The organism is Pseudomonas sp. KBS0707 (genome assembly GCF_005937945.2).
GTDB classification, from domain to species: Bacteria; Pseudomonadota; Gammaproteobacteria; order Pseudomonadales; family Pseudomonadaceae; genus Aquipseudomonas; species Aquipseudomonas amygdali.
Genome location: NZ_CP041754.1, coordinates 2,562,428 through 2,620,098, shown reverse-complemented (window position 1 = coordinate 2,620,098; position 57,671 = coordinate 2,562,428). Strand labels below are relative to the sequence as shown.

Sequence of the window (57,671 nt, the reverse complement as noted above, 5' to 3'; positions counted from 1 at the left end):
ATACTGCAACCCATGGCCGCGGGCTATTTCGATGACCTGCTCAGTTGGGTCGCGATCGGCGCACGTACCACCGAGTCGCAAATCCATCGGGAAATGGCCAGCGGGCTGCCCATGGCAGTCGGCTTCAAGAATGGCACTGACGGTGGCGTCGCGGTGGCCAGCGATGCAATGCGTTCAGCGGCGCATCCGCATCGCCACTTCGGCATGGACGGTCACGGTCATCCGGCAATCATCCAGACGCAGGGCAATCCGGACACTCACATTGTGCTGCGCGGCGGCCACAGCGGCCCCAACTACGATGGCCAGAGTGTCGCTCGGGTGCAGGCCAGCCTGACCAAAAACAATATCGCATCGCGAATCATGGTCGATTGCAGCCACGCCAACAGTGGCAAGGACCCGTCACGCCAGCCCCACGTCTTTAACGATGTTCTTGAACAGCGCCTGGCCGGCAATACCTCACTGATCGGCATGATGATCGAGAGCCATTTGTTCGATGGCTGTCAGCCGCTGGGGGACAGGCTGCAGTACGGCGTGTCGGTCACCGATGGCTGCCTTGGCTGGGAAGGCACAGAACAGCTATTGCGTCGCGCGGTTGACCGTCTGCGTTACAGATAAACAGAGCGAAGGAACTTTGTCGGGAAATACCGCACTGAATCCGGTAGGCTGTTTCTTTTTTTTCACAGGAGATTATTCCCCATGGCTAAAGCCACTGCCCGCCACATCCTTGTTTCGAGCGCAGAAAAATGCAACGAACTCAAGGCTCAGATCGAAGGCGGCGCTGATTTCGCTGAAATCGCCAAGGCCAACTCCAGCTGCCCATCCAGCCGTCAGGGCGGTGATCTGGGTTCGTTCGGTCCAGGCCAGATGGTCAAGGAATTCGACACCGTCGTGTTCAGTGCACCAGTGAACACCGTTCAGGGTCCGGTAAAGACTCAGTTCGGTTACCACCTGCTGGAAGTGACCAGCCGCCAAGACTGATCCTGCTGCGCTGAGTACCAGACGGCTCATCTTCGGATGGGCCGTTTTTGCAGGTGGCCGTTAATACTGTTGCCTGCTCGTAGCAGCTTGGCGAAGCGACCATTTGTCTGTAGAAGATACCGCGACGCAGATGCCTGAGCGCTGCCGGGATTTTCGTCATACCTTGACAGCCAGTCGCCTTTAACCCTGACATTCGCTTGCGAACGTCAGTCAGGATTCGAGTCATGCGTTTTGTTTTTTCATCGTTGCTCGCCTTGACGCTGACCTTCGTTGGCGTTGTTCAATCGCTGTCTGCAGCACCACAACACGCACTGACCGTTTACGGCGAGGCCCCGCGCTACCCTGCCGACTTCAAACATTTCGATTATGTAAACCCGGACGCCCCGAAAGGCGGCAGCATGCGCCGCTCGGCCATTGAAATAGGTCAGTTCGATCACTTGATGCCGTTTACCGACAAAGGCATGGGGGTTTCGCAGATCAATGGCCTGCTCTATGCCCCGCTGGCCATACGCTCTATGGATGAGCCTTATACGGTCTACGGACTTGTCGCCGAGAAAATGGAGCGTGGTGCAGACGGCCTTTCCTTGCGCTTTTACCTCAACCCGAAGGCGCGTTTCGCGGATGGCACCCCGATTACCGCCAACGACGTCAAGTACACCTACGAACTGCTGATGACCCAAGGCAACATGCAATACCGGACCCAGTTTGAGGCGGTCAAAGGCCTGGAAGTCGAATCCCCCTTGCAGATCCGTTTCGACTTCAAGCACAGCGACAGCCGCACCCTGCCCCTCGACCTCGCTTCACTGCCGGTATTCCCGGAGCACTGGTGGAAATCCCGTGACTTCGCCAGTGGCGCGGGGTTTGAAGTTCCTCCGGGCAGCGGGCCTTACACCATCAGCCACGTCGACCCGGGGCGCACCGTCACGTTTCAACGTGACCCAGGCTGGTGGGGAAAAGACCTGCCGGTCAGCAAAGGCCTGTACAACTTCGACACCTTCAGCATCGAGTATTTCGGCGACATTGACGTGGCACGCACGGTTCTCAAGGGCGGGGCCTACGACTACAACCGCGAGTTTTCAGCGACCGGCTATTCAATTCGCTATGACGGCCCGGCACTCAGTGACGGTCGCTTGCAGAAGGCCCAACTGGCCAAGGGCGCGGTGCAAAGCTCACAGGGCTTCGTATTCAACCTGAGCCGACCGATGTTTCAGGATCGCCGCGTGCGCCAGGCGCTGTCGTTGCTCTGGGACTTCGAATGGACCAACCGGCAGTTGATGCGCAACATGTACATTCGCCAGGACAGCTTCTTCTCCAACTCGGAGCTGGCTGCCAGCGAATTGCCTGCTCCCGCCGAACTGAAAATCCTTGAGCCACTGCGTGGCATGGTCCCCGAACAGGTGTTCGACAGCGTGTTCAAGACGCCAAAAACCGATGGCACAGGCTTCATTCGCGACAAGCAACTGCAAGCACTGGCGCTGATGAAAGAGGCTGGCTGGACGCCACAGGGCGACCAACTGGTTAATGCTCAGGGCGAACCCTTCCGCTTTACGTTTCTCAACGCACAGAATGGTTTCGAGCGGATGCTGCTGCCCTACAAACGCACGCTGGCGCAGATCGGCATTCATTTTGATATTCGTCGCATCGATTCCGCGCAATACCTCAACCGGGTAATGACCCGCGATTACGACATGATTGTCACCGGTTACCCGGTATCTACCTCGCCCGGGGCCGAGTTATACAACAGCTTTGGTTCGAAAGTAGCGATGGACCCAGGTTCCAGCAATTACATGGCACTTCAGGACCCCGCCGTAGACACCCTGATTGCAGGCCTGCTCAAGGCTGACAACAAGCAGACCATGACCGACTATGCACATTGCCTGGACCGGGTACTGCAATGGAATTACTACTGGATTCCCAACTATTACCCGCCAGGCTCCTCCACCGTCTGGTGGAACCGTTTCGGCATTCCGAAAATCCAGGCCAGCAACAATGAAGCCATCGAAACATGGTGGGAAATCAGCCCGACGCCATTGACCAATGAGCAGTTCGCTGAAAAACGCGGTGCTTCAGCCATCGTTTCGGAGATGCACTGAATGCTCGGCTATATTTTGCGTCGCCTGCTGCTGATCATCCCTACTCTGCTGTGCATTTTGCTGGTCAACTTTTTCATCGTGCAGGCCGCGCCGGGCGGCCCTGTCGAACAGGCTATTGCGCGCTTGCAGGGAATTGGCGGTGCGACCATGGGCGCGGGGGCGAGCGAATCGGCCGATGCCGGACACTCCCGAGCGTCCCGAGGACTGGACCCGGTACTGATCAAACAGATCGAACATCAATACGGTTTCGACAAGCCCTTGCATGAGCGGCTCTGGCTGATGCTGAAGAGTTACGCCCGACTGGATTTCGGCAACAGCTTCTTTCGCGGTGCCACGGTGACCGACCTTATTCTGCAAAAAATGCCGGTCTCCATATCATTGGGCCTCTGGGCGACGTTGCTGACATACCTGGTATCCATCCCGCTGGGTATTCGCAAAGCGGTCAAACATGGCAGTCAGTTCGATATCTGGAGCAGCACCGCGATCATCATCGGTTACGCCACGCCAGCCTTCCTGTTCGCCATGCTGCTGGTGGTGGTGTTCTGCGGTGGCACGTCACTGAACTGGTTTCCGGTGCGCGGGCTGGTCTCGGACAACTTCGAGCAACTGACCACCGTCGGCAAGATCGCTGACTATTTCTGGCATTTGGTGCTGCCTGTTTCAGCGCTGGTGATCGGCGGTTTTGCCACACTGACCCTGCTGACCAAACATTCCTTTCTCAACGAAATAACCCGTCAGTATGTGACTACCGCCCGCGCCAAGGGTATGAGCGAGCGGCGCGTGCTCTATGGCCATGTGTTTCGCAATGCCATGTTGCTGGTTGTGTCGGGTATTCCGCAGGCGTTCATCAGCGTGTTCTTTGCCGGTTCGCTGCTGATCGAAGTGATCTTCTCGCTGGATGGCCTGGGCCGCATGAGCTATGAAGCGGCCGTTTCGCGGGATTATCCGGTGGTGTTCGGCTCGCTGTTCATCTTTACCGTCTTCGGCCTGCTGATAAAACTGATTGGCGATGTCTGCTACACGCTGGTTGACCCCCGAATCGACTTCAGCGCGAGGAATGCATGATGCGTAGCCTCTCGCCGCTGGCCCGTCGCCGTCTGGAGCGCTTTCGCAGCAATGGCCGAGGCTGGTGGTCACTTTGGCTGTTCTGCGCGCTGTTTGCCCTGACTCTGGGCGGTGAGCTGATCGCCAACGACAAACCGCTGATGGTCAGTTACCAGCACTCGCTCTACTTTCCGGTATTCAAACGCTACACCGAGCAGCAATTTGGCGGCGAGCTGCCCTTCCAGCCGGATTACCGCAGTGACTATGTGCGCCAGCTGATTACCAAGGGCGACGGCTGGATGCTGTTTCCGCCAGTCCCGTTCAGTGACGACACACCTAACTATGAGCTGACGACACCAGCGCCTAGCCCACCCTCTGCAAGCAACTGGCTGGGTACAGACGATCAGGCGCGCGATGTACTGGCTCGGGTGATTTTCGGTGCACGTATTTCAATTCTATTTGCCCTGATGCTGACCTTCATCAGTGCCTTGATCGGCATCTCTGCCGGCGCGCTGCAAGGCTATTACGGCGGCTGGGTAGACTTGCTCGGTCAACGTCTGCTGGAGGTCTGGTCCGGCTTGCCTGTGCTGTACCTGCTGATCATCCTGTCAGGCTTCGTCGAACCTGATTTCTGGTGGCTGCTGGGCATCATGGCGCTGTTTTCCTGGCTGACGCTGGTTGATGTCGTGCGCGCCGAGTTCCTCCGTGGGCGCAACCTGGAGTACGTCAAGGCAGCGCGTGCACTGGGCCTGGGGGACCGGAAGATAATCATGCGTCACATCCTGCCCAACGCGATGACTGCGACGCTGAGCTATCTGCCGTTCATCCTCACCGGTGCCATTTCGACCCTGACTGCGCTGGACTTCCTGGGCTTCGGCATGCCGGCGGGCAGCGCGTCACTGGGCGAATTGATCGCCCAGGGCAAGCAGAACCTGCAAGCGCCCTGGCTGGGCCTGACAGCGTTCTTTGCCCTCGCGTTGATCCTGACGCTGCTGGTATTCATAAGCGAGGCGCTGCGTGATGCCTTTGACCCGAGGTCCTGATATGCCGGAAAACCTGATCGAAATTCGCGACCTGAGCGTTGCGTTCAGCGGGCAAAAGGTCGTCAGCAACCTGAGCCTGGACGTACGCCGCGGTGAATGCCTGGCGCTGGTGGGTGAATCCGGCTCTGGCAAGTCCGTCACTGCGCACTCGATCCTGCAACTGCTGCCGCACAACGGTACGCTGACCACTGGCAGCATCACCTACCGGGGTCAACAACTGGTGGGTGCCGACCAGCGCACCCTGCGCGAGCTGCGTGGCAACCGCATTGCCATGATTTTCCAGGAACCGATGACCTCGCTGAACCCGCTGCACAGCGTGGCCCGACAGATAGGCGAGACGCTGCTGCTGCATCGCGGCATCAGTGGCCGTGAAGCGCAGAAACGCATTGTCGAACTGTTGGAAATGGTCGGCATTCAGCAGCCGGAAAAACGCCTGAAAGCCTACCCGCACGAACTGTCCGGAGGCCAACGCCAGCGGGTGATGATTGCCATGGCGCTGGCGTGCGAGCCGGAACTGCTGATTGCCGACGAACCGACCACTGCGCTGGACGTCACCGTGCAACGCAAGATCCTCTTGCTGCTCAAGGAGCTGCAGCAGCGCCTGGACATGTCGCTGCTGTTGATCAGTCATGATCTCAATCTGGTTCATAGCGTGGCGCAGCGCGTCTGCGTCATGCGTGCCGGCGAGATTGTCGAGCAGTCCGATTGCAAGTCGCTGTTCAAATCGCCGCAGCATCCTTACAGCCGCCTGCTGCTGGATGCCGAACCTGCGGGCGAGCCGCTGCCACGCGACACGCGGGAAACGGTTCTGCAGGTCGATAACCTGAAAGTCTGGTTCTCCCTGACCGGCGGCATTCTGCGGCGGCACAAGGAGTACCTCAAGGCTGTGGATGACATCAGCCTGAGTATCGAGCGCGGCAAGACCCTCGGTATCGTTGGCGAATCAGGTTCCGGCAAGTCGACACTGGGCCAGGCGATCCTGCGCCTGCTGGAATCACGCGGCGGTATCCGCTTCCGCGGGCAGGCGCTGGACGGCCTTAGTCAGAAACAGATGCGCCCGTGGCGTAAAGAGATGCAAGTGGTCTTTCAGGACCCTTACGGCAGCCTCAGCCCGCGCATGTCAGTGGCGCAGATCATCAGTGAAGGACTTGAGGTGCACAGCCAGTTCGCCCCTGCCAAATGCGATGCCGAAGTCATTCGGGCGCTTGAAGAAGTCGGCATCGACCCGCAGAGCCGCCATCGCTACCCCCATGAGTTTTCCGGTGGCCAGCGTCAGCGTATCGCCATTGCACGGGCGCTGGTGCTGAAACCCGCGCTGATTCTGCTCGACGAGCCTACCTCGGCGCTGGACCGCACTGTGCAGAAACAAATCGTCGCACTGCTGCGCGAGCTTCAGGAAAAGCACGGCCTGACGTACCTGTTCATCAGTCATGACCTGGCGGTGGTCAAGGCGCTCGCCCATGATGTCATCGTGGTAAAGGACGGCAAGGTTGTCGAGCGCGGTGCCAGCCACGATGTGTTCGAATCACCGCAGCACCCCTATACACAGGAATTGCTGGCTGCTGCGCGCCCTGAATAATCTGGTCCACAATGAAGCTTCTGCCCGGAGCGCAGGAGCTTCACCGATTTACGCCTGCGGCCCCGGCGCGTCGTCATCGACCAGCCCCCACTCGGCGGTACTTGCCGTGCTGCTGCCGGTCGGGGCCGGGGGCGGCGTCGTCAGGCTGGCGACTCCGCCTTCACTGTGCAGTTTAAGGCGCAGACGAACGTTGTTCTGCGAGTCGGCATTCTTCAGCGCCTCCTCCTCGCTGATCGCCCCCTCGACGGCCAGATTGAACAACGCCGTGTCGAAGGTCTGCATACCGAGGCTGCCGGATTTATCCATGATGCCCTTGAGTTCGGTCAGTTCATTGCGCTGAATCAGATCGCGAATGGTCGGCGTGCCCATCATCACCTCCACCGCTGCGCGACGTTTGCCGTCCGGGGTTCTAACCAGCCGCTGGGACACGAACGCCTTGAGGTTATTGCCCAGGTCATGCAGCAACTGCGCACGACGCTCTTCCGGGAAGAAGTTGATGATCCGGTCCAGCGCCTGATTGGCGTTGTTGGCATGCAGGGTCGAGATGGCCAGGTGGCCGGTGTCGGCAAACGCCAGCGCATGCTCCATGGTCTCGCGATCACGAATTTCGCCGATCAGAATCACATCCGGAGCCTGACGCAACGTGTTCTTCAGCGCCGCGCGGAAACTGCGGGTATCAACCCCCACTTCGCGCTGGTTGACGATGGACTTCTTGTGCCGATGGATAAATTCGACCGGGTCTTCAATGGTGATGATATGGCCGCTGGCGTTGCGATTGCGGTAATCGATCAGCGCCGCCAGCGAGGTCGATTTGCCCGAACCGGTGGCACCGACGAACAACACCAGCCCGTGCTTTTCCATGATCACATCGAGCAGTACGGGCGGCAGGAACAGGTCCTCGAAACGCGGAATATCCAGCTTGATATTCCGCGCGACGATGGACACCTCGTTACGCTGCATGAAGATATTGATCCGGAACCGGCCGATGCCCGCCAGCGAAACAGCAAGGTTCATCTCCAGTTCGCGCAGGAATTCGAGCTTCTGCTCCTCGTCCATCAGCCCCTGGGCAATCACCGCCACCTCGCCCGGCTTGAGGGTTTCACTGCCCAGCGGCTTGAGCACGCCGTTGAACTTGGCGCACGGAGGCGCTCCGGTGGAAAGATACAGGTCCGATCCGTCCTGACTGGCCAGAATCTTCAACAGCGCCGGAAAATCCATAATCAATACCGTACAAAATGAAGTAAATAGACGACGACCGTCATGACGGCACGCGTGACGCGCGGGCGTCGCTCAGCAAGAGCAGGCATAATGGCAGCCTTTTGCAGCAGGTGATATTGCGACATGAAAGCCCAAGCCCGCCATATTCTGGTGAAAACCGCCGAAGAGGCCGAACAGCTCAAGCTGCGCATTGCCAAGGGTGAGGCGTTTGACGTGCTGGCTAAAAAGCATTCTAGCTGCCCGTCCGGCAAACGTGGCGGTGATCTGGGCGAAGTCAGGCCTGGGCAAATGGTCGGTGCCATCGATCAGGTGATCTTCAAGAAGCCGCTACGCGTGGTGCACGGCCCGATCAAAAGCAAATTCGGTTATCACCTGGTGCAGGTCTTTTATCGCGACTGAGCCACAGGTCAAAAGGTGAAAAACCCCGAACCGGTTGAGGTTCGAGGTTTTTCGAGCCTTGACGAAAGCAGTGATTATTTCGGCGAAATCGCCCCGTCCACCAGCACTTGAGCTTCTGCTACCAGGCGCTTGAGGTGATCTTCGCTGACAAAACTCTCGGCGTAGATCTTGTAGATGTCCTCGGTGCCTGAAGGGCGTGCCGCAAACCAGCCGTTTTCAGTCATGACTTTCACGCCACCGAACGCCTGATCATTACCCGGCGCGTTGCTAAGCACTTTCTGAATCGGCTCCCCCGCCAGCTCGGTGGAAGTCACCTTCTCCGGCGACAGCTTGCTCAGCAGCGTCTTCTGTTGCGGGTTGGCCTTGGCGTCGACGCGAGTCGAGAATGGTTCGCCCAGTTCGTCGGTCATGGTCTTGTACGTTTCGCTTGGGTCACGACCGGTACGGGCAGTCATTTCCGCAGCCAGCAAGGCCGGAATCAGACCGTCCTTGTCGGTGGTCCAGACAGTACCGTCGCGGCGCAGAAACGAGGCGCCGGCGCTTTCTTCACCGCCAAAGCCCAACGAACCCTCGAACAGGCCCTGCGCGAAATACTTGAAGCCGACCGGCACTTCGTACAGGCGTCGACCCAGGCGCGCAGCCACACGATCAATCATGCCGCTGCTGACCACAGTCTTGCCGACTGCCGCATCGGCGCGCCACTCAGGACGGTTCTGGAACAGGTAGTCGATGGATACCGCCAAGTAGCTGTTGGGCGTCATCAGGCCACCGCTCGGGGTCACGATGCCGTGGCGGTCGTGATCCGGGTCACAGGCAAATGCCACTTGATAACGGTCCTTGAGACCGATCAGGCTCTGCATGGCATGGCTGGAAGACGGGTCCATACGAATCTGGCCGTCCCAGTCAACGGTCATGAAACGGAACGTAGGATCGACAAACCTATTGACCACATCCAGGTTCAGGCCGTAATGCTCGCCAATCGCCGACCAGTAGTTCACCCCGGCCCCACCCAGCGGGTCGACACCGAGACGCAGACCCGAATCGCGAATAGCGTCCAGATCAATGACGTTCTTCAGGTCGGCTACGTAAGTGTTGACGTAGTCATGGCGGTGAGTGGTGTCGGCACGCAGTGCTTTTTCATGGCTGATGCGTGAAACGCCAATGACTTTCTCGGCCAGCAGTTCGTTGGCCTTGTTCTCGATCCACTTGGTGATATCACTGTCAGCCGGGCCGCCATTGGGCGGGTTGTACTTGAAGCCACCGCTTTGCGGCGGGTTGTGCGACGGCGTAATGACGATGCCATCAGCCAGCCCCGAAGTACGGCCACGGTTGTAACAGATGATGGCGTAAGACACCGCAGGGGTTGGCGTGTATTCATCGCCTTGCGAGATCATCACCTCTACGCCGTTGGCAGCCAGCACTTCAAGAGCAGTGGCAGCGGCTGGCGTGGACAACGCATGGGTATCAGCGCCAAGGAACAAAGGGCCGTCGATACCATTTGCCTTTCGGTACAGGCAGATCGCCTGGCTGATAGCCAACACGTGCCATTCGTTGAAGCCCAGATCGAACGACGTGCCACGGTGTCCGGAAGTGCCGAACGCAACGCGTTGAGCAGATACCGATGCATCAGGTTGACCGGTGTAGTAAGCCGTGACCAGTCTCGGAATATCGACCAGTAACTGCGCAGGTGCCAGCTTGCCGGCGAAAGGACTGAGACTCATACAACCTCCACTAAGAAATGAAATACGGAGAAAAAATAAAGACTTGCTGCAGGTAAAAACATAATCGATGCGGCAGTTTACTGGCAGTTCGACAGCGCTGCTTGAGTATCGATCCCTAAGCCGTTGACGTTTCAGGCCGCCACCACGCCGGAAACAGCTGCCTGACCTTGTGCTCGGCAAAACGATCGTCGATCAGCATCACCACGCCACGATCACTCTGGCTGCGGATCACCCGCCCCGCTGCCTGCACCACCTTCTGCACGCCGGGGTAAAGATAGGTGTAGTCGTAGCCAGCACCGAACAGTGCAGCCATGCGCTGCTTGAACTGCTCGTTGACCGGGTTGAGCTGCGGCAGCCCCAGGGTGGCGATGAACGCGCCGATCAACCGTGCGCCCGGCAAGTCGATACCCTCACCAAAGGCACCGCCCAGTACGGCAAAACCGATGCCCTGACTGCTCAGGGTAAAGCGGTCGAGAAACGCGTGACGCTCACTCTCGCCCATGCCCCGCGCCTGCTGCCAGAGGGTGATGTGCGGATGAGTCTGCGCCATCAGTTCAGCCACTTGTTGCAGGTAATCAAAACTGCTGAAAAACGCCAGGTAGTTACCTGGCCGCGCTTCGAACTGCTCCGCCATCAGCTCGACAATCGGTGCCAGTGAGGCCTGACGATGAGTGAAACGGGTGGAAATGCGGCTGACAATCCGCACGTCGAGTTGGTCGTGATTAAACGGTGATTCCACATCGATCCACGCTGTGTTGACCGGCAGCCCGAGCAGGTCCGCATAGTAATGCCGCGGGTTGAGCGTTGCGGAAAACAGCACGGTGCTGCGCGCAGCGGTCAGGCGCGGACGGATGAAGCGTGCTGGAACCACGTTACGCAGGCTGAGGCGCGACAGAATGCGCTTGCCGCCCGCCTCGCGCCGGGTGATGTCGAATATGAAATGCTCGTCGAACAGCTCGGCAATGCGCGCAAAGCCGATGGCTTCCAGATAGAAACCCTGCAACGTGCCATCCACTGCCTGCGGGTGCTCGTTGAAATGATCACCAATGGTCGAGATGCACTGGTTCAGGCTGCCGATGAGTTTTTCCGGTGCCGCCGAGTACGCCTGATAGGCAGCGGGCTGCACTTTGTGCTGCGCATTCCATTGCCGGTCGAGACGCTGCAAGGCTTTTTTAACGGGTTCGGGCGACGTCTGGATCAGGGCTTTCAACTGGCTCTGATCAAGACTGGCGCTGTACATCTGCCGGGCCCGCTCGACCATGTTGTGCGCTTCGTCGACCAGCACCGCCACGCGCCACTGATTGAGCTGGCCGAGGCCGAACAGCAGCGCACTGAGGTCGAAGTAATAATTGTAATCAGCGATTACTACATCAGCCCAGCGTGCCAGTTCCTGGCTGAGGTAATACGGACAGACCTGATGCCGCAATGCGGCCTCGCGCACGCTGGCCTGATTCAGCCAGGGCGACTCAAGTGCAGCGGCGCGGGCCGCTGGCAGACGATCGTAAAAGCCATTGGCCAGTGGACAGGAATCTCCGTTACAAGCCTTGTCCAGATGCTCGCAGGCCTTGTCCCGCGCCACCAGTTCCAACACCCGCAGCTTTAGCTCCGGCGCACTGTGATTGATGACCTCAAGCGCATCCAGCGCCAGCCGACGCCCGGGAGTCTTGGCGGTGAGGAAGAAAATCTTGTCAAGCTGCTGACCGGGCGCCGCCTTGAGCAATGGAAACAGCGTGCCCACCGTCTTGCCGATGCCCGTGGGTGCCTGAGCCATCAGACAACAGCCGGTGCTCACCGCCTTGTACACCGACTCGGCCAGCACCCGTTGCCCGGTTCGAAAGGACGCGTGAGGGAACTTCAGGCTGCCCAGCGTTTTGTGCAGCGCCTGCGTATGCGCCATCTGTTGCTGCGCCCAGCCGAGGAATATCGTGCACTGTTGCTCGAAGAACTGTTGCAGCGTCGTTGCACTGAATGACTCGCGAATCAGGGTTTCCTGCTCGCTGACAATGTTGAAATACACCAGGGCCAGCGTCACGCTCTCAAGCTGCAGGCGCTGGCAAAGCAGCCAGCCGTAGACCTTCACCTGCGCCCAGTGCAACTGACGGTGGTTGGCCGGCATCGCGTCGAGTTCACCGCGATAGGTCTTCACTTCTTCCAGCTGATTGCGACCGGCGTCGTACCCGTCCGCCCTGCCCCTTACCGTCAGCTTGCGATAGTCACCACTCAATGAGAGCTCAGCCTGGTAGTCAGCACCACGACGCGACGCGACCGTACGGTGTCCGGCAATCCCTTCCTGAGCCGTTGGCGATGGTGTGAAGCGCAGGTCAAGATCGCCGACCTTGGCGGTGAACTCGCACAGTGCGCGCACGGCCACGACATAACGTGCAGGCGATTCGCTGATGAGGGCTGGCTCGGAGTCGGGTTTTACAGGGGCGGTCGGGGTCACTGCGCTGGGAAGCCGTAGGTTGTAAATACTGGACAGGCGTCCAGTTAACAGCCTTGAATCACGTCTGGCAAACATAAATGGATCGACGGCCTGCGATGTCAGTGTCTAGGGCAGACGCGCCTGTGCTAACGCTTCTCCCAACGCGCCCAGGCGCGCGGCCGGATCCTGGCTCCAGTCGATGGCGTAGCTGATCCACAAATGCTGCCCGTAGCGGTTTTGCAGGCTGAACAGTTCGCCGGGAGTAATGACGATACGCTGGGCAAGTAGCCTGTCGAAAACCTGGCGCATGTCCACGGGGTGTACGCTCTCGGCCCAGACGCCACAGCCGCCCTCGGGTACCTGATAACGCAACGTTCCGCCCGTCTGTTCATCCAGTTGTCTTGTCATCGACTGCATGCGTCTGGCCAGGGTTTCTCGCAACGCCATCAGTTGCCTGTCCAGACGACCACTGCTGCACAGCCTGGCAATGGCTCGCTGACGAATCGGCGGCAGTTCGAATGCTCGCAGCCAAAAATACTGCTGCCAGCGCACCTCAAGGGTTTTGCACAGCAGATAGCCGTAAGGGGCTTCAGGCCCAAGACTCTTGTCAAATGCGCCGATAATCACCAGACGCTGCGGGTCAACCCAGTGGCGCAGAGGGATCTGCTCGTAAGCAAATTGCAAACCCGCATGGCTGTCATTTTCCAGCACCCAGACTTGATGGCGATTTAACGCTTGCGCAACGGCCTCGCTGTTACCCGGAGGGCGCATGCTGCCTTGCACCGGGTTCAGTAAAGAAGGCAACACGGCAAGCCCGATATCATTGTCGCGCAACAGGTTATCGAGTCGCGCAGGATCAAGGCTGCCGGTCTCGTCCAGTGGCAGCTCGATAACGCGAATGTCGAATGATTGCAGCAAGCGCAGCAACGCCCAGGCGCAGGGCGACTCCACCAACACCACAGTGCCACGCAGCCCCAACGTTTCGATAACGGCCTTGAACGCCCCATGCAGGTCTGGGGCGATATAGACATTGTCAGCGTGCCAGCAGTGTTCTGCATCACGGGTGTAGCGGGCTGCCAACGCGGTGCGCAGCTCTGGCTCGCCAAACGGCTGAAAACCTGGCTCCCGCAGGCGCGGATAATGCCGAGTCAGTTCTCGCTCCATTGCCGGTAGCGGACTTTCCTGTGCATACAGAAGGGTCGGTTCATCACAACCCAGCAGCGACATGCCCGGACGACTGGCGTTATCGCACAGTACGTGTAACAGATCGCCATCGCTGTCAGAACATGCCCGCCCCGCCCTGTTCCCGCTGCACGGTGCCGAGTAATAGCCCGACTTGGGAAGCGAATAGACGCGCCCTTCCTTTTCCAGTAGCGAATAGGCGCTTTGCACCGTGGATATAGATACGCTCAGTCGCTGCGCCAGCTGTCGCAGTGATGGCATCTTCAGCGCCAGCTCGCCTTGTTGCTGGTCAACCAGCCGCACCAGATAGCGGTAAACCGCCTGGTAAGCGAAATCCATGTTGTTTTTCATCCAGGTATCCGCCGCTCAGCCAGACCAGGCTTTAGAAAGTCGCGACATGACTGATGCCGGTTGCCGACAGCAGCCATGATCCGAAACCGGTTCAGCGCCCGGAAAGCATCTCGACCACTGCCTGACCGGTCGCCGGGTCAACGGTCATGATTCGGCGTTTGTCAGGATCGGCAGCGCGAATTCTGGCGATGATCGAATGCGGGTCATCGAAGTTCACCCGTTGTTTGCCGTAAAGGTTTTGCAGCGATTGGAGGCTCAGACCGCTGATATCCACCAGCCACTGCATCACTTGATCCGGGGCCGTCGAGCCCGAGAGCACCTTGTGCAGATCCGGCAGTGCCACCAGCATGCCGGGATGGCAGCGGCGCAGAAATGATTCCAGGCCATCGCCCTGATTGACGAATGGCGAGAACAGCATGCAGACCAGTTGAGTCTCGTTCAGGCCAAACCCCTCCTGAGCGAAGCCTGAGGCCAGCTCGCGACGCGTCTCGATTCGCGCCCGCCCGGCATAAGCGCTGAGCGCCTGATCAATCAATCGTGGCGGCATCTGCTTTCTGCGCATCAGCGATGTTGCCAGCTCAAGGTATTCGGCTATCCCGTCGGCATAATTGCGCTCTTGCAGGTACTGCGCAGTCAGGCCCCGCATATGAGCCATCAGCAAAGGATTGGCGCAATCGGACTCACTGAAGCTGAACGACAGATCATCGAAGCGGAAATCAAGGAATTCAGTCAGCAGGTTCCAGTGCTCGTCTGCCTTGCAACTGACCAGATCGGCGATGGTGATAAAGGCTGGCGCGTTGGCTTTTTCAGGGACCGCTATGGATCGGTTTGCCCGCGGGCTGTCTTCGCCGTCCCCGTACAGTTCGTGGTAATACGCCTGGCCGATCGTGTCGATGACCTTGAGTACGCCAGTCAGCGTCTGGTTACCCCAACTGCCCGTGTACTGCCTGGTGCGCTGGGCCAAACGCATGATCCACGTCGCGTACTGCCGCTGCTCCCTGCGTGAATCGCCGCTGACCACAGCATCGACACCGTTACCCCAGCTCAACGCGCGCCCCAGAAATTCCGCCAGCCCCAGATAGCAGGTATTGCAAAACGTGGTGCGCGCGTCACCTGCGGACAGATGTCCACCGAGCAGCATGTCCAGGCGATTCTGCTCGCGCCCTGCGCTGGAAAAAGGCAGATCCGGCTCGAAGGCCTGGGTGTACTGGTTGTCGATCACCAGCGTTTCGACGCGCGGGTCGTCATACAAAAACAATGCTGAATAGGTGCGGTTGATGTTATCCATCACCGCGGGTGTCATTCCCGCGTGGCGTCGATTGACGACCCGCAAATTGAACGTACCGGGCGATCGACAGGCAATGCTCAACTGGGCGGCGCGCAAAAAGGCCAGCGTGTAGGCACTGTCCTTGCCACCGCCGAACGCCACCAGCACCTTGAAACCGGAAATCCGCTCGATCCCGCCAGCCGCGACAATCAATCGCTGAATCAACAACTGCAACGCCGTGCGTTCCGCACGGGTGAAATACCCCAGCAAACGTTGCAATACTTGCTGATAGACGTAATTCATTGCCTGTTCGTGGATAGAGCTCATTGTGTGTCACCTGCCTGTCGCTCAAGACGCGACACGGTGCAGGCAGAACATTGAACATCAAGCTGACAACCAAGTTTATAGTCGAGCATGACTCATTCCCTGAGTGGTAATTACCGACGCATTATCAATATCTTCAAAACAATTACAATAGACAGTTTTCTTTTGAAAACAACGCAGAATGTTTACATAAGGCGGCCGTATTAGACAACGCGTTTAAACGCCTCACTCATTCAGCAGCCAAGGACTTATTATTTTGCCAATTATACTCCACGCCAGATCCCTCTATAGGAAGCTCTCGGCGAGCAAGAGCGTATCGACATACAATGATGCTTTTACTCTGCCCTGTAGGAAACACCAGTGGCATTGTGCGCATCCTGACAGATTGATTAAACTTTAATACTCATGTCGCCCACAGCTCCATATTTACCTTCGTCCAGCGGAACTGAACCGGTACTTTCAATGAAGCCATAAAGAGCATCGTGCCCGGCGCGGCATTGTCGAGGTGAAATATCACACAGCCGGCATTCAATTGTCTCGATCATCGCCAAAGGTTCTAAGCGGCACTCACCGACATCGACCCACTCTGTCCTAAGCTTGATCAATGCGCTCTGCATTAAAGACGCACAAGGAGTTTTCAAACTCAACAAGGACGTACAACCATGGCCCTGCCATCCGCTTCCCTCGAAAAAAGTTCATCTCCGACCTACGCCAGTCTGTTTCCGGAAAACCTTGCGCACACCACCTCCTCGGGCGCGCTGGACTCCAACGACGGGCCTCTCGCTTACCTGATCCACCTGTATCAACGAGCCATCAAGCTGGAAATCATGGCCGACAGCAAGGCCATCAAGCTCGGTGTGCGGCGCCCTGCACTGGGCGATCTGCTGCTCGACGAGGACAGCACCTGTCAGACAGTGTCAGCGCTGAAACTGGTAATAGAAATACTTGCTCATCCCGCGAAAATACTGGCTGGCAGCACGCCATTGCCAGAAGCCATCGCCGCATCGGGCAGTCATGTAACGCTACCATTCCATCTGGCTTTCCAGCAGGTCCGGGCGGTACTCGAGCAGAAAAACACCACGCTGTTCGATGTGCACAAGCTTGCGTCTTATGATTATCCCAACTTCTGCTACCAGAACTTTCGCCAGAAAGACCTGCGTGCGGCGATGCTGTCGGGCAGCGGTCTTGATCCAGCACTGCATACACTGCTGCTGGACAATGAGACTGCGGCAAAAACCGATTTTTTCAAGACTGCCTACGGCGTGGCCGGTAGCGCAACCGAGGCCTTGGTGGCGATCAGCGATGTAGCCCTGTTTCGCCACCAGACCGGGCTGAGCGAACAAGACCTTTACGACCTGCTTGCCCTCAAAAGCACGGACGATGGAAGGCAGACCGGCTTCAGCACCACGGTAAAACGTTCCCAACACCTCCCGGCCGCATCGCAAACAGAGGTTGCGGCCAGTCAGGTTTACGGTGCCTCGTTTATCAACAACGCCAGCAGCCCGGCAATCACCATTACAGTGCCCTGAGGGGAGTATCAGTTTTTTTGTGTTCGGGCTGGTTAGGGCCTGCCGTCAGGCAGGCCCTTGTTTTACCAGCTCGGTCTGGTAAATCGGTCTCCGTACAGGATCGCAAATTGATTCATTGCCACTTTCCAGTCGTGTGCCGCATGACCCCAGTTGGCGGTGATGTTGCGCAACCCAAGCCATATCAGTTTCGTCGCAGCCTCATCGGTCGGGAAGTGCCCTCGAGTCTTGATGATCTTGCGTAACTGGGCATTGATGCTCTCGATGGCATTGGTCGTGTAAACCACTTTGCGAATGCCCGCCGGAAAAACAAAAAACGGTATAACCCGATCCCAGGCGCGACGCCATGCAGCAACTACAGTCGGATACTGCTTGCCCCAGGGGCCCGCTTCAAAGGCGTTAAGCTCTTGCTCAGCCACATCGGCATTGATCGCCTGGTAGATCGGCTTGAGTGCTTTGGCCAGTGCCCGACGTTTATCCCAAGCGGCATAGTCCAAGCTGTTGCGGATCAGATGCACGATGCAGGTTTGCAGCGTCGTGGCAGGAAAAACCGCCCCCAACGCCTCCGGTATTCCTTTGAGGCCATCCGTGACGGCGATCAGAACATCTTCAACGCCACGAGTCTTGAGGTCGTTGAACACCTTCATCCAAAACTTGGCACCCTCGGTGCTCTCGATCCATATACCCAGAATGTCGCGCGTGCCATCAGGTAATACCCCCAGCGCCAGATAAATAGCCTTGTTGCACACTAACCCCTCGTCCCGGATTTTGACCCGTAACGCATCGAAGAAGATCACCGGATACATCGGTTCCAAGGGTCGTTGCTGCCAAGCGCCCACCTCTTCCATGACCGCATCGGTGACTGAGCTGATGAAGTCATGGGACACGTCAGTTCCATACTGCTCAGATAGAAAAGCGCGGATCTCACGCACCGTCATGCCCCGGGCGTACATGGCAATTATCTTGTCGTCGAAGCCTGTAAAACGGCGTTCGTGCTTGGGAATCAGGATCGGGGCGAAGCTACCATCGCGGTCTCTGGGGATATCCAGGCGAAGCGGCCCGTCGTCGGTCAGAACCGTCTTGCTGCTTTTGCCATTGCGCTGATTGGTCGACTCCTCAGGGCGCTCCGCGCCCTGAGGGTAACCAAGGTGGTGACCCAGCTCGGCGCCTAGCGCACGCTCGATCAGAGCCTTCTTGAACGCCATGGACGCGTCTTGAATGGCTTCGGCGCTCATCGGGCCTTTAACAAACTGCTCGATCAGCTCTTGGGGAATCGAGGGCAACTCCCTCGCTGTTGCATTGGCGGACTTCTTTTTGGTCGGCATACATGCACCTCTAGCTACATGTTATGCCCGAACACAAAATTTCTGACAGTCTCCGTAAACGAAGACGGCAACGAAAGCAAACTTTTTCCTGCATTTTATGCTGAGTACAAAGACGCTCGAAGGATTCAGCACGTGTACGCAGGTGACGTCTTATCCAGCCAATCCTCCAAGCTTGAGTTTCAACTTCCTGAAAGCGGTTTCCCTGTAAAACCGATAACAAAACTGAATAACACTGAAGACTCTGTCTCACTGATTCTTATGAAAAACACGTCACAGGGAAACTCTATTGAAGCACTCGCCATGCAAGACTTTGAGCATGATACCGGACTTGAACTCTACCTTACCAAAATACTCAACATCATGGGCATATCATCACCCACTACAAAACAACTCAAGGCCGTCTTAAAAACAATGCTCGACTCACTAAATGGCCGTACAGGCAACGTAGCAGGCAATTTAAACACAAACTTTTTCTCTGGTTTTTTCAGAAAAAACAACACAATAAAAACACCCGAATATTTGATTGAACACATAAAAACCTTGGATCTCAAAACCACATCAACAAACGGAAATCTAACTGCCACATTAATTTTCACGTCTGAAGTGGGAACCCCAGGAGCATTCGGATACGCCACCCGCAACCATCCTGTCACCTTCGTTTCAGTCAAGGCGTCGCCAAGCACGCTATCGACTTATGTAAAAAGACCACTGAACAAAACCTTACGTATTTCATTCAACTTTTTGCAGCAAATACCGCTGCCCTACGGCGCATCGTCTGCCCTTCAGGGTGATGCCGCCTTTGCCTCCATACAGCTGAAAATCCTTACCAAAGCTGCCGCTGACGAAACGTTCGTAGAGCGTGCCAGAAAAGAGGTAGTCGCCAATGGGGATGCGTTTATCGAAGCAGATCTTGATGAGATCTCACCTGGTACTTATCAAGTGGGGTTGGTGGGGGTGAACCGCTGGGCGGTCAATCAACTCCACGAAGTCACAATAGTCTCGTCTCGAACGTCCACTCAATGGGACTGCAAAATCACCCGCACCCCGGAACAGGCCCTTTACCTGCAACTCACTGGTATGCAAGACCTCCCTTTCAGCACCATCCGGCTCAACACTCTGTTCGGCAAGCAACTGGTCAGCCGGGCCACGCAGTCGGTCGATCGCGTGCTGGCATGGGATACCCAGATGCTTTTGGAGCCTGCCATCAAAACAGAAAATACGGTACCGGTGGATTTTCATGGTGCTAACGGGCGCTACTTCCGCGAATTGTTCATGCATCTGCCGTTTCTGGTTGCCTCGCGCCTCAGCGAGGAGAAACAGTTTCAGGAGGCGTTGAGCTGGTGTACTGAGCACCTCTTTGACCCGTACCGTATCGGACAGGGCGAACAAGGCCAACCAGCACTATGGAGCACTCGTCCGCTTGCCGACATCAGCACAGGCACGTCGCAACTTGACGACTCTGTTGACCCGGCGACACGGGCCTTCACCTCGTCCCGTCATTATCGGCAGGCCGTGTTCCTTTTTTTGGTAGAGCATTGGCAGCGCGAGGGCGATCACTATTATCGACAACTGACGCGAGACAGCCTCACCCAGGCCTGGCTCAGCTATCAACAAGCACTCAAATTGATCGGACCGATTACCCAAACGTCGGGAGTGGACAACTGGACGGCACAGCCACTCAAAGACGTAACCGAAGGTGCGTTCCGTAAACCGCTCAACGCTCACCTAACCGATCTGCGCAAGACGGTCGATCAGCGCCTGTTCAACCTCCGACACGGCTTGACACTTGACGGCAAAATCATTCCCACCCTGCCTCTCTATGCAACTGAGGATTCATTCGCACAGACGTCAGGCAAAAGCAGCGGGTTGCGCACCACCTTTAACAGCGACACCGCCCTGATACCGCCTTATCGCTTTCGTGCACAGCTGTTTCAAGTACAGCAGGCTATCAACAGGCTGATTGAAATGGGTCGTCACGCCATACTGCTTATGGAAAGACAAGGAAACCTGACGCTGGCGGTACAATTGCAAGAGCAACAGATCAAGCTCGCCGATTTCACTGTCACGCTCCAGACCGAAGCACTGAACGCTGCACTGGCAGCCAGGCAGACACTGATCACCAGTACCCAATCGGCACAACGAAGACATTCCTTTTATTTGAGTCAGTTCAACGAAGAGCGGACCCCACTTGAATCTGCTGCCATGACGTACAAGACCCTCTCGTCAGCTACCCAATCCGCTGTCTCAGTACCCGAAGTCGTCGCAGGAACACTTGGCGCGTTGCCTACCATCTTCGGTCTTGCAAATGGTGGGCACTCTTACTCTGCCCCAGTACGTGCCAGTATTGCTATCGCTCATATCATGGGCCAGTCACTTGCCGATCTATCAGCCAGGTTGAGCACAGAAGCCGAATACGAGCGCAGATCGCGGGAATGGAACCTTGAAATCGATCTGGCTCAATATGAACAAGAGACCATTGAGCATCAAATTGTCGAGCAGGACATCCTTATCAAGGCAGCAAAAATCAGCGTTGAAGAAGCCAAGGCTCAGCGTGTCGCATTGCAAGAGACCTATGTTTCCATGACTAACGGTTTTACCATCCTTCCTACCTACAACTGGCTGGTCGCACGGATGGCTGCCATCTACGCTCCGGCCTACGATGCGGTACTTTCAATGTGCCTTGCCCTCGAGGGTGCCTGGCGCTACGAAATGGGTGACTACGAACGTCCGCAGTTCATTCGTACCAGGGGCTGGAATGACAACTTCCGTGGCATGCTGGCCGGAGAGTCGTTGCAACTGGATGTGCTGGAAATGGAGGCTGCCTACCTGCAGGGTTCCGAACGGCGGATGAACATTCGCAAAACCATTTCGCTCAAATCCCAAATGGAGATCATTGAAGACAGCAAGTGGCTTAAAGCTTTGCAGGAACTGAGCATCAAGCCGCTCATGTTCTCCTTGAAAGCAGCTGACTTTGATCGTAATTACCCCGGGCACTATCTGCGCCAACTCAAGCATGTGTCGGTGTCCTTCAAGCTGCAATCCGGTGATCCGGACGGCTTGCAGAACCTCTGCGCGGTGCTTACCCAGACCGGCAGCACCACGCTGGTCAGACCGGATATCGAAGCCACCAGGCTTTTGTACGGAACACGCAAGTCCAACCCGTACCTCAAGACCAATCTGCGCGCGCAACAGCAAATCGCGCTGTCTTCCAGCCTGTCGGACGACGGCCGGGGCATAGGCAGCGAAGACTGGCTGTGCGAGCTGATGTTCGACGATGGGCGCTATTTGCCTTTTGAAGGGACAGGCGCGATATCCAACTGGACGCTGGAATTTCCAGATGCAGAAGTTGTGAAGCAATTCATAGGAAAAGACAACAAAGCTGCGGTTACCGACATTCAACTGCACATCGTCTACACCGCCGCAGAGAGTGGCAGTCAGTTCGCGTCATCCATCAAGCAATTATTGAAGGAGCAGGAAACGCCAAACTCCTGAATGCAAAAGCCCTCCAGAGCGGAGGGCTTTTTTATTACAGGGCAAAAAAATATTAGACCGATTCGACTTCCAGCACCGCACGCCCGCCAATTGGGCAGACGTCCATGTAACGGTGCGCCTGCACTACCTGATCGAACGGGAAGCTGCGCGTCTGCAACGGCGCAAGTACCTTGTCGGCGGTCATTTGATTGATCTGCTGCAAGGCGCGTTGCAGTGCAGCCTCATCCTGAGTAATACCCAATTCCGGCTTGCCGGTGAAATTGCCCAGGCAGTGCACGTAGAACTGAATGTTTTTCTGGAACGCAGCGCAGGCCGGGAACGGCGTCTGATTACCGCCTTGCAGGCCATACAACACAAGGCTGCCGCGTGGCGCGAGCACATCACCCATGATCGACATCTGCGGGCCACCGAGGCCATCGAAAACGGCATCGACACCACGGTTTTCGGTGTATTTGTTGATCGCCATCAGCAAATCCTGCTCTTCGGTGACCACCACCTTGTCGGCACCCAGCGACTGTAAATACTCACGGGCATCTTCGGTTTTGGTCGCGGCGATCACCCGAACGCCCAGCGCCTTGCCCAACTGCACGAAAGCAGGACCGGAACAGTGGCTGGCGTCAGTGACCAGCACGGTTTGCCCGGACTTGATACGCGCCAGGTCAACATAGGCAAAGTACGCCACCAGATACGGTGTGTAATGCACGCTGGCCTCGACCGGCGAAAGCACATCCGGGTAGCGAGTCAATGCCCGACGCGGCAATACGATGGTTTCGCCATAGACCGGGTGCTGGTTGGCATCGGCTGCCGGAAAGCTGGCGACCTTGTCGCCGACTTGCAAATCGTCGACCCCATCGCCCAGCGCAGTCACCACGCCAGCCATCTCATAACCCAGGCCGGCAGGCAGCCTGGCCTGGGTAGACGCGAGATTTTGTCGCCAGAGAACGTCGTACCAGCTGACACCGATGGCCTGGACGCGCACCTGCACCTCGCCGGTAACAGGCGACGCGACAGGATGCTCTTCGAGCTTGAGCACCTCGGCCGGGCCAAACTGGTGAAAACGGATCGTGCGGGACATTTAGAACCTCGCCTGGTAAACCTTGATGCCACAAACTTTATCCGGGCATTGCCGGGAACACTATCGGTGGCTATTGATAGTCGACATGCCTGTCATCGATTGTGTCCTGTGAGCTGCATGTCGCAGCCAGAAAGCGTCTGGAAGCCACGATGCGCAATGGCCGCCATTGTTCGCATGTCGACGAGACATTGCAAGCCATGTGGACATTCCGTGGCCTTGCCATTAATTTTCCCTGCGCCAGACCCGCATTTGCTCGTACTATCGCACCCTGCTCACGTCCCAACCGACAAATGGCCCGAGATATTCCGCATGAATCGTAACGACCTGCGTCGCGTCGACCTCAATCTGCTCATCGTTTTCGAAACCCTGATGCATGAGCGCAGCGTTACACGTGCGGCGGAAAAGCTGTTTCTGGGCCAGCCAGCCATCAGCGCAGCACTTTCTCGTCTGCGTGGCCTGTTCGACGACCCACTGTTCGTGCGTACCGGACGCAGTATGGAGCCCACCGCCCGCGCCACAGAAATATTCGGCCTGCTTTCCCCGGCACTCGACTCCATCTCGACAGCGGTTAGCCGTGCGTCAGAGTTCGACCCGGCCACCAGCACCTCGGTATTCCGCATCGGCTTGTCGGACGACGTCGAGTTCGCCTTGCTGCCCACCCTGCTCAAACGCCTGCGCTCTGAAGCTCCAGGGATCGTGCTGGTGGTCAGACGAGTCAATTACATCCTCATGCCGCCATTGCTGGCCTCGGGTGAAATCTCGGTCGGCGTCAGCTACACCCAGGACCTGCCTGCCAACGCCAAGCGCAAGGTTCTGCGCAGGAGCAAGCCGCAATTGCTGCGCGCCGACTCGATACCCGGCCCCTTGAGCCTCGACGACTTCTGCGCCCGCCCCCACGCACTGGTCTCCTTCGCTGGCGACCTGAGCGGGTTCATTGACGAGCACCTGGAAAAAATCGACCGCAAACGCCACGTCGTCCTCGCCGTGCCACAGTTCAATGGCCTCGCGACACTGCTGACCGGCACCGACATCATCGCCACCGTGCCTGACTACGCCGCGCAGGTGCTAACAGCCGCTGGGGGCGTTCGGTCTGAAGACCTGCCGATTGAAACCCGCACGTTCGAACTGCACATGGCCTGGAGGGGCGCGCAGGATAATGATCCGGGGGAGCGTTGGTTGAGGTCGCGGATTCAGATGTTTTTTGGGGATCCGGATAGTTTATAGGGGTCGTCGAGCAGGCTTTGTATCATCATTGCTAATTCAGAATTATCCGTTACTTCAGCGCTACCTTTTAGTTCACTTGCAATATCAGCGAAAGCAGCATACACATCAGGAGCTTTCCGTATCAACTCCAATCTGGCCGGGGTGCTCAACCCAATCTGCACCAGCGCAGTTGATAGTAAAGCACGCTCATCAGGCACTTTAAAGTTCAAGCCACAATCAAAGGGATCGTTGAAAGTTTTAGGCTTCGCGCAGAACAAAGTATCGCTTTCGAAATTATCAAGGGCACCATTAGTAATACCCCGAAACTTAAACAGTTTGTTGGGAAGAAGGGGAAAAGCAATTTTTTTGGCCCTCGCAGCAGCACCAGGCTTGTCATACTCTTCGCGTATGATTTTTCTCAGTAACTCTTTGTCTTTTTTGACATCGACCATCAACGCTATCCTTAAGAGGGTGTAGACAAAATAAATTAAACTTTCACTCCCTTGTCTGAATAGCCCTCAAGCCATGCCTAAAACCGGACGTCCTCGCTCGATTGCCGCCGAGCACTATCCCGTGCTGGTGAAACTCGCTCATGCACAGCCCTATTCCAGCCAGGCCGAATTGGCGCTCGTATTCTTCGCCGAAACCGGTATCACTGCGCATCCCGACACCTTTGCAAAAGCGTTGAAAATGGCAGGGATTACGCGTGTAAAGCAGCGGGCCAAGGGAAGTTTTCAGTCACCTGAACCTAATAAAGCCTATGGCTACAATGAAACCCACCGCCGCCAACTGCCGGAGCAGCTATATCCGAGTTGCTTGACAGATACCGAGTGGGCACTGGTCGCCGACCTGTTTGAAAGCCAGGGCGGACGAGGAGTGCCACCGCTTCACTCTCGGCGCACGTTGCTGGAAGCCTGTTGCTATGTCGTACGCACGGGGTGCTCATGGCGAATGCTACCCCGCGATTTTCCTCATTGGGACAATGTCTACAAAACGTTCCGCCGGTGGAGCGCTCAAGGCAAGTTCGAGCAAATGCATGATCGCTTGCGAGCTCAATGGCGTGAGCGGGAAGAACGCGCTGACAGCCCGTCAGCAGCGATCCTGGATTCACAGTCGACCCGCAGTTCTCCTCAAGGCGGTGACAGCGGCTACGACGCAGGCAAAAAAGTGAAGGGGCGTAAACGAAGTCTGATTGTCGATACATTGGGCCTGCTGCTGGCTGTCAGTATCAGTGCTGCAAGCGTGCAGGATCGTGACGCGGCGGATGATGCGGTGGCGTACTCGAAGGAAAAATATCCGTCACTGAGCACGCTTTTTGTTGATAGTGCGTACGCAGGAAAATGGGCACAGCGCACCCATCAACTGCACGCTATCGATGTTCAAGTGATCCGTGGCCCGAATAACAGAAGAACAGGGCAATGGCACTCTGAACAAGGCGATCTATTTTCCGTGGAGCCTGTTCAGACTGGATTTGTGGTCATGCCCAAGCGATGGGTAGTGGAGCGAACTCATGCCTGGAATGAGAGAGCTCGGCGACTGATCATGCATCATGATTGCCTTTTTGCGGTAAGCGAGGCATGGGTTTGGTTGGCCGAGGCTCGAATACTCGCGCGCCGACTCACTACATGATTTTGTCTACACCCTCTTAACGCCTCGTTAGTACAAAAGCGGGAGTGAACACGATTCCCCGAGGATCGAGACCGGCAAATGCTGCCAACCCATCAGATAGCCTGATCGCGATACTGCATATGCGCAAAACCATTTCGCCTTTCGCGCATCCGGCTCCGTGTCAAAGGAGCCCAAGGACCTGACTGAGGGTAAAAAAGTGTGCAATTGCGTGTCCCAGAGTCAGCCAATCACCACAAGCCCAATAATGTCGCTGAAGGTGCCAAGTCACACCTCCTGGCTAATGACCCGTGACATCCTCGCGTTGCTCCACTAAATTACGCCCCCCGAAACGCCCTGAGCCTTTCGCGCCTCACATCTGAAATGCCTCAAACCTGAAATAGTGAAATTCAATGCCTGATTCCCAGACCAACGAAGCCCTGACCTCCTCCAAGCTGGAATACGAAAGCGCAATTGGTCTTTCCCAGCACGTGCCGCAGGCCAAGACCATCAGCGAGATGGTGCTTGATGCGTTCCAGACCGCCAAGGAAAGCGAAGAAATCCGTGAGCTGCGTGCAGCCATTCGCCTGGCGCAGGATGAGCACGATGACGACAAAGCTTACGAACTGATGGGCCAACTGAAGCGCCTCAAGGATGCCGAAGCAGCAGACAGCGCAGCACTGGCTGATCTTGGCACGCAGTTCCCGATCAGCCGTATCCTGTCCAGCTACAAGAATGATCCGGCGTTTCAGGAGCTGGTATATGGCCTGGCGCTCAAGGTGCTGAACCAGACGCATCAGGCGATCAGCAACCCCAATACCGCCAAGAGCAAAACGACGCGTGCCCGCAAGGAAGCCGAGGTCTACACCATCAGCAAGGATGGCCAGAGTGTCAGCCTGCCGTTGCGCACCCCGCGTTCCAACCTTAATGTCGACCGCGAAGCTCTCGAGTTCCTTGGTTTCACCTTTGTCGGCGAAGGCGACACCGCCGAACTGCAGGAAACAACCTTCGTCGACAATGAAGGCAGCGAACTGCCGGTGACCCGTAAAAACATCGTCACCGCCCTGCAACAGGGCAAGGCATTCAACGCTTACAGCATTGCGTAATGACGATCGGCCGGCGATGCGATAACGCCATGGCGCTCGCCTCGCCGACGACCATGTGTTGAGCGAAGAGCAAGTCCAGTGGTTGTCTCCAGCCACTGGCACCGATTTACTCCATCAGCCGATCGCCTCTCGCAAAACCATGAGCCCGCGCACGCAGCGCAATAACCAGGCTCAGCACTAACAATGCAAACAAGACCCACGTAAACGAGCTCACGCCCCACTGCCCAAGCAACACACCGCCCAGTAGCCCACCGCCTGCAATAGCGCTGTTCCAGACAACGACATTCATCGAAAGCGCCACATCAGCGCCCTCACCTGCCGAGTCGGCGAGCGCGGTTTGCAGAAGCGTGGCGGCCCCCCCAAAGGTCAGGCCCCAGATAAATACGCCTACATAGATGGCCAGGGCCGAGCCAGAAAACAGGCCCAGGAACACCGAAACCGCCGCAAAGCTCGCGAGGCTGGCCAGCACGGTCTTGCGTAAATGACGATCAACCAGCCGTCCCGTTACCCAGATGCCTGCCAGCGCGGCGACACCAAATGTCAGCAATACCAAATCAACGTCACTCGCCAACCCGGCCTCGGAAACAAACGGCGCGACGTAGGTATAAAGAATGTTGTGAGCCAGCATCCAAGTGAAGACCACTCCCAGTACCGAGCGTACGCCTGGGGTGAAAAAGACCTGACGCAATGCCATGCGCTGTGAAGCGGACTGGCCAGGGTAATCCGGCACTTTGATCAGCACCCAGATGACCAACAGCAGGGTCATTCCGGACATCAACCCGAATGCCATGCGCCAGCCCATCAACCCGCCCAGCCAGGTTCCCAGAGGCACGCCCAATGACAACGCGATGGGCGTTCCTACCATCGCGACCGCCAGCGCGCGGCCCTGCAATTGCGGGACGACCATACGTCGTGCGTAACCCGCGATAAGGCTCCAGGCCAGCCCCGCAGAGACGCCAGCGAAAAACCTCGCGATCAGGGTCAGCCAGTAGCTGGAAGACAGCGCAGTGACGGAATTGAATATCAGGAAGCCGACAATCGTCAGCAACAAGACTGTTCGGCGGCGCCAGCTCTGCGTAGCGATGGTCAGCGGAATGGCTGCCAACAGTGAGCCCAACGCATAAACAGTCACCATTTGCCCTGCAAACGATGCCGAGACTCCCAGGCCACTGCCGATCTCTGGCAGCAAACCCGCGGGCAACGTCTCAGTCACGATGCAAATGAACCCTGTCATCGCCAGCGCCAGCAATGCCCCGAGCGGAAGTTTTTCGCGCTGTCTCTCGTCTGTCGTCATTCGAATCTCTCCACTAATATACTGATCGATACAAATATAGGCAGAGCTCGCCAGGTAGTCAACGACTTATGTATCGACTAGTATTTAAATAACTCTGGAGGAGACTCGACATGGCACAGATGGGACGTCCGCGCACGTTTGACCGTGACGTGGCAATCAATCAGGCGCTGCATTTGTTCTGGGAGCATGGATACGATGCGACATCCTTGAGCCAATTGAAGGCGAACATAGGCGGAGGCATTACCGCGCCAAGCTTTTACGCCGCTTTTGGCTCGAAACAGGCGCTGTTCAATGAGGTGATGGAGCGCTACCTCAACACCCACGGCCGGGTTACCGACAGCCTGTTTGACAACACTCTGCCGCCCAGGGAGGCGATTGAACTTACCCTTCGCCGGTCCGCAAAAATGCAGTGCGAGCCCGATCATCCCAAGGGATGCCTGGTGGCGTTAGGCCTGATGAGCGCTTGCACGGAAGAGAGCAAGGCTATTTCCGCACCGCTCGCAAAAGCCCGGAACCTGAATCGTGCGGGTATCGTTGCCTGCATCCACCGCGCCGTTGCCGCAGGGGAGCTGCCCGCGACGGTGATACCGGAGACCCTCGCTGCTGCGTTCGACAGTTTTCTTCTGGGCTTGTCTACACTGGCTCGCGACGGTGTTCCATATGCCACACTGGATGCTGCAGTCACTCAAATGATGGGACTGTGGGATAGCCTGCGTAGTGTTGCCGACGACCAATGACCCGTAAGCTCAGAAACCTCTGCATTCCCTGGTAATGCCTCGACGCATTGTGCACAGGCGTCCAATGCCAGAATCTTCACTAAATCCTTTCGGAGACCACCATGCTTCGCGCGTTTGAAAAATGGCTCGACCCCTTCCCGCCCGACGAAGTGCCGCCGCCTCCTGACGGTCTGGTGCGGTTTCTCTGGGCCTGCACACGGGGGGCTCGTGGCTATATCCTGGCGCTTGCGCTATTGAGTGCCGGCGTATCGATTTACGAAGCGTGGCTGTTTTCTTTCCTCGGACAGGTTGGACCTGCTGTCGGCGTGGAAGGCCGGCGACGCGACGGCCATGCAGGAAAGTAGCGTGCTGTGGGGCATCGGTCTGGTATTGCTGACCAGCATCGGGCTGGTGGCGTTGCGTACGATGGTGCAGCACCAGGTATTGGCGATCAACCTGCCATTGCGGCTGCGCTGGGATTTCCATCGGTTGATGTTGCGCCAAAGCCTTTCTTTTTTCTCCGATGAATTCTCTGGCCGTGTCACCACCAAGGTGATGCAGACGGCCCTGTCGGTGCGTGAGGTGCTGTTCACCCTCATCGAAATCGCACCCGGAATCGGGGTGTACTTCATCGCGATTATTGCATTGGCCGGCGGCTTCGACCTGAAGCTGATGCTGCCTTTCATTGCCTGGATCGCCCTGTTCGGTCTGGCCATGCTGTATTTCGTGCCTCGCCTGGGCAAAGTCGGACAGGAGCAGGCTAACGCGCGCTCATCGATGACCGGGCGTATCTCGGATGCCTACACCAACATCACCACGGTGAAGCTGTTCTCCCACTCCAAACGCGAGGCGCACTTCGCACGTGCTGCAATGGAGGACTTCAAGCTCACCGGCTTTCGCCAGATGCGCCTGGTCAGCCAGTTCGAGATCGTCAATCAGGTATTGGTCGTTGCGTTGATCATGGGTGCAGGTGGTTATGCCCTGTGGCTGTGGCACCAGGGTCAGGTTGGCACCGGTGCCGTTGCAGCGATTACCGCCATGGCGTTGCGCGTCAATGGCATGTCGCACTGGATCATGTGGCAAATGACCTCGCTGTTCGAGAACATTGGCACCGTACAGGACGGTATGGAAACCTTGACCCGCGGCCCCAAGGTTCAGGATGCGCCGGATGCAGCCGCCCTGGTCACCACGGGTGGTGCGGTAACCTTTGATAATGTGAGTTTCAATTACAACGGTGAACGTCAGGTGCTCGATGCCCTGAACCTGACCATTCGGCCGGGTGAAAAAATCGGCCTGGTGGGTCGCTCCGGCGCCGGTAAGTCCACACTCATCAACCTGCTGTTGCGCTTCTATGACGTGGACGAAGGAGCGATCAGCATCGACGGGCAAAATATTGCGCATGTCACTCAAGACAGCCTGCGTAGCGCCATCGGCATGGTCACTCAGGACACGTCCCTGCTGCACCGTTCCATTCGCGACAACATCGCCTATGGCCGTCCCGACGCGACTGATGCGCAAATCCACAGCGCGGCGGCCAGTGCCCAGGCCGATGGGTTCATCAGCCAACTGAGCGACAAGCAAGGCAATAGCGGCTACGACACTCTGGTGGGTGAGCGTGGCATCAAGCTGTCGGGCGGCCAGCGTCAACGTGTCGCGATTGCCCGGGTGATGCTCAAGAACGCGCCGATCCTGCTGCTGGACGAGGCCACCAGCGCGCTGGACTCGGAAGTCGAAGTGGCAATCCAGGAAAGCCTCGATGAAATGATGCAGGGCAAGACCGTGATCGCCATCGCCCACCGTCTGTCCACGATTGCCGCCATGGACCGGCTGATTGTCATGGACGATGGCCGCATCATCGAACAAGGCACTCACGCCGAACTGCTGGGCAGAAACGGTACCTATGCGCGGCTGTGGCAGCACCAGAGCGGCGGATTTCTCGGGGAGGATCAGGGTGTGGCCGATATCATCGATTAGGCAGACTGACCAATAGCCCGGCCAGGTCGCTGGTGGCGTACGCAAGCACTCCAGCGGCGATAAGAGAAAGGGCATCCATGCCCTTTCTTGCCTTAAAGCGTTGCTTCGATCTTTTTGGCAGCCGCGTCACTGACCCAGGTGTGCCAGATTTCCGGGTGCTCCTTGAAGAATATCTTCGCCAGCTTGGGTGAATCGATACGCTCTTTGCTCATGCGGGCCAGGTTCTGGTTTAACAGGTCGATCGGCAGATTGACCTTTTCCAGAACGGCTACCAATTCCGGCGCCTGCTCGTGAAAGACATTGGAAAGCCCTACCTGAATGCTGATTTTCTTATCGACGCCCGGCTTTTCTTCCAGCTTCAACAGATCGACTTGTCCCATTAACGGCGTCGGCGACCAGTAGTAGAAAAGAATGGGCTCGCCCCGCTTGTAGCTCGACAAAACGGCAGCATCCAACGCCGGGCCTGTACCTGGGCGGAAGTTGGTATAACTGGCTTCCAGGCCATAGCTCTTAAGCATCTCGCTGTTTTCCAACTCGCAGGTCCAACCCGCCGGGCAATTGTAGAAACGGCCTTTGTCCGGTTCTTCCGGGTCCTTGAAGAGCGCCACGTACTGGGTCAGGTCGGCGATCTTCTTCAGATCGGGAGCCTTGGGCTTGAGGTTGCGTTTGGCATCGCCTTCGACCAGATAACGTGGCACATACCAACCTTCGGTGGCCCCGATAATCGGTGCCCCCACACCGACTACCTTCCCACTGGCCGCCGCCTTGTTCCAGACCTCGCTTCGCCCGATCCACTCCTCCGCCAGTACCTGAATGTCGTTATTGCTCAAGGCGCTTTCCATGGTGATGGAGTTGCCCGGCAATGTATCGATCGCACAGCCATAGCCGTCCTTGAGCAATATCTGCAGTATGTCGGTGAGCAACATGCCGCTTTCCCAATTGAGCCCGGCAAATTTGACCGGTTTACCCGACTCGCACCAACCGGCGGCCTGGCTTGCAGCACTGCCGGCAAACAACCCGAGAGCAATCAGTGTGGCGGTAAGGTTTTTTCTGATCTTCACAATCGCACGCTCCAACACAGTGAACAGGGTTATGGCAGTGCAAATGCTCGTCACATCAGTGGCGAACCTGTTTCATCTACATGAAACTCAAGCTCCTTGATGTATCGTCGGGAACCAATCTTCGCGCAGTCTCTGACCGGTCTGCATCGCATGCCCTGGATACGGTGGAGAGGTCCGTCCTGGACGCTCGAAGTAACGTATATCGTCGCCAAGCCAGCGCAGCGACAAGACACGACGGCGCTGAGCCGACGCATTGCCTCTAGCACCATGCACGGTACGGAAATCGAACAGCACCGCGTCGCCCGGCTGCATCTCCCACTCCAGTACCTGCAGGCCTTGCTCGGTATCAGTATCTGGATCCGGCGCGGCGCGGTACCCGCCAGCATCTTTGTAGAAATCGCTTTGATCGGCCCAGTGCACCGGTTTTATGCCCTTCTCCCAACGGTGTGAGCCGGCAAGCAGCCGCAGCGTCGACTCGCGCACCGGGTCCACGGGGATCCAGAAGCTCACGTTCTGGATACCTTCGACAAAATAGTAAGGGATGTCCTGGTGCCATGGCGTGGCCTTCTGCGCGCCGGGTTCCTTGACCAGAACATGATCATGAAAAAACTGTGCCGATCTGGAGCGCATCACGGCAGCCGCGACAGACGCTGCCGGTGAATCCTCGACCATGGCGCGAAACTCTGGAATCCGCTGCCAGTTGCAATAGTCGTCGAAAAAGCCGCCCGGTTTGTCATCCTTCTCGACGTAACGGCTGGCGTAAGCACCCGGCTCGGCGAGGTTACGCTCGATTCCGTCGGCAATGGTGCCGATCCAGTCGCGGAAAACGCCGCGCAGGCAAATTGCGCCATCGCGCTGAAAGGCCTCAATGTCTTCTGTCGTGAGGGCAAACGAATGTTGTGTCATGGCCTGAAACTCCCTCGAAGAAGAATAAATGTGGGCAAGGGGCAAATATTTCATGACACTCAGCGAAGATAAAATAATATGTATTGATTTATCACCCAAGAAATTCTTATGAAGTTCAGTCTGCGACAACTCCGTTATGCGCTCGCTGCCGCCAAACACAGCAATCTCACGTTGGCGGCCGAAGAGCTGCATGTTTCCCAACCGTCAATTTCAACGGCGATTACCGAACTCGAGCAGCTTTTTGGTCAGCCGCTGTTTGTTCGTCAACGCGGACTGGGCGTATCGCTTACGCCTTTCGGGCGCACAGTGATGGCACAGGCCAAGCGGGTTCTGGCCGAAGCCCGGACGTTTTCAGACATGGGCAGCGACAACAACGACTTTTCCGGAGAGCTGGTACTGGGTTGTTACGAGGACCTGGCACCCTATTGCCTGCCGCAGATCCTCAGGCGCCTGCAACAGGAACATCCGCGAGTGAGGGTCGACATGCGCGAAGGCGGCTTCGACTATCTGGGCAAGCGCCTCGCCGAAGGTACTCTGGAGCTGGCGCTGACCTACGACCTGGGGCTGCCGGCAAACATGGCGTGTATCGAGTTGCGTCAACTGACTGCCTATGCCCTGCTGGCGGCTGATCACCCATTGGCAAACGAGCCCGATGTCAGTCTGCACGCACTCAGTGAAGGCAATCTGGTAGTTACTGATCAGGTCCACAGCTGGCAGCACGTGCTGGACCTGTTCAACATGCATGGACTGTCGCCTCAAAGCCTCCAGCGCACCCACAGCTTCGAGTTTCAGCGCAGCCTCGTCGCCAACGGATTCGGTGTATCCCTGACCTATACCAGGCCCTTCGGCGACCGCAGCTACGACGGTCAGCCCTTGGTGTGTCGCCCTATACGCGAAACGCTGCCCACCCAGCGCATCGTACTGGCCTACGATCAGCGCTACCCGTTAACGCCGCCCGCCGAAGCATTCAAAAACCAGGCCGTTGCCTGGTTCCAGGAAAGAGTACCTTTTGTCTGAGGCAGCGCCCGGGCGCCTATGACGCTGAAGCGGCGACAACCCGCCAACAACAAAATAAACAAATGCATTTTTAGCAAAAATACAATTATTCTTTGCCCATGATCAAAGAACTGAAAACGTTTATCGCCGTGGCAAGAGAAGGCACGTTCGCTGCGGCGGGCAGCAAGATCGGGCTCACCCAGGCCGCTGTCAGTGCGCAGATGCAGCGCCTTGAAGCTGAACTGGGCGTCGAGCTGTTCGACCGAAAAGGACGTTCAGCCCAGCTCAACCGCATGGGGCAGCAGGTGTTGTTACAAGGTCAGGATCTGGTGCGCCAGTTCAGCAGCCTTGGCACTACGACAGTAGGGCTACCCGCGAGCGTGCTGGTGACCATCGGCGCAATTGCCTCTGTACAACGCTCCTTTCTGCCGGAAGCGCTGGCTCGGTTTCATCAGCAATTCTCCGCGTGCAGGACGCGCGTCATTCCCGGCCTGTCCATGGACCTGGTCAATCAGGTGGACGCTGGCGAGATCGACATGGCAGCGATCATCCGCCCGCCCTTCTCACTGCAAAGCGACTTGCGCTGGACAACGCTGGTCCGTGAACCCTATCGCCTTATCGTGCCTGCTGACATGCAGGGGGATGACTGGGCCGAACTGATTTCGGCTCATCCATTCATTCGTTACGATCGATCGTCATTTGGTGGCCGACAGGTCGATAGGTTCCTGCGCCAGACCCATGTCTCGCTGCGCGAAGTCTGCGAGCTCGATGAACTGGATGCGATTATGAAACTGGTCGCCAACGGCGTCGGCGTCGCATTGGTTCCGGAAACGGCAACCCTGCAGAGATGGCACGCCGGTGTGCGCTCTATCGACTTGACAGAGCATACGTTCCATCGCGATATCGGGCTGGTACATCGCGCTCGCCGCAGCCTGACCGAACCGGTAACCGCGCTGGTCCAACTGATCAACGAACACGCTCTGACTCGTTAGCGCTGCGCCCGCTCTAGCAGGCCTGGCGCAACATAGTGTGCGCCAGGCTTTTTACTATTTTGCGAACAGCTGACTCATGTCTTTGAACGCCTTGAACTCAAGCGCATTACCGCAGGGATCGAACAGGAACATGGTGGCCTGCTCACCCACCTGCCCCTTGAATCGAATGTAGGGTTCGATGACGAACTCGGTGCCGAAGGATTTCAAGCGCTCGGCCAGAGCTTCCCACTGAGCCCATTCCAGAATGATGCCGAAGTGCGGAACCGGAACGTCGTGACCGTCTACCGGGTTGCTGTGCACACTCTCTTGAGAGGCGGTTTTCGGGTGTTCATGAATCACCAACTGGTGTCCGTAGAAATCGAAGTCGACCCACTGATCGCTGGAGCGCCCTTCGGAAAGACCGAACACCTCACCGTAGAAGGCACGTGTCGCGGCCAGATCATAAACCGGGATTGCAAGGTGGAAAGGAGAAAGACTCATCAGGACTCCGATTGCAGCTCTTGGTGGCGTGTGAGCCTGACAGCGTGCTCGCTGTCCGGCGACTTATTCAAGTTCCACTCATGCTAAGGCCGGGCGATACCAATAAAAATCAATATATATTTTAAAGATGCACAAATTATTTTTGTGATAGCGGCCACGCTCAAGCACCGGGCCAGCTCACGAATGCAGGCTGATCCAGCCGTTGACCCCTACATACATCCCAACACAAATAATCAGGACGCTGAACAGGTAAGGTGCGCGTCGAGCAGCTGCACTGAGCCAGGGATTCGAGGCTTTTCGCGCACCGATGGCGGCGGCAGCGCCAACGGTGACCAGCGTGACGGCGAGACCCAGGCTAAAACAGATCACCATCATCGCGCCCAGTGTGACCTGCATCACCTGCAGGCACAGCAGCAACACGGTGATGGCTGCTGGGCAAGGGATAAGCCCCCCGGTCAAGCCGAACATCAGGATCTGGCCCAGATACATCCCGCCGATTGCCACCAGCCAGACGACGGCGGTGTGCGAAACGGTAGCGGCGACGCCGAGCATCACGGCCTGTTTCACAGAGCCACGAATGGCCACAATGAACGCCGCCATCATGGTTTTTGAATGCCCGGGCTCCAGCCCGTGCAACGCTACCAGCAGAATGGCACTGGGGAAATACAGCCAGGCGTGCGAACCGCCTTGCTGCAACAGCTCGACGAAGTTGGGCATGTGAGACCTAGAGGTATTTGGTGATTTGCTTGAAGGCTTCCAGTGGTGCGCGCTCGCCCCTGGCAGGTGAACCGAGCGTGTTTTCAAGGCAGTGATCGATATGATCCTGAATCAACGTACGCTTGGCCTGGCACACCGCTTTCTCGACCGCGTGCAGCTGCTGGGCGATATCCACACACTCGCGCCCTTCTTCGATCATGGTGATGATGCTGCGCAAATGACCGCCGGCCCGTTTCAGGCGCTTTATAACAGCTGTGTGGGACAGGTGCGTATGGCCGTGGGGGTGGTCGTGTTCACTCATGGCTTGAGCTCTGGCCTGGACAATTCAGACCGGCACTCTATCCCCCCAGGGAGGATAGAGTCAAAGGTAATGCAGGATTGGAACCGGAAGCGAGCCCACCTATGAAAACCTGTTCAATTCATCCCGTTGAATGCCAGCTCGCTGTCCTTGATGTTGGCAATCGGCCCGAGAATGGCTGGATCGAAGTCGCGGAGTGGCTCGCCCTGACGCAACAGCTGTGGCAGGTCCGGATTGGCCAGCGCGCCCTTGCCCACCGCGATGATGTCCGCCCCCTGATGAAGCACCTGGTCGGCTTTTTGCGGATCGTGCAGGCCGCCATTGGCGATCAGCGCAACGCCTGGCGCGTAGCGTCGGGCCAGTTCGACCAGGCTGGCTTTACCCTGGGCAAAGGCCGGCTGCCATGCTTCGTGTTCGGTTACATGGATGTAATCGACGCCGGCATCGGCCAGCGTAGCGAAAATGATCTCGGCATCGCGCTCGCCCCCCGCCCATTTATGTTGAAAGTCGTTGACCTTGCCTTGTGAAAGACGCACACCCACCGGTGCCTGCCCGGCGACCTTTTTCACCGAGGCGATGACCTCAAGCGTCAGCCGCAGACGCTGTACGACCTCACCGCCCCATTGATCGGTGCGTTGATTGCTGTAATCGGTCAGAAACTGATCGAGCAGGTAGCCGTTCGCCCCATGTATCTCGACACCGTCAAAGCCTGCAGTGCCAATCGCCAGTTGCGCCGCGTGGGCGAACCCGTCAATGACCTCGGCAATATCCTTGTCAGTCATCGCCCGAGGAATCCGGTAGCTGCCCGCGCCGTAATAGAACGCCATCTGTTCGCCCTTGGGACGAATGGCCGAAGGACCCGCCGACTCGCTGACGAAGCGATTGGCCTGGCTGAGTGCGCCTGCGTGCATGAGCTGCGCAATCATGACACTGCCATGCCGGTGCACAGCATTGGTCGTGGCACGCCATGCCTGAGCCTGCTCGTCATCGGTGAGCCCGGGCTGGAAGCGGTAGCCTTGGGAAGAACTGCGATCTGTATAGTTGCCCTCGGTGATGATCAGGCCAAAACCACCCTTGGCGAACCGCTCGTAATAGCGCGTCATGTTCTGCGTTGCACTGCCCTGCTCGTCCGCGCTCACGCGTGTCATGGGTGCCACCGCAAACCTGTTCTTAAGTTTGAAATGACTCATGTCGAACGGGGCTGTAACGTGTTTGTTTATCTCGCTCATACTTCAAACCCTCACTGTGCAGATCGCCTGCGAATTGCCCGCAGTCATGGACAGAACCTGTAGCAACGGTAAGGGCTGGCGAAGACCATTGGAACCCGGCCGTGCAGATAAGGCGCTTTAACGAAAATGGATAGAATCCGTGCAAATATCTGATATAGAGGTGTTCGCCGCCATTGCTTCCAGCAGAAGCCTGTCGGAAGCGGCGCGTCGACTCGGGTTGTCACCGATGGCAATCTCCAGACGTCTGGCTGCGCTGGAAAACGACCTGGGCGTCAGGCTGTTTCACCGTACAACCCGCTCGGTATCACTGACGCCAGAGGGCGAAGTTTTTCTGCCTCATGCCAAAACCATACTGGAAGCAAGCGAGGCCGCCCGCACCACGCTGAAGGCTGATGCAGGCTCTGCCAGTGGCGTTTTGCGGGTTACGGCACCGAGTGTGTTTGGTCAGACAGTCATCATGCCGCTGCTGCCCGCATTGATGCTGGAAAACCCGGCACTGAGTATCGACCTGACGCTGTCGGACAGCATTGTCGACATCGCCGGACTGGGAATCGATGTCGCCATCCGGATTGCCACGATACGCGACTCGGCACTGGTGGCCAGGTCGCTGGCGCCCAACCCACGGGTGGTGTGTGTAAGCCCAGACTACCTGGCGAGGCACGGCAAACCAACGCTACTGGAGGAACTCAGACACCACCCGTGCATTGCCTTGCACGCAATGCCCTGGTGGCCGTTCACAAGAAACGGCGAGCCCATCACCATTCGCGCTCAGGGCCCCTTCTCTGCCAACAGCGTCGAGGCCGTGCGCACGGCATGTAAACAAGGTATGGGACTGGCCATGCTGACCTATTGGGATGTCCGACAGGAAATCAACGAAGGCAGCCTTCAGCAGGTGGACTTCGAAGATGCAATGCCCGAACAGCTGTCTGTCACGGCAGTGCTGCCAACACGCCAGCGCGTTCCTCACAGGGTGCGCCTGTTCATTGACCGCCTTGAAGCAGCGCTCAAGAGCAAGGCAGGCGCGGCGGGAGTCACCTTGTAAACGAACGAACCGGCATCAAGCCGGTTCGCAAACCATCCACTGCAATCAGACCTACAGGGGCTGCGTGATCAGGGCACGATTCTAAACGCGTAGTTAGCGATGGTTCTGGCGTCAAGCGGTTGTCTGTTCATCGGATGCTCAGGCTTGCCTGCGAGGAATTGGGCAAGTTTTTTCATATCCATGAACGCCAGCTCCTTATTTCCCTGCTGACTGTAAAGCTCCGACGTGTCCGTCGGATTCCCCGCCAGGCCGATCACCTGCCGATCAGGATTTTCCAGCGACAATGGTTCACCAAAAAGGCAATGGGTCGCATCGTCCGGGTGATGGTGTGCCGCGTCCATGAAGGGCGGATTTTGGGATTCAGCAACGGCCTTGGAGACCGTACGCAGTTGATTGAATTGTGAGGTTATAGGGTCCCGGGCTGCGCGGATATCGTCCACAACTGCCGGCCGGGCCGCCGGATCGGTTATAAAGGCTGCAACAACCCTCCTTACCCCAACCCCCGGGTTCAGGTTAAGCAAGCGCATTCCGTAAGCCACATTATTTTCATAATCCTCCCGCTCCGGAATTACCCGCAATGCGCTGGAACGCGCGCCATCTGGTCGCCTGGAGGCAGCTGGAGGATGCATCGGAACGGCTGGGCGAGGCGGAGCACTAACGGGACGTGGCCCAAGCACGCGGTGCAGCGCAACACTCAAATCCATCAGCGGGCTTTCCACAAGGCTCTCAGCCGTGTCAACACTTGAGGGAATGCCCACGCTCTGCAACGCGTACGCTATATCCAAGGGGATCGGTTGGTGCCGCAATAGATGTCTTTCAAGCGCCGTGCGCAGGTCTTCCAGATTGACCCCTTGTTGAACCAATCCCTGCAAGGCTGCGGCGGCCTGGTTATTGCCACGATTACGCATCGCAGCCCTGTCGGGGCGTATGGGTACCTGATTGACGCGTGGCGGGCTTCTGTCTACCGGTGTCTGAGAGGTCGATGCGTTTGACGAACGTCTCTGATCAGGCGTCATCAGCCGGGCGAACCGACCAAATAATGAACGCTGGCTGCTACTCGATGATGATTGCGTAGGGGTGGGTGCCGCCGGGGACCGCGTCGGTGTCCTTGCTGGAGTTGACGCTGCCTGTTGGCGATCCGCTCTACGGAGCGCATCACGGAGCTCGATAGCGAGCTCTGAATGGGGGTTGATTCCAGTCGCAATCATGTTAGGGAAATGCTCGCGCAAAATGCTCTGTTCGGCTCTAGAAAGAGCCATCTCTTCGCCTCTTATGATATTGCGCAGCGTGGTACGAGTATGGGCAAGATCAGCGCCCGCGCTGACCAATTGCTGAACGATGCTATGTAGCGTGTGCCATCACCCCTGCGTGCTGCGGCCTGGGTCTTGTCTCAGCAGGTGCATGCGGCGCTGCGGCATCGGCAGACCCATGCGGTCTGCTACGCACTTCAGCCTCCGCCGTTGGCGGCATGCCCTGCTCCAGCCACTCCCTGGTTTCGCGCGACAGCGGTCTGGATCGCAAAAGCCTCTCACGCCGATCTCGCGCCTGCGAAGCGGAAGCCTCTGACGGGGGCGGCGGCACCTGCGGACTGTTCGAAGAGTTGGCGCCGCTGCTGGATTCGCGTGCGCGCCCTGATGCAGGCTCGTGGTCTGAGTGCCCGGCAATATAAGCGCCCGATGGTCCCCGCTCTATTGATCCCCACCATATGCTGATCCTCCGAGGTTTTCTGGCTGCGGGCTGACTCACCCGCAAAATCAGCAATGTGTGGCGATCGGGAAAGAACAGGTTCCACCCCGCTTCTCCCTGGAATCGCTGCGAACCTGCACAGCAGACATTAACCAGGCACCATAAAATACATATAAAGCATAATAAATTATCAAATAAATCATAAAAACCTATATTAGCTTATAAGAAAAAATACTTTTACAGCCTCCTTACATAAGAATACGGTCTTAAAACCAGCCTGATCGCTGCGCTCGACTTGAAGAGGACTTTTCCATGCACCGCACTCAACCTTCGACTTTCGCCTACAGATTCGTATATCGGAGGACAGCGCGATGACCGTGCGCCCTCTTCTTGCACGCCTGTTATTCGCCGTCATTACTGCCCTCACCCTGCTCGGCTGCTCGCCCTCTGGCCAAGAATGCCAGGCAAGCAAGGCGCTCAAAGTCGCTTTCTTCAGAGACAACACCACGCTGGTCAGCCTTGATCCGTTCCAGGTGTATTGGCTGGAGCACCGCGTGGTGCTGCGTAATGTCGCCGAGTCGCTGACCGATCAGAACCCACAGACCGGCACTATCATTCCCTGGCTGGCAGAACGCTGGGACGTCAGTGAAAACGCGCTGGAGTACACCTTCCACTTGCGCAAGGATGTGACGTTCAGCAATGGCACGCGCTTCGACGCACAGGCCGTGAAGACCGCCTACGACAGCAATAAAGCGTTTGCCGCGCAATTGCCTGCAACCTTTGGCGCGACCTACCTGAAGGGTTACGACCACGCCGAAGTCGTCGACGATTTCACTGTCAAACTGGTGCTGGCCACGCCAAATGCGGGCTTTCTGCAAGCCACCTCAACCACCAACCTCGCCATTCTTGCCCCGGAGTCCTACACACTCAGCGTCAAGGAACGCTCGCTGGGTGCAATCATCGGCACCGGGCCATTCGTGCTGGAGCGCTACACCCCTGAAAGGGGTTTGCGCCTGATCAAACGCAAGGGCTATGCCTGGCCATCGGCCAATGCGCAGAACAGGGGCGAGGCGCATCTGGATGCGGTCGAGATCAGTTACGTTCCGGAAGAGAGCGTGCGCAATGGCCAGTTCGTTCAAGGCCAGGTCGATATCCTCTGGCCACGCAACCCGTTTTCCGAAGTGGACCTGAACCTGTTCAAATCCAGGGGCGCGACTATCCAGAGCCGCTCGCTGCCAGGGCCGGCCCTGAACATGTACCCCAACACGCGCGGCAATCGCATCCTCGCTGACCGCAATGTGCGTCTGGCGCTACAAAAAGCCATCGACCGCAAGACCTACGCCGCCACTGTCTACAACCCGCAATTTCCGGTGGTGTCGGGTATCTACGACGTTACCACGCCGTTTTACAAGAATCAGGCCGACAGACTGGCCTATGACCCTCAGGGTGCAGAGCGTTTGCTCGACGAAGCCGGCTGGCAGAAGAACGCCGACGGCTATCGGTACAAGGACGGCAAACGACTGAAGCTGGCCTACAACCTGTCCCCCCCTGAAACCGCTGGTGATGTGCTGATTCAGGATCAGCTGCGCAAAGTGGGTATCGAGCTCAAGCTCAACGTGGTGACCACCGCCGAATGGGCAGCTGCCAATGCGGCAGGCAATTATGACCTGACGTCCACCTACATGACCCGCGCCGACCCGATCATCCTGCAGACCATCATCGACCCGCGTAGCGCCAACAGTTCGACATTGGCGACCAACCTTTACGCGCCGCAAACACTGCCCAAAGCCCTGGAACTTTTTGACGCCGGGCTGACCGCCACGCGCAGCGAACAACGCGCAAAAGCCTATGGCGACCTGCAGGACTTGCTGATCGATGAAGGTTCGGCATTTCCGGTCTACGAGCGGGTCTGGCAAGCCGCCACGGCGAAAAACGTGCGTAACTTCCACTGGACGGCGGAAGGCTTTGCGCTGTTCAACGACATCGAGATCGCCACGCCATGAGCCGTTATATCCTCAGCCGGATCGCCCAGGCGCTGCTGGTACTCTGGGGTGCTTACAGCATCACCTACTTCATTCTGTATCTGCTGCCCGGCGATACCTTGTCGATCATGCTCAGCGCCTCGGGTGTCGAAATCGACTCCCTGTCCGCGCAGGACCTGGCGCAAGCCAAGCTCTATTACGGGCTGGACCGAGGCGTCTTCGAGCAATATGTCGACCTGCTGTGGGGCGCTGTTCAGGGTGACTTCGGCAATTCGCTGACACTCAATCGTCCGGTTTCAGAACTGCTGGTCGAACGTTTGCCGCAAACCCTGAGCCTGGCGGGGCTGGCCATTGTTCTGTCGCTGATCGGTGGCGTCGGGCTGGCTTATCTCACTGCCTACGTGCGCTGGCAGCCGTTGAAGGTCGTTTTGTCCCGGCTGCCGTCGCTGGGTTTTTCAGTGCCGGTATTCTGGATGGGCCTGTTGTTCATTCAGCTGTTCGCATTCAGCCTTGGCTGGTTTCCAGCAACCGGCAATCAGGGTTTTTCCAGCTTGATATTGCCCGCTGTCACACTGGCGATCCCCAGTGCTGCAGTGTACGCGCAGGTTTTACAACGCGGCTTTCAGGGCGTCTGGAAAGAACCCTACATCATTACCGCCTACGCCAAGGGCCTCACTCGCGCCCAGGTTCAGGCCCGCCATGCGTTCAAGAACGCTGCCTTACCGCTGTTGACGCTGATCGGTCTGCAAGTGGGCAACACCGTGTCCGGTGCCGTGCTGGTGGAAACCATTTTCGCCCGCTCCGGGGTCGGTCGTCTTGCCCAGGAGGCCGTGCTGCGCCAGGACATTCCGGTGGTGCTGGCCATTGTTGCGGTCTCGGCAGCTGCGTTCGTCGTGGTCAATCTGATCGTTGACCTGCTGTACCCCGCGCTGGATCCGCGCATCGCCCACACGCCAAAGGTCTCCTGACGCCATGACTATCTTCGACAACCGCCTTGCGCGCCTGACCCGCCTTGTTGATTCCAGTCAAAGCCTTTCCGGCAAAACCGCCCCCGCCGCGCAATGGCGGCGGCGTAGCAACCTGAGTCGCGCCGTAGAGGCCGCCAAGCCCCTGCTGCGTCGTCCGGGGTTTCTGCTCGCGGTGGCAATGGTCGCCTTTGCATTACTGGCCGCGCTGGCACCCAACCTGCTGAGCAGCTACGCGCCTTACGCCACCTCGCCCAGCGACAAGCTCACCGCGCCAAATGCCGCGCACTGGTTCGGCACCGACGAACTGGGCCGTGATCTCTACACCCGCGTGGTACACGGATCGAGCCTTTCGGTACAAGCCGCATTGCTGGCGGTGGGCATCGCCATGGCCGGTGGCCTGAGCCTGGGGGTGATTTCCGGTTTTGCGGGCGGGCGCATCGATGCAGTGATCATGCGCCTGATCGATGTATTGCTGGCCCTGCCCGGCCTGTTACTGGCGCTGGCGATTGTCACCGCCATCGGTTTCGGCACCATTCCGGTGGCCATCGCGGTGGGTGTAGGGATCATCCCCGGCTTCGCCCGCACCACCCGTGCCGAGGTGCTGCGGGTCAAGACCCTGCCTTACGTCGAAGCGGCGCGTCTGGGCGGTGCCAGTTGGACCCGAACCCTGCTGCGCCACATTCTGCCCAACGCTTGGGGCCCGGTGGCGGTGCTTGCCACACTGGATTTCGGTGCAGCGATTCTGGCGACTGCCGGGCTGAGTTTCCTCGGCTTCGGTGCCGAACCACCGGCTGCCGAATGGGGCACGCTGATCGCCAACGGTCGTCACTTCCTGATGACCGCGCCCTGGGTGTCGCTGTTGCCGGGCCTGTTCGTGGTCGGCGTGGTGTTCAGCTTCAACCATATCGCCCGCACTCTGGAAGAGACTCAACGATGACCGATACCGCTCAACTGATCGACATTCGTCATCTGAGTGTCGCCTACCGCTTCGACGGCCAGACCAACCAGGCCGTGCGCGGCGTCTCGTTTCAGGTGGCCAGGGGCGAAACCGTGGCGATTGTCGGCGAATCCGGCTCCGGCAAGTCGACCCTGGCCAACGCCATACTCGGCCTGTTGCCAGACAACGCGACCATCACAGGCGGCGAGCTGCACGTCGATGGTCACGGCCTGAGCCACGCTTGCGAGCGAGAAAAACGTCGGGTTCGCGGCAGCGTGATCGGTCTGGTGCCGCAAGACCCGATGGTCGGCCTCAACCCTACCCTGCGCATCGGCCGGCAAATTGCCGAAGCACTGATTCAGGCCCACGGCCGACGTTACCCGGCGGTGGATGCCGATGTGCTGGAGTTGCTGCAACAGGTCGGTCTGGACAAGCCGGTATTGCGCGCCCGCCAGTACCCGCACGAGCTATCCGGTGGCATGCGCCAGCGCGTGCTGATCGCCATCGCGTTGGCGGGCAATCCTCGCCTGATCATCGCCGATGAGCCCACCAGCGCTCTGGACGTGACAGTGCAGCGCAAGATCCTTGATCACCTGCAACGCCTGGTGGCCGAGCGCGGCATTTCCCTGCTGATCATTACCCACGATCTCGGCGTGGCTGCCGATCGTGCTGACCGTGTGCTAGTGATGAACAAGGGCGAGCTGGTCGAACAAGGCCCTCCGCAACAGATACTCATCGCGCCTCGCCATGCCTATACCCGCGCACTGATCGCCGCAGCACCGGCTTTCGGCCAGCGCAAGAGCCCGGCAACAGTGCGACCGGTCGCGAGCAGCGACACACCTCTGCTGACCCTGAGCAACATCGGCAAAACCTATCGCCTGCCCTACGTGAAAGGCGAAGACGCCGACTTCCAGGCGCTGCAAGACGTCAACTTCAAGGTGTATCCCGGCCAGACCCTGGCCATCGTCGGCGAGTCCGGCTCTGGTAAAAGTACTGCGTTGCGCATCGCACTGGGTCTGGAAAAACCCACCCACGGACGAGTGCAGCTGGACGGCCAGGATGTCACCGACCTGGGCTGGCGCGAGTTCAGACCGCTACGGCGACGCATCCAGTTGGTCCAGCAAAACCCGTTCGCGGCCCTTGATCCACGCTTCACGCTATTTGAGAGCATCGTCGAACCACTGGTCTCGTTCGGCCTGCTCAAAGGCCGCGAACTGGAACAGGCCGCACGCCAGTTGATCGAGCGAGTGCACTTGCCCGTAGCGTACCTGGACCGGCTGCCCCGTGAGCTTTCCGGTGGACAGCGTCAGCGCGTAGCGATTGCCAGAGCGCTGGCCCTGCAACCGGATCTGCTACTGCTCGATGAGCCGGTTTCGGCGCTGGACGTATCGGTGCAGGCGCAGATTCTCGACTTGCTGGTCGAACTGCAATCTGAATCCGGAATCGCCTACGTATTGGTGTCCCACGACCTGGCAGTCGTCGCCAGCGTTGCCCACCAGGTTCTGGTGCTCAAGCAGGGCAAGACCATTGAACAAGGTCCGGCCAGCGACGTTTTCGAACGGCCTGAAGCCACCTACACGCAAGAATTGATTGCCGCGATACCTGGCCGTCGCGCTGAACTGCAGGTCGCCGCGCAGCAGTAATCGTCCCTAAGAGGGTGTAGACAAAATCATGTAGTGAGTCGGCGCGCGAGTATTCGAGCCTCGGCCAACCAAACCCATGCCTCGCTTACCGCAAAAAGGCGATCATGATGCATGATCAGTCGCCGAGCTCTCTCATTCCAGGCATGAGTTCGCTCCACTACCCATCGCTTGGGCATGACCACAAATCCAGTCTGAACAGGCTCCACGGAAAATAGATCGCCTTGTTCAGAGTGCCATTGCCCTGTTCTTCTGTTATTCGGGCCACGGATCACTTGAACATCGATAGCGTGCAGTTGATGGGTGCGCTGTGCCCATTTTCCTGCGTACGCACTATCAACAAAAAGCGTGCTCAGTGACGGATATTTTTCCTTCGAGTACGCCACCGCATCATCCGCCGCGTCACGATCCTGCACGCTTGCAGCACTGATACTGACAGCCAGCAGCAGGCCCAATGTATCGACAATCAGACTTCGTTTACGCCCCTTCACTTTTTTGCCCGCGTCGTAGCCGCTGTCACCGCCTTGAGGAGAACTGCGGGTCGACTGTGAATCCAGGATCGCTGCTGACGGGCTGTCAGCGCGTTCTTTCATTGTAGCCATAGGCTTTATTAGGTTCAGGTGACTGAAAACTTCCCTTGGCCCGCTGCTTTACACGCGTAATCCCTGCCATTTTCAACGCTTTTGCAAAGGTGTCGGGATGCGCAGTGATACCGGTTTCGGCGAAGAATACGAGCGCCAATTCGGCCTGGCTGGAATAGGGCTGTGCATGAGCGAGTTTCACCAGCACGGGATAGTGCTCGGCGGCAATCGAGCGAGGACGTCCGGTTTTAGGCATGGCTTGAGGGCTATTCAGACAAGGGAGTGAAAGTTTAATTTATTTTGTCTACACCCTCTAAGGAAACTCTGAAAAAGACTTCCTAATTTGGCAAAATCTCCGGACACCAGTCGCCGAGCTTTTCGATGATGAAACAGATGACCTTCGCCGACGCCGAGTATGCCGGCAAGCGCAAGCAGACCCGTAAGGAATTGTTCCTGATCGAGATGGATCAGGTGGTGCCCTGGAAAGGTTTGATTGCCCTGATTGAGCCCTATTATCCAAAAGGAGAAGGTGGCCGGCCCGCCTACCCACTGATGGCGATGCTGCGTGTTCATCTGATGCAGAACTGGTTCGGCTACAGCGATCCGGCGATGGAAGAAGCGCTGTATGAGACGACCATCCTGCGTCAGTTTTCAGGCCTGAGCCTGGAGCGCATTCCAGACGAAACCACGATTCTCAACTTCCGTCATCTGCTGGAAAAGCACGAGTTGGCGACCGGGATTCTCGGCGTAATTAATGGTTATCTGGGCGACCGTGGCTTGTCGTTGCGTCAAGGCACCATCGTCGATGCCACGCTGATCCACGCGCCCAGTTCGACCAAGAACAAGGATGGCAAACGCGATCCTGAGATGCATCAAACCAAGAAAGGTAACCAGTACTATTTCGGCGCCAAGGCTCACATCGGCGCCGACGACGAGTCAGGCCTGGTGCACAGCGTGGTAGTAACAGCGGCCAATGTGGCAGACGTCACGCAGGTTGCCAAACTGCTACACGGCGAGGAAAACGTAGTCTGCGCCGACGCAGGTTACACCGGGGTTGAGAAGCGCGAAGAACATGCTGGGCGCAAGGTCATTTGGCAGATTGCCGCCCGCCGCAGCACTTACAAAAAGCACGGAAAACGCAGTGTTTTGTACAAGGCGATCCGCAAAATCGAGAAGGCCAAGGCTCAGGTTCGCGCCAAGGTCGAGCATCCGTTTCGGGTCATCAAACGCCAGTTTGGCTATGAAAAAGTGCGCTTTCGGGGCTTGGCCAAGAACACCGCGCAGATGGTGACGTTGTTCGCCCTGTCAAACCTGTGGATGGCCCGCCGACATTTGTTGGCGAGCGCAGGAGAGGTGCGCGTGTAATGCAGGAAATGGTTACCGCAAAAGGCTTTGCAGCGGCCGAAAGAGCTGAAAAGCGAAGATAATTGAGCAAATTTCGACATGCATCGTTTTTTGAAAAGTGCTGAGGACTCGGTAGCCGGAAAACATCCGGCTACTTCAGACCTTCCCTAACCGCTCCATAAACCCTCCTAGACAAAGACGGTCGGCGCGCTTAGAAGTATCATCGTGGATTACCCGACGTCGCCAGTGGTGGCCGTTCTAATGCGTGGCGCCGCCACGCATAGGGCTCTTGGCCGTTGGCTTTAGCCGTCTCGACCAAGCTGTAAAGTTGAGCACTGGCCGTCGCGCCTTTGCCGCCTGTCGCTAAACAACCAGTTCTCTCTTCCGATCACGAAGGGTCTGATCACACGCTCAGCGGATTTGTTGTCGATCGGCAAATAGCCTTCCTCGCCCTACCGTTCCAACTTCTTCCGGTTACTCGCCAGATAGCCGATGGCCTTGCCCAAGGTGTTCTGAGCCGCAACGTGTGGCTGCGTCTTTTCCATCCAGCTTTTTAACTTAGCCAGCACTCGCAGACTCAGTTCATGACGGCCGGTTTTCGGTCATCGTCACATGTACCCTTCAGATCACGCTCTGCACCATAGAGTTTGTTGATCAGGTTTAGCGCTGAGGCGACCTCGACACCGGCCATTAAGCATCATTGCTAATAATCTCCTGACTCTTCACGGCCCAATAAATAGGAGAAAAAGCTTGCATAGCTCTCCCAAGAGTCGGGCGGCGTACCGAATTTTTTTGTGTTTATATTTTCAGCATCAATCGAGTCACACCATATCACGGCGGGGATGTTTGAAACATCTAACACTATAATACTTTCAGGCGGTTCGGCCAGAACGATATACTCAGAAGCCAGGCTTATTGATTTTTTAAGGCGCAGCGTTTCGTCAACTATATTTAACGAATTTGCTTCATTTGAAATTGCATGATGACTGATACCTCCGAGAAGGCCACCATTGTAAAACAAAGCGATTTCTTTAAAGTCGAGAGGAAGCTCAATAACCAGCTTTCTCTCTATGGACTTTAGTGCTTCTTTCGAGCCACTATCAAGATCATAATACGCCTTGTATTTTTCTTTCAAGTCTTCTATGTTAGGCATATTCCTTATCCTTCATTATTTGCACGCCAGAGATGCCTCGCCAAACGCAATCCTCATTTTTTGCTAGGTAGGGTTTGTGGCGCGGATACAATGGATTTTGCGGAGGGGTCGAAATCGTATCAGCGCCAATACTGCCCGATCAATACGCTCCTTGATTACGGATGCATCACCGCCGTAGCACAAGTTCATCAGATCAGATCAGAGCGGTCGCGTATACTGGCCCTTGCCGCCCATAATTTAAAATCAGGAACAGCAAAAATCATTAACCAGAAGTATTAAATCGGCTTTAGATATTTCTTCCTCATCCTCCCTATTGCGTATTAACAAATATTTATCATGCTCAGGGGAAAGTATTTCAATTACTGCACCCATCCAATTTGCAACCTCAATAAAACCGTTACTGATCCCATTAAGATTATTGATTTCATTGAAAAGCGCGTTTAATCGAAAAAAAACTCCACCCTCAACTACCCCGGCACCCGTTTTAGGATTGTCAAAGTACACACGAATTTTCGGATGTTTATCTCTCTCCCAGTCGAGTGTAGGATTGTAATGCAGACGCAGCTCTCTAAACTCTTCAGGACTTTCATTCCCTGAAAACTCACACCTGAAGATTGGCAAGCATAAGAATAAACACCTACGATCAATACTGTCAGTATCTTTTAAATACCCATGATATTCAGACGGAACTGCGATACCATGAGTAAAACCGTTAAAATCTTTTTAAGTTTGTAAATGGTAGGTTTATCTAAAGCCAAGCCAGAAGGTGCAGAATCAATAGTTTCAATAGCAAACGAGTCATTTTTTAAATTTTCAGAAACGACAAGCAAATCTTGAACGCTCGACGACTGCAACCAATAATTGTATGTATATGTCCGCATTTTATCCTGAAAGAAAAATACATCAGAGCGAACCCTGTTTACATCAACAAACTCTTCAAGCAAATCATCTTCCGTAATCACGACATATCCCCCACTAGTTATAATCCGGCCCTACATCCTGCCTGTACCTAACACCGCTCGCGGACATTACACCGCCTTGCCTACTGCTCTCAACTTTTAGCTTTAAACTAAGCTCTTTGGTATTATTATAAAAGTCGTTCCTCGCCGCCCTAGTCGAATTGTAACCTTGCTCATTCCAATGCTCAACAACTGGTTTGACATTCAAGTTGTCAAACGATACGCAGTTTGAGGAGAAATTCTGGGATGTGATCGGGCTTTATCTGGCTCCATCGGACAAGGCTTGCGTTAGCAACAGCATCAAGAGTGACTGGCGTTTCTCAAGAAGATCAATAAAGAAACGCCCAAGCACCTCCAGCTCCATCTGATCGCCGATAACTACGCCACCCACAAGCATGCCGCAGTGCAAGCTTGGCTGACGAATCATCCACGTTTTCATATTCATTTCACACCAACCTCAGCTCCTGGATGGAAATGGTTGAGCGCTTCTTTCGAGACATCACCGTGTACTTGCGCGACGGCAGCTTTGCCTCCGTGGCCGAGTTGGAACGCTCCATCACAACGTTCATGGCGTTACGCAATGCTCAGCCGACCCAGTAAGTTTGGAACGCTAAGAGGGTGTAGACAAAATAAATTAAACTTTCACTCCCTTGTCTGAATAGCCCTCAAGCCATGCCTAAAACCGGACGTCCTCGCTCGATTGCCAAACTGCTGCACGGCGAGGAAAACGTAGTCTGCGCCGACGCAGGTTACACCGGGGTCGAGAAGCGCGAAGAACACGCTGGGCGCAAGGTCATTTGGCAGATTGCCGCCCGCCACAGCACTTACAAAAAGCACGGAAAACGCAGTATTTTGTACAAGGCGATCCGCAAAATCGAGAAGGCCAAGGCCCAGGTTCGCGCCAAGGTCGAGCATCCGTTTCGGGTCATCAAACGCCAGTTTGGCTATGAAAAAGTGCGCTTTCGGGGCTTGGCCAAGAACACCGCGCAGATGGTGACGTTGTTCGCCCTGTCAAACCTGTGGATGGCCCGTCGACATTTGTTGGCGAGCGCAGGAGAGGTGCGCGTGTAATGCAGGAAATGGTTACCGCAAAAGGCTTTGCAGCGGCCGAAAGAGCTAAAAAGCGAAGATAATTGAGCAAATTTCGACATGCATCGTTTTTTGAAAAGTGCTGAGGACTCGGTAGCCGGAAAACATCCGGCTACTTCAGACCTTCCCTAAGGGAGAGGAGATTCTGAGCAAAATTCAACGTTCGAATGAGGCAGCTTGAAGCTGCGCAAGAAAAATAAGTTATTTCGAAAACAGCACACTAGTAGAAGACTCTCGCGCGGCGACTGCCGCGCGGACTGATAGTTGCTTATATTACAAATGCTCAATTCGACTTTTCCTCCAATTTTCAGGAGGATATCTTAGGCACTTATCTCTTCAGCCCCATCACTACAGTCAAGAAGTAAGAGTGGAGTATTTCAAATATTTTTCAGGCCGCATTCTAGCAAGGTAAACTGATATGCTCACGCTCCATATCGAAAATATCAGTCTCTTGTATGGAAAGTAGATCCTCAAACGCATCACTGCCATTTTTATCTATAAATTCTTTTTCAACTTCATAAATGGAAAAACATTGTAACCAGTTAATTTTAACCCTATCGAAAATCAACTCTTCAAAATGGCCATCGTTCCATAAGAAAGGTATGGAGAAATATAAGTGCGGCATCTTGGTTTTTGGAAAGTATTGATTAACAACGTTTTCCAATACTGCACCCGGAACAACAGGCTTTCTTCGTTGCTCGATGAAGAAAGCTGCTGATGCTATCACATTCTCCCAAGCTTCAAAAATTGTTGGAACAGCAGAGCAAAGCTCGATGCGGGTTATAAATTCTGTACCATCTTCATCTACTAGTGGTATTTCCGATAGTCCGATAGTGCCTATTGATTTGATACCTGGCTCTATAGTATCGAACGTAGTGACAATAGACATCGACCTAACCCTAGAGTCATCGTAGTACGCATGAACAGTTGGCGTACCGCCAAAAAATTTGAGGATATGCTTTGCTACTGTTTTTAGCTGAGGGCTGGGAGGCTTTTTCATTTAGTATCCATAGTAATCATCAGTTTCGAGCTCGCCTTTATGACTTCTGTTGGAAGACGGCAGCTCGGGCCGGTAATGCTCTACTTTATTATACTCGTCTAGAAATTCCTTTCTACTGATACCTCTGGCTTCTGCGCTACGTACGTGTTTCCAGTGCTCGAAACAGGGCTTGTGTCCCATATCCCAAGGTTCATCGAATTTCATAGGTTTTTCAAGCAGTGGATCTCTGACTATGCCGTCAGGACTTTCCTTTTCGGCATTTTCCCATACTGTCTTGCGTACATTTTTTCTGAATTTTCCACGGCTGTAATTTGTACTCGACGGTACGGAAACTTTCTCATTTGATGATGAGGAAAGTTTCTCATTTGCAGTCCTGGGTTTTACTTTAATATTACCTAAGCTCGAACCCAAGCCGTGAACCTTAACCTCATAACGAACATCAAACCACTTCCCGCCTTTAGCACCTAAGCGGCCGCCCAGCAAGGCACCACCGAAGGCCATAAGCTTCTGCCTATCCGACCCTTCACCGAACAGTTTCCCGCCAGCCCAGTTGCCAATTGTCCCGCCAGCGATACCACCTACAAATCCTGCAATCACAACAGCTGGGCTTGCCAGCACAAAAGCACTTGCGAGGCCAATGAGTAATATACCTCGCTCAAGCAGTACCGGCACTTCAGGACTTATAGGGTCAGTGGTCTCCGTTTCACCGCCAATAAAGACATTATTCGATCCAGCACTAATCTTTGCATCACATTCAGTGCGGTCGTTTACGCGAGCTGCTGGATAACCATTGATGTAAACAGTGCTGCTACCTTGTGCTAAAACTTTTGGGCCGGGCCCATGATCATCGCAGCTCGCCTTATCAACATGCGCTCTTGCTGCCGCCTTGCCATTGATATTCACGTTACTGGAGCCACTTATAATTTGGCCAGTTTGGTGGCTACAGAACGACATGCTTCCTACCAGTTGTCCTATGCCTGCCCCAGTTGCTGCTGCCGCGCCGACTATCGCAACGGCAGCCAATCCGCCTGTGCCGACTATCAACGCTGCTCCAATAGCGCCGATAGCAAACCCTGCAAGTAATCCTGTCAGCGACCCAGTGTGCTCAATTGGATCGTTTAGGCGTGCGGCGGCGCTCATACTTGCTCCATCGCCTCACGTGTCAAGGGACTATAACGTAGCTGCAATGTCTCGATCACGGAATAGAATGTGGTCCTTTCTTCCGGGGTCATCCCGCTCGGATGATTGCTGGTCGCCGTAATTTGCATCAACAGCGGATGTCCTTGCTCATCTTTATGAAGGAAAATCAATTGCAGCTGGTGTACGGGGAGTCCTTGTTGCCGCCATTTGAATTCAACACGCCGTGCCTCTACACCGGCAACTTCAGCTGGACACAGTGCTTCGACCCACTCTAGATGAGATAATGCTTTTTTTAGATCCTCTAATAGCATCTGAGACATAGTCTCTAGATCAGAGTCAGCCTCAACGGGAGTTCGTCCGATTACAACAGATAAAGGGCTAGGTCCGATATCGGTCAGCGTGAAGACATGAAAGGTCTTATCCTTGAAGCCTTGGGGGCGAATAAAACTCAGCTCATTGGTATGAAAGCGTTCAGGTACTGGAACGGCATCAAGGGCTTCTTGCGCCAAACGCTCTGCTTCCAGACGTTTTTCCTCACGAATGCGGTTTTCTGAAAGGCGATCGTAAAAACTAGTACGTCCATCTGTTCGTTGGCGCATGCGGCTACTCCTGTCGGTCGCTTACTTGTTTAAGTTGATTTTGGTAGTGCCGTCTATATTTACTGTGATGCCGGACAGCGTAATCGTCCCATCAGCGTTCATGACTAGATGGATGTGGCCGACTTTATTTTTACTTCACCCTTGTCGACTGTCACAAAATACGAGCCTTCCTGGACGGCGATGCTTGTCTCCAGCTTGATAGTTTCGGAGTGCATGCCCTCCACTTTAATGCTCCGATTACCTCCGACGGTGTGGCTCTCATCTATCTCGATATCGGTGTCCAGATTGCGCTCGGCGTGCAGGCTTACCTGCTCTGCGCCAGCCTTGTCCTCAAACCGAAAGAAATTAGCGTTGGAGCCGTGGCCTTTGGCCATCAGCTTGTATTTTTCCACCGGGGCCCCGGCCAGACGCGCCGCGCGTTCGTTGCCACCGATGGCGTAGAACACCCGGCCAAAGCGGGTCAGTTCCAGAAACCCCCAGACCAGCAGCGCCATGACGGCCATGATCAGCACCGGAACCGGCACGGTATCCCACAGCCTGGCGCGGCCCAGCGCGAGAAATCCGGCGCTGAAACTGCCGCTGGCTTCATCGCCATCAGGCAAGGTCATGCCTACCGCAATTGAACGTCCGCCGGTGGGAATCAGCTGCACGCCGATGATCAGGAACATGCTGCCCAGCGTGGCCAGAATGTCCGGTATGCCCATACGCACGATCAAAAAGCCATTGAACAGGCCCACCAGCGCACCACAAGCCAGGCTGATGAAAATGGCCGGCAGCGGCCCCCAATCGAGCACCACCATCACGTAGCTGGCGCACATCACACTCATGGCGGCCACCGCACCGATCGAAAGATCAAGCCCGCCGACCGACATGCTCAGCGTCACCCCCAGTGCCAGCAGCGCCACGATGGATACCGACTGAAGGATGATGAACAGATTGCCAACCCGCAGAAACGCTGGCTCGACGATGGAAAACAGCAGCAGGACCAGCGCCAGCACCAACAGCAAGCCGTAATGGACGATGAAGCGCAGAATGGCGTCGCCACGAGGCGGTTTCCGGGCTATGAAAGGAAAGGAATCAGACAAGCGTGGCTCCTTGAGGCAGTAAAGGCCGGGCGGCAGGCTGCGGCGTAACGCCCGCCAGTTGCGCAAGCAGTTCGTCGCGTTGCAGGCCGGCGCGCGGGTATTCGGCGACCACACAGCCGTCGCGGACCACCAGAATGCGATCGGCTATTTCCAGTGCCTCGTCGGGGTCGGTGCAAATCACCAGCGTCGCGCGCTGTGAGGCACTGGCGCGGATGCGTGTACCGATTTCGCGGCGGGCGCGGATATCCACGCCCTGGAAGGGTTCGTCGAGAATCATTAGACGGCCGTTGCCTAACAGCCAGCGCGCCAGCACGACCTTCTGCTGATTGCCACCGGAAAGGGTTTCCATCGGCACATCGACGCCAGCGCACTTGATCCCCAGGGACTGCACCTGGTCCTGCACCGCCTCGCGCTCCTTGCCCTGGCGGATGAACCCGCCCCGACTGAAACGCGGCAGAAATGGCAGCGTCAGGGTTCTGGCCAGCGAAAAGCCTGGCACCAGCGAACCTCGCGCGCGGTCGTCACTGGCTATGAATACCCCACCGGCAATGGCCTGACGCGGTGATTGCGGTGCCCACGGCTGCCCGTCCAGCTCCAGGCTTCCAGCCAGTGGTTTGCGCAAGCCATAGAACAGTTCGGCAATCTCGCTTTTGCCCGCACCCAGTAGACCGATCATGGCCACCACTTCACCTTCGTGCAGGCTGAGGTCAAAGCGTTCACTGTGCGCATCGAGCCGGCAGCCCCGCACCTTCAGGACTTCACGACCACTTTCGCTACGCTGATGCGCCACCGCTGCCAGCTCGCTGCCGAGCATGGCCCGCACCGCAGCGGCAAGGTCCAGCGGCGCAGCAAACTCGCCGCTGACGCGTCCGTCACGCAGCACAATGGCCCGATCAGCAATGCGCTGAAGGTCGGACAAACGATGAGAAATGTACAGAATGCACACGCCTTGGGCGCGCAATGTATCGATCAATTCAAACAGGCGCTGCGCCTCGGTAGTCGATAACGATGCGGTCGGTTCATCCAGCACCAGCAGCCTTGGCTGCAACGCCAGCGCGCGCGCCAACACCACCAATTGCTGTTGCGCAGTCCCCAGGCTTTCGATCGGCGCATCGAGCGGCAGGCTCAGTTGCAGCGGTGCGGCGATCTGCGCAGCCCGCTGGTGCAGGCGCTGGCGTTGACTCCAGAATGGTGCGTCCTGCTGGCACAATTCGTCGAGCAGCAGGTTCTCGGCCACGCTGAACCCCGGCACCAGCGCTTGCTCAACGTGTTGATGCACGGCGACGATACCGGCCTGACGCGCCTCCAGCGGTGAGGCAAAACGTGTCGCCCTGCCCCCGACCAGCAACTCGCCAGTATCATGGCGATGGCTACCGGCAAGGATTTTCACCAACGTGGATTTACCTGCGCCATTGGCACCGAGCAAGGCCACCACCTCACCCGGAAAAAGACTCAGATCGATGTCTTGCAATACACGGCTTGAAGCAAACGACTTATTCAGGCCGCTAACGCTGACCCACGCTTCTTCACGAACAATTGGTGGTGCTTTCATGGGCATCTCGACACAAGAAAAAACAGACAGAAACAGGGTCAATTCACGCCGAAGTGATGCGAGATATACCCCACTGTAAGCACGGTGCTACAGAGCCTAATGGACTAATCAGCAAGTTATAAATAACCAATAAGCATATAAATAGATGGATTCGCCTGGTGCGTTTTTCAGGGCTGACAACGCACCGAATAACATATATGCATATTCGTTATTGATATTTAGATTTATTTTTTAATAGCTATAAGGTGCTGCCTTATGCAAAACGTGCAGTGCGTTAGAACGGACCGCATGCGCAGGTTTACTGCCGCTACATTCGCTTACCCTCTTTCTATTCTTTCGAGCACTTTTAATGAAAGGCATCAACCCCCTGTCGTTCCCAGCCCTGATGGGTTCAGCGCTGTTGCTGAATGCCGTTATTTCGTTTCCCGCCCTGGCCGGACTGCTGGAAAAAGGCCGCACTGACGGCTTGACCGGCGGCATCGCCAACGAACAGCCCTATGCTTACATCGGCACCGATGGCAAAGCGACCGGGGCCAACGTCGAGATACTGCGTGCAATCCTCGAACCGCTGGGCATCAAGCAGATCGAGACGCCTATCACTGACTTCGGTTCGCTGGTGCCGGGTCTGGCAGCAGGTCGTTTCGACTTGATCGGTGCAGGCCTGTTCATCAATCCGAATCGCTGCAAGGTCATCGCGTTCTCCAACCCGGTGACGCGATCCGGCGGTGCGTTCATTGTCAAAACCGGCAACCCGCTGAACCTGCACAGCCTCAAGGACGTCGCCAGCAACGCCAAGGTGCGCCTGGCCACTCAACCTGGCAGCAATCAGGTTCAGGAAGCCAAAGACAGCGGTATCGCCAACGGCAACGTGGTGTTGTTCGACAAGGACACCGAGGCATTGGCCGCCTTGCAGGCGGGTCGCGTGGACGTGGTGTATTTCCCGGATGCCGAAGTCATCAGTCTGATCAAGAAAGCCAACAGTCCGGACATCGAGCGCGCCTTGCCTTTCGAGCAGATTCCGGACGCCAGTGGCAAACCGGGCTGGAATTACCACGCCTACGGCCTGCCAAAAAACGATCCGGCCTTCGAACAGGCTTTCAACGAACAACTGGCCAAACTCCGGGCGTCGGGCGAGCTGCTGAAAATCCTGCAGAAGTACGGCTACACCGAAAACGAACTGGCTGACCCGGCCATCACCGCAGCCCAACGCTGCAACCCATGATCTGCCCCGCCCCGCAAGGGCGCGCAGTAAACGGCCCTGACCCACACGAGTACGGCCATGCCTGTTGATGCTGCAA

At 56.6% G+C, this 57,671-nt stretch carries 47 protein-coding genes and 6 pseudogenes (2 of these 53 running past the window's edge); 26 read left to right on the top strand and 27 right to left on the bottom strand.

The features are described from left to right. The 6 genes from FFH21_RS12375 to FFH21_RS12350 form a co-directional block, all read left to right on the top strand. Positions 1-615: the 3' portion of a 3-deoxy-7-phosphoheptulonate synthase gene (locus FFH21_RS12375; protein ID WP_011168505.1), read on the top strand. The gene continues 468 nt to the left of window position 1, outside the view; 615 of the gene's 1,083 nt are visible here — the last part of the coding sequence; the start codon falls outside the window, past its left edge; it ends in the stop codon at positions 613-615. An 81-nt stretch (positions 616-696) separates the two neighbouring features. Further along, positions 697-978, top strand: coding sequence for a peptidylprolyl isomerase (locus FFH21_RS12370; protein ID WP_011168504.1), 282 nt, complete (start codon positions 697-699; stop codon positions 976-978). Positions 979-1,202: 224 nt separating this feature from the next. Next, on the top strand, positions 1,203-3,071 hold the full coding sequence (locus FFH21_RS12365; RefSeq protein ID WP_011168503.1) for an extracellular solute-binding protein: 1,869 nt from the start codon (positions 1,203-1,205) through the stop codon (positions 3,069-3,071). Beyond that, positions 3,072-4,136, top strand: coding sequence for a microcin C ABC transporter permease YejB (locus FFH21_RS12360; RefSeq protein WP_011168502.1), 1,065 nt, complete (start codon positions 3,072-3,074; stop codon positions 4,134-4,136). Beyond that, complete coding sequence (locus tag FFH21_RS12355; protein ID WP_011168501.1) at positions 4,136-5,158, top strand: ABC transporter permease; 1,023 nt, start codon at positions 4,136-4,138, stop codon at positions 5,156-5,158. The genes FFH21_RS12360 and FFH21_RS12355 overlap by 1 nt, the downstream gene beginning before the upstream one ends. A 1-nt stretch (position 5,159) precedes the next feature. Next, positions 5,160-6,737, top strand: a complete 1,578-nt coding sequence (locus tag FFH21_RS12350) for an ABC transporter ATP-binding protein (protein ID WP_011168500.1) — start codon at positions 5,160-5,162, stop codon at positions 6,735-6,737. A gap of 48 nt (positions 6,738-6,785) precedes the next feature. Here FFH21_RS12350 and FFH21_RS12345 read toward each other — a convergent pair whose 3' ends face one another. Beyond that, entirely contained in the window at positions 6,786-7,955 is a 1,170-nt protein-coding gene (locus FFH21_RS12345; protein WP_011168499.1) for a PilT/PilU family type 4a pilus ATPase, read from the bottom strand. A 123-nt stretch (positions 7,956-8,078) separates the two neighbouring features. On the opposite strand from FFH21_RS12345, the gene FFH21_RS12340 reads away from it, so the two are divergent. Then, positions 8,079-8,354 carry a peptidylprolyl isomerase gene (locus FFH21_RS12340; RefSeq protein WP_002553334.1) on the top strand — a complete coding sequence of 92 codons (276 nt, stop codon included), beginning with the start codon at positions 8,079-8,081 and terminating at the stop codon, positions 8,352-8,354. Between the two features lie 74 nt (positions 8,355-8,428). Here FFH21_RS12340 and pgm read toward each other — a convergent pair whose 3' ends face one another. The 5 genes from pgm to FFH21_RS30330 all read right to left on the bottom strand — a co-directional run bounded on the left by pgm (position 8,429) and on the right by FFH21_RS30330 (position 16,271). After that, a complete protein-coding gene (gene pgm, locus FFH21_RS12335) occupies positions 8,429-10,075 on the bottom strand; it encodes a phosphoglucomutase (alpha-D-glucose-1,6-bisphosphate-dependent) (protein ID WP_011168498.1) in 1,647 nt (548 codons plus the stop codon). 115 nt (positions 10,076-10,190) lie between these two features. Next, on the bottom strand, positions 10,191-12,518 hold the full coding sequence (locus FFH21_RS12330) for an ATP-dependent DNA helicase (RefSeq protein WP_019741978.1): 2,328 nt from the start codon (positions 12,516-12,518) through the stop codon (positions 10,191-10,193). Between the two features lie 105 nt (positions 12,519-12,623). After that, the gene (locus tag FFH21_RS12325; protein ID WP_011168496.1) at positions 12,624-14,030 is read right to left on the bottom strand and encodes a PLP-dependent aminotransferase family protein; all 1,407 of its coding nucleotides are present in this window, start codon (positions 14,028-14,030) and stop codon (positions 12,624-12,626) included. A 91-nt stretch (positions 14,031-14,121) separates the two neighbouring features. Further along, positions 14,122-15,624, bottom strand: a complete 1,503-nt coding sequence (locus FFH21_RS12320; protein WP_011168495.1) for a hypothetical protein — start codon at positions 15,622-15,624, stop codon at positions 14,122-14,124. Positions 15,625-16,010: 386 nt separating this feature from the next. After that, positions 16,011-16,271 carry a hypothetical protein gene (locus FFH21_RS30330; RefSeq protein ID WP_134933116.1) on the bottom strand — a complete coding sequence of 87 codons (261 nt, stop codon included), beginning with the start codon at positions 16,269-16,271 and terminating at the stop codon, positions 16,011-16,013. Positions 16,272-16,283: 12 nt separating this feature from the next. Here FFH21_RS30330 and FFH21_RS12310 point away from each other — a divergent pair. After that, positions 16,284-17,147 (top strand): annotated as a pseudogene (locus tag FFH21_RS12310) (Tc toxin subunit A); the annotation flags it as partial. Positions 17,148-17,212: 65 nt separating this feature from the next. Here the strand turns inward: FFH21_RS12310 and FFH21_RS12300 are convergent. Beyond that, positions 17,213-18,472: an IS256-like element ISPsy17 family transposase gene (locus FFH21_RS12300; protein ID WP_004666928.1), complete on the bottom strand. Its 1,260-nt coding sequence runs from the start codon at positions 18,470-18,472 to the stop codon at positions 17,213-17,215. A 132-nt stretch (positions 18,473-18,604) separates the two neighbouring features. Here FFH21_RS12300 and FFH21_RS12295 point away from each other — a divergent pair, with 132 nt between their 5' ends. After that, the gene (locus FFH21_RS12295; RefSeq protein ID WP_230851961.1) at positions 18,605-21,964 is read left to right on the top strand and encodes an insecticidal toxin complex protein; all 3,360 of its coding nucleotides are present in this window, start codon (positions 18,605-18,607) and stop codon (positions 21,962-21,964) included. A gap of 52 nt (positions 21,965-22,016) precedes the next feature. Here FFH21_RS12295 and FFH21_RS12290 read toward each other — a convergent pair whose 3' ends face one another. Then, the gene (locus FFH21_RS12290; RefSeq protein WP_011168492.1) at positions 22,017-23,039 is read right to left on the bottom strand and encodes a zinc-dependent alcohol dehydrogenase family protein; all 1,023 of its coding nucleotides are present in this window, start codon (positions 23,037-23,039) and stop codon (positions 22,017-22,019) included. A gap of 309 nt (positions 23,040-23,348) precedes the next feature. Between FFH21_RS12290 and FFH21_RS12285 the strand changes: the two genes are divergently transcribed. Beyond that, on the top strand, positions 23,349-24,263 hold the full coding sequence (locus FFH21_RS12285; RefSeq protein ID WP_002553328.1) for a LysR family transcriptional regulator: 915 nt from the start codon (positions 23,349-23,351) through the stop codon (positions 24,261-24,263). Here the strand turns inward: FFH21_RS12285 and FFH21_RS12280 are convergent. Beyond that, positions 24,230-24,694 carry a hypothetical protein gene (locus FFH21_RS12280; protein ID WP_019741982.1) on the bottom strand — a complete coding sequence of 155 codons (465 nt, stop codon included), beginning with the start codon at positions 24,692-24,694 and terminating at the stop codon, positions 24,230-24,232. The genes FFH21_RS12285 and FFH21_RS12280 overlap by 34 nt on opposite strands. A 73-nt stretch (positions 24,695-24,767) precedes the next feature. Between FFH21_RS12280 and FFH21_RS12275 the strand changes: the two genes are divergently transcribed. Further along, entirely contained in the window at positions 24,768-25,871 is a 1,104-nt protein-coding gene (locus FFH21_RS12275) for an IS5-like element ISPsy19 family transposase (protein ID WP_004665003.1), read from the top strand. A 389-nt stretch (positions 25,872-26,260) separates the two neighbouring features. Further along, positions 26,261-26,953 carry a hypothetical protein gene (locus FFH21_RS12270; protein ID WP_002553325.1) on the top strand — a complete coding sequence of 231 codons (693 nt, stop codon included), beginning with the start codon at positions 26,261-26,263 and terminating at the stop codon, positions 26,951-26,953. 106 nt (positions 26,954-27,059) lie between these two features. On the opposite strand, the gene FFH21_RS12265 is transcribed toward FFH21_RS12270, so the two are convergent. Beyond that, positions 27,060-28,247: an MFS transporter gene (locus tag FFH21_RS12265; RefSeq protein ID WP_011168491.1), complete on the bottom strand. Its 1,188-nt coding sequence runs from the start codon at positions 28,245-28,247 to the stop codon at positions 27,060-27,062. Positions 28,248-28,357: 110 nt separating this feature from the next. Here FFH21_RS12265 and FFH21_RS12260 point away from each other — a divergent pair, with 110 nt between their 5' ends. Together FFH21_RS12260 and FFH21_RS12255 are read left to right on the top strand one after the other, a co-directional pair. Further along, entirely contained in the window at positions 28,358-28,984 is a 627-nt protein-coding gene (locus tag FFH21_RS12260; RefSeq protein ID WP_011168490.1) for a TetR/AcrR family transcriptional regulator, read from the top strand. A 101-nt stretch (positions 28,985-29,085) separates the two neighbouring features. Beyond that, positions 29,086-30,937, top strand: a pseudogene (locus tag FFH21_RS12255) (ABC transporter ATP-binding protein). A 92-nt stretch (positions 30,938-31,029) separates the two neighbouring features. Here FFH21_RS12255 and FFH21_RS12250 read toward each other — a convergent pair. Together FFH21_RS12250 and FFH21_RS12245 are read right to left on the bottom strand one after the other, a co-directional pair. Continuing rightward, a complete protein-coding gene (locus FFH21_RS12250; RefSeq protein WP_005745113.1) occupies positions 31,030-31,998 on the bottom strand; it encodes an ABC transporter substrate-binding protein in 969 nt (322 codons plus the stop codon). Between the two features lie 87 nt (positions 31,999-32,085). Continuing rightward, positions 32,086-32,904: a phytanoyl-CoA dioxygenase family protein gene (locus tag FFH21_RS12245; RefSeq protein ID WP_011168488.1), complete on the bottom strand. Its 819-nt coding sequence runs from the start codon at positions 32,902-32,904 to the stop codon at positions 32,086-32,088. A 108-nt stretch (positions 32,905-33,012) separates the two neighbouring features. Here FFH21_RS12245 and FFH21_RS12240 point away from each other — a divergent pair, with 108 nt between their 5' ends. Together FFH21_RS12240 and FFH21_RS12235 are read left to right on the top strand one after the other, a co-directional pair. Then, positions 33,013-33,921: a LysR family transcriptional regulator gene (locus tag FFH21_RS12240; protein ID WP_011168487.1), complete on the top strand. Its 909-nt coding sequence runs from the start codon at positions 33,013-33,015 to the stop codon at positions 33,919-33,921. 98 nt (positions 33,922-34,019) lie between these two features. After that, positions 34,020-34,892 carry a LysR family transcriptional regulator gene (locus FFH21_RS12235; RefSeq protein ID WP_019741987.1) on the top strand — a complete coding sequence of 291 codons (873 nt, stop codon included), beginning with the start codon at positions 34,020-34,022 and terminating at the stop codon, positions 34,890-34,892. 54 nt (positions 34,893-34,946) lie between these two features. On the opposite strand, the gene FFH21_RS12230 is transcribed toward FFH21_RS12235, so the two are convergent. From FFH21_RS12230 to FFH21_RS12215, 4 genes are all read right to left on the bottom strand, one after another. After that, positions 34,947-35,372 carry a VOC family protein gene (locus FFH21_RS12230; RefSeq protein ID WP_003364399.1) on the bottom strand — a complete coding sequence of 142 codons (426 nt, stop codon included), beginning with the start codon at positions 35,370-35,372 and terminating at the stop codon, positions 34,947-34,949. Between the two features lie 177 nt (positions 35,373-35,549). Next, a complete protein-coding gene (locus FFH21_RS12225; protein ID WP_011168485.1) occupies positions 35,550-36,089 on the bottom strand; it encodes a nickel transporter in 540 nt (179 codons plus the stop codon). A gap of 7 nt (positions 36,090-36,096) precedes the next feature. Further along, complete coding sequence (locus FFH21_RS12220; protein WP_011168484.1) at positions 36,097-36,390, bottom strand: metal-sensing transcriptional repressor; 294 nt, start codon at positions 36,388-36,390, stop codon at positions 36,097-36,099. A 113-nt stretch (positions 36,391-36,503) separates the two neighbouring features. Next, complete coding sequence (locus FFH21_RS12215) at positions 36,504-37,616, bottom strand: NADH:flavin oxidoreductase (RefSeq protein WP_011168483.1); 1,113 nt, start codon at positions 37,614-37,616, stop codon at positions 36,504-36,506. Positions 37,617-37,755: 139 nt separating this feature from the next. On the opposite strand from FFH21_RS12215, the gene FFH21_RS12210 reads away from it, so the two are divergent. Beyond that, complete coding sequence (locus FFH21_RS12210; protein ID WP_011168482.1) at positions 37,756-38,658, top strand: LysR family transcriptional regulator; 903 nt, start codon at positions 37,756-37,758, stop codon at positions 38,656-38,658. A 68-nt stretch (positions 38,659-38,726) separates the two neighbouring features. Here the strand turns inward: FFH21_RS12210 and FFH21_RS30840 are convergent, their stop codons facing one another. Beyond that, positions 38,727-39,566, bottom strand: a complete 840-nt coding sequence (locus FFH21_RS30840; RefSeq protein WP_041924530.1) for a type III effector — start codon at positions 39,564-39,566, stop codon at positions 38,727-38,729. Positions 39,567-40,715: 1,149 nt separating this feature from the next. On the opposite strand from FFH21_RS30840, the gene FFH21_RS12195 reads away from it, so the two are divergent. From FFH21_RS12195 to FFH21_RS12180, 4 genes are read left to right on the top strand one after another with little or no spacing between them, the layout of a single operon-like run. Next, the gene (locus tag FFH21_RS12195; protein WP_011168481.1) at positions 40,716-42,347 is read left to right on the top strand and encodes an ABC transporter substrate-binding protein; all 1,632 of its coding nucleotides are present in this window, start codon (positions 40,716-40,718) and stop codon (positions 42,345-42,347) included. Continuing rightward, on the top strand, positions 42,344-43,294 hold the full coding sequence (locus FFH21_RS12190; RefSeq protein ID WP_005759270.1) for an ABC transporter permease: 951 nt from the start codon (positions 42,344-42,346) through the stop codon (positions 43,292-43,294). The genes FFH21_RS12195 and FFH21_RS12190 overlap by 4 nt, the downstream gene beginning before the upstream one ends. A 4-nt stretch (positions 43,295-43,298) precedes the next feature. Continuing rightward, on the top strand, positions 43,299-44,231 hold the full coding sequence (locus tag FFH21_RS12185) for an ABC transporter permease (RefSeq protein WP_005745125.1): 933 nt from the start codon (positions 43,299-43,301) through the stop codon (positions 44,229-44,231). Further along, on the top strand, positions 44,228-45,874 hold the full coding sequence (locus FFH21_RS12180) for an ABC transporter ATP-binding protein (RefSeq protein ID WP_011168480.1): 1,647 nt from the start codon (positions 44,228-44,230) through the stop codon (positions 45,872-45,874). Before FFH21_RS12185 ends, FFH21_RS12180 begins: the two co-directional genes overlap by 4 nt. 26 nt (positions 45,875-45,900) lie before the next feature. On the opposite strand, the pseudogene FFH21_RS12175 reads toward FFH21_RS12180, so the two are convergent. Beyond that, positions 45,901-46,708 (bottom strand): annotated as a pseudogene (locus FFH21_RS12175) (transposase). Positions 46,709-46,836: 128 nt separating this feature from the next. Between FFH21_RS12175 and FFH21_RS12170 the strand changes: the two are divergent. After that, positions 46,837-47,817, top strand: coding sequence for an IS5-like element ISPsy2 family transposase (locus tag FFH21_RS12170; protein ID WP_004665467.1), 981 nt, complete (start codon positions 46,837-46,839; stop codon positions 47,815-47,817). A 199-nt stretch (positions 47,818-48,016) separates the two neighbouring features. Here the strand turns inward: FFH21_RS12170 and FFH21_RS12165 are convergent. The 4 genes and pseudogenes from FFH21_RS12165 to FFH21_RS30550 all read right to left on the bottom strand — a co-directional run. Then, a pseudogene (locus FFH21_RS12165) lies at positions 48,017-48,463 on the bottom strand (transposase); the annotation flags it as partial. Between the two features lie 36 nt (positions 48,464-48,499). Further along, positions 48,500-48,949 carry an SMI1/KNR4 family protein gene (locus tag FFH21_RS12160; RefSeq protein WP_041924529.1) on the bottom strand — a complete coding sequence of 150 codons (450 nt, stop codon included), beginning with the start codon at positions 48,947-48,949 and terminating at the stop codon, positions 48,500-48,502. Between the two features lie 243 nt (positions 48,950-49,192). Then, positions 49,193-49,570 carry a hypothetical protein gene (locus tag FFH21_RS30555; protein WP_230383694.1) on the bottom strand — a complete coding sequence of 126 codons (378 nt, stop codon included), beginning with the start codon at positions 49,568-49,570 and terminating at the stop codon, positions 49,193-49,195. 41 nt (positions 49,571-49,611) lie between these two features. Continuing rightward, positions 49,612-49,911: a hypothetical protein gene (locus tag FFH21_RS30550; protein WP_230383693.1), complete on the bottom strand. Its 300-nt coding sequence runs from the start codon at positions 49,909-49,911 to the stop codon at positions 49,612-49,614. 307 nt (positions 49,912-50,218) lie between these two features. Here FFH21_RS30550 and FFH21_RS12145 point away from each other — a divergent pair. Further along, positions 50,219-50,505 (top strand): annotated as a pseudogene (locus tag FFH21_RS12145) (transposase); the annotation flags it as partial. Positions 50,506-50,607: 102 nt separating this feature from the next. Beyond that, positions 50,608-50,979: pseudogene (locus tag FFH21_RS12140) on the top strand (IS5/IS1182 family transposase); the annotation flags it as partial. A gap of 418 nt (positions 50,980-51,397) precedes the next feature. On the opposite strand, the gene FFH21_RS12135 reads toward FFH21_RS12140, so the two are convergent. From FFH21_RS12135 to FFH21_RS12110, 5 genes are all read right to left on the bottom strand, one after another. Then, positions 51,398-51,997: a suppressor of fused domain protein gene (locus tag FFH21_RS12135; RefSeq protein ID WP_004667566.1), complete on the bottom strand. Its 600-nt coding sequence runs from the start codon at positions 51,995-51,997 to the stop codon at positions 51,398-51,400. Next, on the bottom strand, positions 51,998-53,137 hold the full coding sequence (locus FFH21_RS12130) for a GH-E family nuclease (RefSeq protein ID WP_011168476.1): 1,140 nt from the start codon (positions 53,135-53,137) through the stop codon (positions 51,998-52,000). Then, positions 53,134-53,736 (bottom strand): DcrB-related protein, encoded by a 603-nt coding sequence (locus FFH21_RS12125; RefSeq protein ID WP_011168475.1) that lies wholly within the window; start codon positions 53,734-53,736, stop codon positions 53,134-53,136. Before FFH21_RS12125 ends, FFH21_RS12130 begins: the two co-directional genes overlap by 4 nt. A 104-nt stretch (positions 53,737-53,840) precedes the next feature. Continuing rightward, complete coding sequence (locus tag FFH21_RS12115) at positions 53,841-54,800, bottom strand: hypothetical protein (RefSeq protein WP_371217798.1); 960 nt, start codon at positions 54,798-54,800, stop codon at positions 53,841-53,843. A gap of 13 nt (positions 54,801-54,813) precedes the next feature. After that, positions 54,814-56,373, bottom strand: a complete 1,560-nt coding sequence (locus tag FFH21_RS12110; protein WP_038819847.1) for a sugar ABC transporter ATP-binding protein — start codon at positions 56,371-56,373, stop codon at positions 54,814-54,816. A 349-nt stretch (positions 56,374-56,722) separates the two neighbouring features. Here FFH21_RS12110 and ehuB point away from each other — a divergent pair, with 349 nt between their 5' ends. Both ehuB and ehuC read left to right on the top strand, forming a co-directional pair. Next, on the top strand, positions 56,723-57,595 hold the full coding sequence (gene ehuB / locus FFH21_RS12105; RefSeq protein WP_011168472.1) for an ectoine/hydroxyectoine ABC transporter substrate-binding protein EhuB: 873 nt from the start codon (positions 56,723-56,725) through the stop codon (positions 57,593-57,595). 57 nt (positions 57,596-57,652) lie between these two features. Beyond that, positions 57,653-57,671: the beginning of an ectoine/hydroxyectoine ABC transporter permease subunit EhuC gene (gene ehuC / locus FFH21_RS12100; RefSeq protein WP_004667560.1), read on the top strand. 659 nt of this gene lie beyond the right edge of the window; only the first 19 of its 678 coding nucleotides appear in the window; its start codon is at positions 57,653-57,655; its stop codon lies beyond the right edge, outside the window.

Excerpts from the sequence above, each read along its gene's own strand:
- FFH21_RS12370 (WP_011168504.1), top strand. The coding sequence starts at position 697 with ATGGCTAAAGCCACTGCCCGCCACATCCTTGTTTCGAGCGCAGAAAAA.
- FFH21_RS12365 (WP_011168503.1), top strand. The coding sequence starts at position 1,203 with ATGCGTTTTGTTTTTTCATCGTTGCTCGCCTTGACGCTGACCTTCGTT.
- FFH21_RS12360 (WP_011168502.1), top strand. The coding sequence starts at position 3,072 with ATGCTCGGCTATATTTTGCGTCGCCTGCTGCTGATCATCCCTACTCTG.
- FFH21_RS12355 (WP_011168501.1), top strand. The coding sequence starts at position 4,136 with ATGCGTAGCCTCTCGCCGCTGGCCCGTCGCCGTCTGGAGCGCTTTCGC.
- FFH21_RS12350 (WP_011168500.1), top strand. The coding sequence starts at position 5,160 with ATGCCGGAAAACCTGATCGAAATTCGCGACCTGAGCGTTGCGTTCAGC.
- FFH21_RS12345 (WP_011168499.1), bottom strand. The coding sequence starts at position 7,955 with ATGGATTTTCCGGCGCTGTTGAAGATTCTGGCCAGTCAGGACGGATCG.
- FFH21_RS12340 (WP_002553334.1), top strand. The coding sequence starts at position 8,079 with ATGAAAGCCCAAGCCCGCCATATTCTGGTGAAAACCGCCGAAGAGGCC.
- pgm (WP_011168498.1), bottom strand. The coding sequence starts at position 10,075 with ATGAGTCTCAGTCCTTTCGCCGGCAAGCTGGCACCTGCGCAGTTACTG.
- FFH21_RS12325 (WP_011168496.1), bottom strand. The coding sequence starts at position 14,030 with ATGAAAAACAACATGGATTTCGCTTACCAGGCGGTTTACCGCTATCTG.
- FFH21_RS12320 (WP_011168495.1), bottom strand. The coding sequence starts at position 15,624 with ATGAGCTCTATCCACGAACAGGCAATGAATTACGTCTATCAGCAAGTA.
- FFH21_RS12300 (WP_004666928.1), bottom strand. The coding sequence starts at position 18,472 with ATGCCGACCAAAAAGAAGTCCGCCAATGCAACAGCGAGGGAGTTGCCC.
- FFH21_RS12290 (WP_011168492.1), bottom strand. The coding sequence starts at position 23,039 with ATGTCCCGCACGATCCGTTTTCACCAGTTTGGCCCGGCCGAGGTGCTC.
- FFH21_RS12285 (WP_002553328.1), top strand. The coding sequence starts at position 23,349 with ATGAATCGTAACGACCTGCGTCGCGTCGACCTCAATCTGCTCATCGTT.
- FFH21_RS12280 (WP_019741982.1), bottom strand. The coding sequence starts at position 24,694 with ATGGTCGATGTCAAAAAAGACAAAGAGTTACTGAGAAAAATCATACGC.
- FFH21_RS12275 (WP_004665003.1), top strand. The coding sequence starts at position 24,768 with ATGCCTAAAACCGGACGTCCTCGCTCGATTGCCGCCGAGCACTATCCC.
- FFH21_RS12270 (WP_002553325.1), top strand. The coding sequence starts at position 26,261 with ATGCCTGATTCCCAGACCAACGAAGCCCTGACCTCCTCCAAGCTGGAA.
- FFH21_RS12265 (WP_011168491.1), bottom strand. The coding sequence starts at position 28,247 with ATGACGACAGACGAGAGACAGCGCGAAAAACTTCCGCTCGGGGCATTG.
- FFH21_RS12260 (WP_011168490.1), top strand. The coding sequence starts at position 28,358 with ATGGCACAGATGGGACGTCCGCGCACGTTTGACCGTGACGTGGCAATC.
- FFH21_RS12245 (WP_011168488.1), bottom strand. The coding sequence starts at position 32,904 with ATGACACAACATTCGTTTGCCCTCACGACAGAAGACATTGAGGCCTTT.
- FFH21_RS12240 (WP_011168487.1), top strand. The coding sequence starts at position 33,013 with ATGAAGTTCAGTCTGCGACAACTCCGTTATGCGCTCGCTGCCGCCAAA.
- FFH21_RS12235 (WP_019741987.1), top strand. The coding sequence starts at position 34,020 with ATGATCAAAGAACTGAAAACGTTTATCGCCGTGGCAAGAGAAGGCACG.
- FFH21_RS12230 (WP_003364399.1), bottom strand. The coding sequence starts at position 35,372 with ATGAGTCTTTCTCCTTTCCACCTTGCAATCCCGGTTTATGATCTGGCC.
- FFH21_RS12225 (WP_011168485.1), bottom strand. The coding sequence starts at position 36,089 with ATGCCCAACTTCGTCGAGCTGTTGCAGCAAGGCGGTTCGCACGCCTGG.
- FFH21_RS12220 (WP_011168484.1), bottom strand. The coding sequence starts at position 36,390 with ATGAGTGAACACGACCACCCCCACGGCCATACGCACCTGTCCCACACA.
- FFH21_RS12215 (WP_011168483.1), bottom strand. The coding sequence starts at position 37,616 with ATGAGCGAGATAAACAAACACGTTACAGCCCCGTTCGACATGAGTCAT.
- FFH21_RS30840 (WP_041924530.1), bottom strand. The coding sequence starts at position 39,566 with ATGCGTAATCGTGGCAATAACCAGGCCGCCGCAGCCTTGCAGGGATTG.
- FFH21_RS12195 (WP_011168481.1), top strand. The coding sequence starts at position 40,716 with ATGACCGTGCGCCCTCTTCTTGCACGCCTGTTATTCGCCGTCATTACT.
- FFH21_RS12190 (WP_005759270.1), top strand. The coding sequence starts at position 42,344 with ATGAGCCGTTATATCCTCAGCCGGATCGCCCAGGCGCTGCTGGTACTC.
- FFH21_RS12185 (WP_005745125.1), top strand. The coding sequence starts at position 43,299 with ATGACTATCTTCGACAACCGCCTTGCGCGCCTGACCCGCCTTGTTGAT.
- FFH21_RS12180 (WP_011168480.1), top strand. The coding sequence starts at position 44,228 with ATGACCGATACCGCTCAACTGATCGACATTCGTCATCTGAGTGTCGCC.
- FFH21_RS12170 (WP_004665467.1), top strand. The coding sequence starts at position 46,837 with ATGAAACAGATGACCTTCGCCGACGCCGAGTATGCCGGCAAGCGCAAG.
- FFH21_RS12160 (WP_041924529.1), bottom strand. The coding sequence starts at position 48,949 with ATGCCTAACATAGAAGACTTGAAAGAAAAATACAAGGCGTATTATGAT.
- FFH21_RS12135 (WP_004667566.1), bottom strand. The coding sequence starts at position 51,997 with ATGAAAAAGCCTCCCAGCCCTCAGCTAAAAACAGTAGCAAAGCATATC.
- FFH21_RS12130 (WP_011168476.1), bottom strand. The coding sequence starts at position 53,137 with ATGAGCGCCGCCGCACGCCTAAACGATCCAATTGAGCACACTGGGTCG.
- FFH21_RS12125 (WP_011168475.1), bottom strand. The coding sequence starts at position 53,736 with ATGCGCCAACGAACAGATGGACGTACTAGTTTTTACGATCGCCTTTCA.
- FFH21_RS12110 (WP_038819847.1), bottom strand. The coding sequence starts at position 56,373 with ATGAAAGCACCACCAATTGTTCGTGAAGAAGCGTGGGTCAGCGTTAGC.
- ehuB (WP_011168472.1), top strand. The coding sequence starts at position 56,723 with ATGAAAGGCATCAACCCCCTGTCGTTCCCAGCCCTGATGGGTTCAGCG.